The sequence below is a fragment of the Dactylosporangium sp. NPDC000244 genome (genome assembly GCF_040300725.1).
Taxonomy (GTDB): Bacteria; Actinomycetota; Actinomycetes; order Mycobacteriales; family Micromonosporaceae; genus Dactylosporangium.
This window is the reverse complement of sequence record NZ_JBEPEH010000038.1, coordinates 1-54,842: the sequence shown is the minus strand read 5'-3', so window position 1 is coordinate 54,842 and position 54,842 is coordinate 1. Positions and strand designations below refer to the sequence as shown.

The 54,842-nt window shown below is 71.7% G+C and carries 60 protein-coding genes and 1 pseudogene; 28 read left to right on the top strand and 33 right to left on the bottom strand.

Going from position 1 to position 54,842, the window contains the following annotated elements:
* Positions 1–36: 36 nt before the first annotated feature.
* Positions 37–768: an SDR family NAD(P)-dependent oxidoreductase gene (locus ABT369_RS42665; protein ID WP_350621687.1), complete on the bottom strand. Its 732-nt coding sequence runs from the start codon at positions 766–768 to the stop codon at positions 37–39.
* A 135-nt stretch (positions 769–903) separates the two neighbouring features.
* Here ABT369_RS42665 and ABT369_RS42660 point away from each other — a divergent pair, with 135 nt between their 5' ends.
* Complete coding sequence (locus ABT369_RS42660) at positions 904–1,224, top strand: NIPSNAP family protein (protein WP_350621520.1); 321 nt, start codon at positions 904–906, stop codon at positions 1,222–1,224.
* A 115-nt stretch (positions 1,225–1,339) separates the two neighbouring features.
* On the opposite strand, the gene ABT369_RS42655 is transcribed toward ABT369_RS42660, so the two are convergent.
* Positions 1,340–2,467 (bottom strand): hypothetical protein, encoded by a 1,128-nt coding sequence (locus tag ABT369_RS42655; protein WP_350621518.1) that lies wholly within the window; start codon positions 2,465–2,467, stop codon positions 1,340–1,342.
* Positions 2,468–2,755: 288 nt separating this feature from the next.
* On the opposite strand from ABT369_RS42655, the gene ABT369_RS42650 reads away from it, so the two are divergent.
* A complete protein-coding gene (locus ABT369_RS42650) occupies positions 2,756–2,980 on the top strand; it encodes a hypothetical protein (RefSeq protein ID WP_344619174.1) in 225 nt (74 codons plus the stop codon).
* A 329-nt stretch (positions 2,981–3,309) separates the two neighbouring features.
* Here ABT369_RS42650 and ABT369_RS42645 read toward each other — a convergent pair whose 3' ends face one another.
* The 6 genes from ABT369_RS42645 to ABT369_RS42620 form a co-directional block, all read right to left on the bottom strand.
* Positions 3,310–3,870 (bottom strand): hypothetical protein, encoded by a 561-nt coding sequence (locus tag ABT369_RS42645; RefSeq protein ID WP_350621515.1) that lies wholly within the window; start codon positions 3,868–3,870, stop codon positions 3,310–3,312.
* A 207-nt stretch (positions 3,871–4,077) separates the two neighbouring features.
* Positions 4,078–4,989 carry a hypothetical protein gene (locus tag ABT369_RS42640; protein WP_350621513.1) on the bottom strand — a complete coding sequence of 304 codons (912 nt, stop codon included), beginning with the start codon at positions 4,987–4,989 and terminating at the stop codon, positions 4,078–4,080.
* Positions 4,990–5,103: 114 nt separating this feature from the next.
* Positions 5,104–5,463 (bottom strand): hypothetical protein, encoded by a 360-nt coding sequence (locus tag ABT369_RS42635; RefSeq protein ID WP_350621511.1) that lies wholly within the window; start codon positions 5,461–5,463, stop codon positions 5,104–5,106.
* Between the two features lie 317 nt (positions 5,464–5,780).
* Positions 5,781–6,557: an alpha/beta hydrolase gene (locus ABT369_RS42630; RefSeq protein WP_350621506.1), complete on the bottom strand. Its 777-nt coding sequence runs from the start codon at positions 6,555–6,557 to the stop codon at positions 5,781–5,783.
* Between the two features lie 31 nt (positions 6,558–6,588).
* Complete coding sequence (locus tag ABT369_RS42625; RefSeq protein WP_350621504.1) at positions 6,589–7,176, bottom strand: DUF6892 domain-containing protein; 588 nt, start codon at positions 7,174–7,176, stop codon at positions 6,589–6,591.
* A 111-nt stretch (positions 7,177–7,287) separates the two neighbouring features.
* Positions 7,288–9,498 (bottom strand): MMPL family transporter, encoded by a 2,211-nt coding sequence (locus ABT369_RS42620; RefSeq protein ID WP_350621502.1) that lies wholly within the window; start codon positions 9,496–9,498, stop codon positions 7,288–7,290.
* A 177-nt stretch (positions 9,499–9,675) separates the two neighbouring features.
* On the opposite strand from ABT369_RS42620, the gene ABT369_RS42615 reads away from it, so the two are divergent.
* Positions 9,676–10,836: a sensor histidine kinase gene (locus tag ABT369_RS42615; protein ID WP_350621500.1), complete on the top strand. Its 1,161-nt coding sequence runs from the start codon at positions 9,676–9,678 to the stop codon at positions 10,834–10,836.
* Positions 10,833–11,507, top strand: a complete 675-nt coding sequence (locus ABT369_RS42610; RefSeq protein ID WP_350621497.1) for a response regulator — start codon at positions 10,833–10,835, stop codon at positions 11,505–11,507. The genes ABT369_RS42615 and ABT369_RS42610 overlap by 4 nt, the downstream gene beginning before the upstream one ends.
* Here the strand turns inward: ABT369_RS42610 and ABT369_RS42605 are convergent.
* Genes ABT369_RS42605 through ABT369_RS42595 form a run of 3 tightly spaced genes read right to left on the bottom strand, consistent with a single transcriptional unit; the run spans position 11,486 to position 13,391 of the window.
* Positions 11,486–11,959 (bottom strand): CPBP family intramembrane glutamic endopeptidase, encoded by a 474-nt coding sequence (locus tag ABT369_RS42605; protein ID WP_350621495.1) that lies wholly within the window; start codon positions 11,957–11,959, stop codon positions 11,486–11,488. The genes ABT369_RS42610 and ABT369_RS42605 overlap by 22 nt on opposite strands.
* Positions 11,929–12,312, bottom strand: coding sequence for a hypothetical protein (locus tag ABT369_RS42600; protein WP_350621493.1), 384 nt, complete (start codon positions 12,310–12,312; stop codon positions 11,929–11,931). Before ABT369_RS42600 ends, ABT369_RS42605 begins: the two co-directional genes overlap by 31 nt.
* On the bottom strand, positions 12,309–13,391 hold the full coding sequence (locus ABT369_RS42595) for an FtsX-like permease family protein (RefSeq protein WP_350621491.1): 1,083 nt from the start codon (positions 13,389–13,391) through the stop codon (positions 12,309–12,311). The genes ABT369_RS42600 and ABT369_RS42595 overlap by 4 nt, the downstream gene beginning before the upstream one ends.
* Positions 13,392–13,433: 42 nt before the next feature.
* Between ABT369_RS42595 and ABT369_RS42590 the strand changes: the two genes are divergently transcribed.
* Genes ABT369_RS42590 through ABT369_RS42580 form a run of 3 tightly spaced genes read left to right on the top strand, consistent with a single transcriptional unit; the run spans position 13,434 to position 16,478 of the window.
* Positions 13,434–14,639: a tetratricopeptide repeat protein gene (locus ABT369_RS42590; protein WP_350621489.1), complete on the top strand. Its 1,206-nt coding sequence runs from the start codon at positions 13,434–13,436 to the stop codon at positions 14,637–14,639.
* A gap of 40 nt (positions 14,640–14,679) precedes the next feature.
* A complete protein-coding gene (locus ABT369_RS42585) occupies positions 14,680–15,336 on the top strand; it encodes a peroxiredoxin (RefSeq protein WP_350621487.1) in 657 nt (218 codons plus the stop codon).
* On the top strand, positions 15,336–16,478 hold the full coding sequence (locus ABT369_RS42580) for an NAD(P)/FAD-dependent oxidoreductase (RefSeq protein ID WP_350621485.1): 1,143 nt from the start codon (positions 15,336–15,338) through the stop codon (positions 16,476–16,478). The genes ABT369_RS42585 and ABT369_RS42580 overlap by 1 nt, the downstream gene beginning before the upstream one ends.
* Positions 16,479–16,652: 174 nt before the next feature.
* Here the strand turns inward: ABT369_RS42580 and ABT369_RS42575 are convergent, their stop codons facing one another.
* From ABT369_RS42575 to ABT369_RS42550, 6 genes are read right to left on the bottom strand one after another with little or no spacing between them, the layout of a single operon-like run.
* Entirely contained in the window at positions 16,653–17,699 is a 1,047-nt protein-coding gene (locus ABT369_RS42575) for a zinc-binding dehydrogenase (RefSeq protein ID WP_350621483.1), read from the bottom strand.
* A 13-nt stretch (positions 17,700–17,712) separates the two neighbouring features.
* Positions 17,713–18,381: an HAD-IA family hydrolase gene (locus ABT369_RS42570; RefSeq protein WP_350621480.1), complete on the bottom strand. Its 669-nt coding sequence runs from the start codon at positions 18,379–18,381 to the stop codon at positions 17,713–17,715.
* A 10-nt stretch (positions 18,382–18,391) separates the two neighbouring features.
* Positions 18,392–19,498, bottom strand: coding sequence for a TIGR03364 family FAD-dependent oxidoreductase (locus ABT369_RS42565; RefSeq protein WP_350621478.1), 1,107 nt, complete (start codon positions 19,496–19,498; stop codon positions 18,392–18,394).
* Positions 19,499–19,512: 14 nt separating this feature from the next.
* The gene (gene phnE / locus ABT369_RS42560) at positions 19,513–21,237 is read right to left on the bottom strand and encodes a phosphonate ABC transporter, permease protein PhnE (RefSeq protein ID WP_350621476.1); all 1,725 of its coding nucleotides are present in this window, start codon (positions 21,235–21,237) and stop codon (positions 19,513–19,515) included.
* Positions 21,234–22,016, bottom strand: a complete 783-nt coding sequence (phnC, locus tag ABT369_RS42555) for a phosphonate ABC transporter ATP-binding protein (RefSeq protein WP_350621474.1) — start codon at positions 22,014–22,016, stop codon at positions 21,234–21,236. Before phnC ends, phnE begins: the two co-directional genes overlap by 4 nt.
* Positions 22,017–22,026: 10 nt before the next feature.
* Positions 22,027–22,959 carry a phosphate/phosphite/phosphonate ABC transporter substrate-binding protein gene (locus ABT369_RS42550; RefSeq protein WP_350621472.1) on the bottom strand — a complete coding sequence of 311 codons (933 nt, stop codon included), beginning with the start codon at positions 22,957–22,959 and terminating at the stop codon, positions 22,027–22,029.
* A 158-nt stretch (positions 22,960–23,117) separates the two neighbouring features.
* Between ABT369_RS42550 and ABT369_RS42545 the strand changes: the two genes are divergently transcribed.
* Positions 23,118–23,864: a GntR family transcriptional regulator gene (locus ABT369_RS42545; RefSeq protein ID WP_350621470.1), complete on the top strand. Its 747-nt coding sequence runs from the start codon at positions 23,118–23,120 to the stop codon at positions 23,862–23,864.
* Between the two features lie 58 nt (positions 23,865–23,922).
* A complete protein-coding gene (locus tag ABT369_RS42540) occupies positions 23,923–26,118 on the top strand; it encodes an alkaline phosphatase family protein (protein WP_350621468.1) in 2,196 nt (731 codons plus the stop codon).
* Here ABT369_RS42540 and ABT369_RS42535 read toward each other — a convergent pair.
* Genes ABT369_RS42535 through ABT369_RS42515 form a run of 5 tightly spaced genes read right to left on the bottom strand, consistent with a single transcriptional unit; the run spans position 26,105 to position 29,859 of the window.
* Positions 26,105–26,758: a hypothetical protein gene (locus ABT369_RS42535; RefSeq protein WP_350621467.1), complete on the bottom strand. Its 654-nt coding sequence runs from the start codon at positions 26,756–26,758 to the stop codon at positions 26,105–26,107. The two genes, ABT369_RS42540 and ABT369_RS42535, sit on opposite strands and share 14 nt — an antisense overlap.
* Positions 26,758–27,651 carry a hypothetical protein gene (locus ABT369_RS42530; protein ID WP_350621465.1) on the bottom strand — a complete coding sequence of 298 codons (894 nt, stop codon included), beginning with the start codon at positions 27,649–27,651 and terminating at the stop codon, positions 26,758–26,760. The genes ABT369_RS42535 and ABT369_RS42530 overlap by 1 nt, the downstream gene beginning before the upstream one ends.
* Positions 27,648–28,502, bottom strand: coding sequence for an ATP-binding cassette domain-containing protein (locus tag ABT369_RS42525; RefSeq protein ID WP_350621463.1), 855 nt, complete (start codon positions 28,500–28,502; stop codon positions 27,648–27,650). Before ABT369_RS42525 ends, ABT369_RS42530 begins: the two co-directional genes overlap by 4 nt.
* Positions 28,499–29,308 carry a zf-HC2 domain-containing protein gene (locus ABT369_RS42520; protein ID WP_350621461.1) on the bottom strand — a complete coding sequence of 270 codons (810 nt, stop codon included), beginning with the start codon at positions 29,306–29,308 and terminating at the stop codon, positions 28,499–28,501. The genes ABT369_RS42525 and ABT369_RS42520 overlap by 4 nt, the downstream gene beginning before the upstream one ends.
* Positions 29,305–29,859: an RNA polymerase sigma factor gene (locus ABT369_RS42515; protein WP_350621460.1), complete on the bottom strand. Its 555-nt coding sequence runs from the start codon at positions 29,857–29,859 to the stop codon at positions 29,305–29,307. The genes ABT369_RS42520 and ABT369_RS42515 overlap by 4 nt, the downstream gene beginning before the upstream one ends.
* A 436-nt stretch (positions 29,860–30,295) precedes the next feature.
* Here ABT369_RS42515 and ABT369_RS42510 point away from each other — a divergent pair, with 436 nt between their 5' ends.
* From ABT369_RS42510 to ABT369_RS42450, 13 genes are all read left to right on the top strand, one after another.
* The gene (locus ABT369_RS42510) at positions 30,296–31,144 is read left to right on the top strand and encodes an ABC transporter permease (RefSeq protein ID WP_350621458.1); all 849 of its coding nucleotides are present in this window, start codon (positions 30,296–30,298) and stop codon (positions 31,142–31,144) included.
* 129 nt (positions 31,145–31,273) lie between these two features.
* On the top strand, positions 31,274–32,065 hold the full coding sequence (locus ABT369_RS42505) for an ABC transporter ATP-binding protein (RefSeq protein ID WP_350621456.1): 792 nt from the start codon (positions 31,274–31,276) through the stop codon (positions 32,063–32,065).
* Complete coding sequence (locus ABT369_RS42500; RefSeq protein WP_350621454.1) at positions 32,065–32,874, top strand: ABC transporter permease; 810 nt, start codon at positions 32,065–32,067, stop codon at positions 32,872–32,874. Before ABT369_RS42505 ends, ABT369_RS42500 begins: the two co-directional genes overlap by 1 nt.
* A 50-nt stretch (positions 32,875–32,924) precedes the next feature.
* On the top strand, positions 32,925–34,076 hold the full coding sequence (locus ABT369_RS42495) for an ABC transporter substrate-binding protein (RefSeq protein ID WP_350621452.1): 1,152 nt from the start codon (positions 32,925–32,927) through the stop codon (positions 34,074–34,076).
* Between the two features lie 122 nt (positions 34,077–34,198).
* On the top strand, positions 34,199–34,990 hold the full coding sequence (locus ABT369_RS42490) for an IclR family transcriptional regulator (RefSeq protein ID WP_350621450.1): 792 nt from the start codon (positions 34,199–34,201) through the stop codon (positions 34,988–34,990).
* Positions 34,991–35,040: 50 nt separating this feature from the next.
* Entirely contained in the window at positions 35,041–36,525 is a 1,485-nt protein-coding gene (locus tag ABT369_RS42485) for an NAD-dependent succinate-semialdehyde dehydrogenase (RefSeq protein WP_350621448.1), read from the top strand.
* On the top strand, positions 36,522–37,349 hold the full coding sequence (locus tag ABT369_RS42480; protein WP_350621446.1) for a nitrilase family protein: 828 nt from the start codon (positions 36,522–36,524) through the stop codon (positions 37,347–37,349). Before ABT369_RS42485 ends, ABT369_RS42480 begins: the two co-directional genes overlap by 4 nt.
* Positions 37,350–37,439: 90 nt before the next feature.
* Positions 37,440–38,003 (top strand): amino acid synthesis family protein, encoded by a 564-nt coding sequence (locus tag ABT369_RS42475; protein WP_344513343.1) that lies wholly within the window; start codon positions 37,440–37,442, stop codon positions 38,001–38,003.
* The gene (locus tag ABT369_RS42470; RefSeq protein WP_350621444.1) at positions 38,000–39,367 is read left to right on the top strand and encodes an aminotransferase class III-fold pyridoxal phosphate-dependent enzyme; all 1,368 of its coding nucleotides are present in this window, start codon (positions 38,000–38,002) and stop codon (positions 39,365–39,367) included. Before ABT369_RS42475 ends, ABT369_RS42470 begins: the two co-directional genes overlap by 4 nt.
* 15 nt (positions 39,368–39,382) lie before the next feature.
* Positions 39,383–40,801 (top strand): dihydropyrimidinase, encoded by a 1,419-nt coding sequence (gene hydA, locus ABT369_RS42465; RefSeq protein ID WP_350621442.1) that lies wholly within the window; start codon positions 39,383–39,385, stop codon positions 40,799–40,801.
* A 22-nt stretch (positions 40,802–40,823) separates the two neighbouring features.
* Positions 40,824–41,831: an LLM class flavin-dependent oxidoreductase gene (locus ABT369_RS42460; RefSeq protein WP_350621440.1), complete on the top strand. Its 1,008-nt coding sequence runs from the start codon at positions 40,824–40,826 to the stop codon at positions 41,829–41,831.
* A complete protein-coding gene (gene npdG, locus ABT369_RS42455; protein WP_350621438.1) occupies positions 41,828–42,544 on the top strand; it encodes an NADPH-dependent F420 reductase in 717 nt (238 codons plus the stop codon). Before ABT369_RS42460 ends, npdG begins: the two co-directional genes overlap by 4 nt.
* Positions 42,541–43,371 carry a nitrilase-related carbon-nitrogen hydrolase gene (locus ABT369_RS42450; protein WP_350621436.1) on the top strand — a complete coding sequence of 277 codons (831 nt, stop codon included), beginning with the start codon at positions 42,541–42,543 and terminating at the stop codon, positions 43,369–43,371. Before npdG ends, ABT369_RS42450 begins: the two co-directional genes overlap by 4 nt.
* A gap of 77 nt (positions 43,372–43,448) precedes the next feature.
* Here the strand turns inward: ABT369_RS42450 and ABT369_RS42445 are convergent, their stop codons facing one another.
* From ABT369_RS42445 to ABT369_RS42425, 5 genes and pseudogenes are all read right to left on the bottom strand, one after another.
* Entirely contained in the window at positions 43,449–43,838 is a 390-nt protein-coding gene (locus ABT369_RS42445) for a hypothetical protein (RefSeq protein WP_350621434.1), read from the bottom strand.
* A 93-nt stretch (positions 43,839–43,931) separates the two neighbouring features.
* Positions 43,932–44,333, bottom strand: a complete 402-nt coding sequence (locus ABT369_RS42440; protein WP_350621432.1) for a MerR family transcriptional regulator — start codon at positions 44,331–44,333, stop codon at positions 43,932–43,934.
* A gap of 65 nt (positions 44,334–44,398) precedes the next feature.
* A pseudogene (locus tag ABT369_RS42435) lies at positions 44,399–45,505 on the bottom strand (SulP family inorganic anion transporter); the annotation flags it as partial.
* A gap of 174 nt (positions 45,506–45,679) precedes the next feature.
* A complete protein-coding gene (locus ABT369_RS42430; RefSeq protein WP_350621430.1) occupies positions 45,680–46,294 on the bottom strand; it encodes a TetR/AcrR family transcriptional regulator in 615 nt (204 codons plus the stop codon).
* Complete coding sequence (locus tag ABT369_RS42425) at positions 46,291–46,884, bottom strand: sugar O-acetyltransferase (protein ID WP_350621428.1); 594 nt, start codon at positions 46,882–46,884, stop codon at positions 46,291–46,293. The genes ABT369_RS42430 and ABT369_RS42425 overlap by 4 nt, the downstream gene beginning before the upstream one ends.
* A gap of 237 nt (positions 46,885–47,121) precedes the next feature.
* On the opposite strand from ABT369_RS42425, the gene ABT369_RS42420 reads away from it, so the two are divergent.
* On the top strand, positions 47,122–47,445 hold the full coding sequence (locus tag ABT369_RS42420) for a hypothetical protein (protein ID WP_350621426.1): 324 nt from the start codon (positions 47,122–47,124) through the stop codon (positions 47,443–47,445).
* The gene (locus tag ABT369_RS42415) at positions 47,445–48,026 is read left to right on the top strand and encodes a carboxymuconolactone decarboxylase family protein (RefSeq protein WP_350621424.1); all 582 of its coding nucleotides are present in this window, start codon (positions 47,445–47,447) and stop codon (positions 48,024–48,026) included. The genes ABT369_RS42420 and ABT369_RS42415 overlap by 1 nt, the downstream gene beginning before the upstream one ends.
* A 73-nt stretch (positions 48,027–48,099) precedes the next feature.
* Here the strand turns inward: ABT369_RS42415 and ABT369_RS42410 are convergent, their stop codons facing one another.
* From ABT369_RS42410 to ABT369_RS42395, 4 genes are all read right to left on the bottom strand, one after another.
* Complete coding sequence (locus ABT369_RS42410; protein WP_350621422.1) at positions 48,100–48,324, bottom strand: hypothetical protein; 225 nt, start codon at positions 48,322–48,324, stop codon at positions 48,100–48,102.
* A gap of 192 nt (positions 48,325–48,516) precedes the next feature.
* The gene (locus tag ABT369_RS42405; protein ID WP_350621420.1) at positions 48,517–49,413 is read right to left on the bottom strand and encodes a nitroreductase family protein; all 897 of its coding nucleotides are present in this window, start codon (positions 49,411–49,413) and stop codon (positions 48,517–48,519) included.
* A gap of 328 nt (positions 49,414–49,741) precedes the next feature.
* Entirely contained in the window at positions 49,742–49,870 is a 129-nt protein-coding gene (locus ABT369_RS42400; RefSeq protein WP_350621418.1) for a hypothetical protein, read from the bottom strand.
* Between the two features lie 37 nt (positions 49,871–49,907).
* Complete coding sequence (locus ABT369_RS42395; RefSeq protein ID WP_350621416.1) at positions 49,908–50,933, bottom strand: glycosyltransferase; 1,026 nt, start codon at positions 50,931–50,933, stop codon at positions 49,908–49,910.
* A 472-nt stretch (positions 50,934–51,405) separates the two neighbouring features.
* Between ABT369_RS42395 and ABT369_RS42390 the strand changes: the two genes are divergently transcribed.
* The 3 genes from ABT369_RS42390 to ABT369_RS42380 all read left to right on the top strand — a co-directional run bounded on the left by ABT369_RS42390 (position 51,406) and on the right by ABT369_RS42380 (position 53,530).
* Complete coding sequence (locus tag ABT369_RS42390; protein WP_350621414.1) at positions 51,406–51,657, top strand: hypothetical protein; 252 nt, start codon at positions 51,406–51,408, stop codon at positions 51,655–51,657.
* Positions 51,658–51,885: 228 nt separating this feature from the next.
* Positions 51,886–53,016 carry a glycosyltransferase gene (locus ABT369_RS42385; RefSeq protein ID WP_350621412.1) on the top strand — a complete coding sequence of 377 codons (1,131 nt, stop codon included), beginning with the start codon at positions 51,886–51,888 and terminating at the stop codon, positions 53,014–53,016.
* 142 nt (positions 53,017–53,158) lie between these two features.
* Complete coding sequence (locus ABT369_RS42380; protein WP_350621410.1) at positions 53,159–53,530, top strand: DUF5994 family protein; 372 nt, start codon at positions 53,159–53,161, stop codon at positions 53,528–53,530.
* Between the two features lie 50 nt (positions 53,531–53,580).
* Here ABT369_RS42380 and ABT369_RS42375 read toward each other — a convergent pair whose 3' ends face one another.
* Positions 53,581–53,838: a hypothetical protein gene (locus ABT369_RS42375; RefSeq protein WP_350621408.1), complete on the bottom strand. Its 258-nt coding sequence runs from the start codon at positions 53,836–53,838 to the stop codon at positions 53,581–53,583.
* A gap of 355 nt (positions 53,839–54,193) precedes the next feature.
* Between ABT369_RS42375 and ABT369_RS42370 the strand changes: the two genes are divergently transcribed.
* On the top strand, positions 54,194–54,397 hold the full coding sequence (locus ABT369_RS42370; protein ID WP_350621406.1) for a cold-shock protein: 204 nt from the start codon (positions 54,194–54,196) through the stop codon (positions 54,395–54,397).
* Between the two features lie 289 nt (positions 54,398–54,686).
* Here the strand turns inward: ABT369_RS42370 and ABT369_RS42365 are convergent.
* Positions 54,687–54,842, bottom strand: a 156-nt coding sequence (locus ABT369_RS42365) for a cellulose binding domain-containing protein (RefSeq protein WP_350621685.1), incomplete at its 5' end; no start/stop codon positions are given.

The window sequence follows — 54,842 nt, the reverse complement described above, 5'->3', positions numbered from 1 at the left end:
CGCTGACGGTGTCAATCCGGGTTCGATACGCGGTTGCTACAGGCCTGTGTAGAGGGTGTCGGGCGGGCTCAGGTTGATCGGGTCTGGGCCGGTCAGCACGCCGCCCTCCACGGGCAAGGTGTGGCCGGTGATCCAGGCGGCGTCGTCGGAGCCGAGGAACGCGACCGCTGCGGCGATGTCTTCGGGCTCGCCGACCCGGCCGAGCGGGTACATCGTCTTGAGTCGCTCCAGCTCGCCGGGCTGGGAGTCCCAGTTCGGTGTCCGGATGGTGCCGGGTGCGACCACGTTGAAGCGGACGCCGAGCGGGCCGTACCGGGCGGCGTAGTTCTGCGACATCGCGATCTGGCCGGCTTTCGCAGCGGCGTACTCCACGTTGCCGAACGCCGCGATGCCGTTGACCGAGCCGATCGTGACGACGTTGCCGCGGGTTCTCACAAGGTGTGGCAGGGCCGCCTGAATGCAGCGGGCGGCGCTGACGAGGGTGAAGTCGAGCTGGCGGTGCCAGTCCTCGGTTGAGGTGTCCTCGGGCATTGCGGTGACGATGCAGCCGCCCGCGTTGTTCACCACCAGGTCGAGCCGGCCGAACCGCCCGACCGCCGCGGCGACCGCGGCGTCGATATCGGCGCGTGAAGTGACGTCGACCTTGACCCCGAGCGCGTGCTGCGCGCCGATCTCCTCAACCAGCGCTGCGACCGCGTCCTCCAGCAGGTCCGTGATCACCACGGCACCGCCCTCGGCAGCGATCCGCCGTACAACAGCTTGCCCGATGCCCCGCCGCCGTCACCAGCGCGACCTTGCCCTCGAATCGCCGCATCACCACCACCGTCCAATGCTCGCAGACAGCATCCGCATCTGCCGCTGTGCAAGCGTGCTGCGACGGCCGCCGAGACATAGGGTCGACGCGTGATCACCTGCGTAGTGCACTACACCGTTGACCCCGCTCAGATCGAGGCGTTCGAACGGTTCGCTCGCGAGTGGATGCGGCTGGTGACCAAGCACGGCGGGATCCATCACGGCTACTTCCTGCCGGCGGAAGGGGCGAGCGATCGAGCCGAGGCGCTCTTCAGCTTCGAAAGCCTGGCTGCCTACGAACGCTATCGTTCACGGTTCGGCGCCGACCCGGAGTTCATCGCGGCGGACCGGATCCGAGACGAGTCGGGCTGCATCCTCCGATACGAACGGACGTTCATGCGGCCGCTGCTGCCTGACGGAACGACGCACTGATCTGCCGCTGGTGTTGCGCAGCGGCGAGACGCTGCTGGTAAACAGCTAGTGCTCGGCGAGGGCCGCGGCTTCGTGTCGTGTCGATGCGCGGAGGGACGGGCTCCGGCTGAGCCGGTCAGAGCAGGCCGCGTTTGCGTAACCGAGCGAACCGGTCGGGCGGCAGGCAATCGGCCAGGTTCCGTTCCAGGTCGACCAGCTCAAGGTCGACCGGGTACACCACGAAGTCGTCGGCGACCGGCAGTGTGTCCGACCAGTCGCGGAGGTTGAGCCGTGCCGCCACCGCACACAACAGTCGCCGGCCGACCTCGGATCCGGCGGCGGCGTAGACGTCATCGGCGTTGAGCAGCGCGAGCTCCTGTCGTACCAGCCGCACCGATGCGGCGTCGTCGAGGTTGACGTCGGTACCGGCCTCGAATTCGGCCGGCGACCATGCGGCCTGAGCGTCGGTTGCCGCCAAGGCCACGAGCTCGTCCTCGGTGGCCGCGTGGACCTCGAAGGACAGCGCGTCCGATCGGTAGTAGCTCAGTGCGACGCGGGCGGCTGGGCCGTCGATCACCAGGCCCGCCACGGCGTCCGGGATCAGCGTGAGGCAAGCGTCCTCGATGGTCCGGCACGCCGCGTCGAGGTCGAATCCGGCCGGCGGCCGCTCGTAGCGCACTTCGGACCGGCGGCCCGTGACCTCGACGACGCGGACCAAGCCGCCGTCGTCGTGCTCGGCCGTCAGCACCGAAGTCGCCCGGCCGTCGTGCTCGATCTCGACGCGGCTGATGCGCCCATCGGTGTATGCGTACGACTCCCGCCCCGACCCGCGCCGCGCGACCATCTCGGCCGAACGCATCAGTCCGTCCCCGAAACGGTACTCGTGCAGGTAGATGGGCCCGCCCGTATCGAAGTGCGCCGCCTCGACCACGTCGCCGTCGTAATGGACGAAGGTCTCGTAGTACAGGCGGCCGTGAAGAAAGCCGCTGTACTCCTCGGTCACCACAGCGCGGCCCTTGGCGTCGAACCCGATGCGCAGGGCATCCCGGTCCACCGGCGGTCGGACGTCCAACCGGCGGCCGGCCTTGAGTAGGCCCCGTTCGAAATGCAACGGACGAAGATCCAGACCCGGCCAGGTGTACCAGTCCCAGCGCCCGACGAGCGCGATCGCCGCTCGTTTCCGGGAGTCGTACTCGCCAGCGAGCTGAGCAAAACGCGCAGCAAGATCGGACATGTCAGGAACCCTACCGGCCTCCGCGCGCACCCGGATCTGGCGCTGACGGTGTCATGCCCGATGCGAAGCAGCAGCGCCTCGACAAGGCGGCCGGCATCGACGTTGGCTGCCGTCGGGTTGCGCGCCGACTCTGCCGACAGGCGGATGTCGGCGCTGGGTCCCTCAGGTCCGAGGGGTCTGGCGGCGACCTCGTCAAGCCTCCGGCCGGCGCAACCCTGGTGTCCTGGGAGGCCGGCGTACAGCCGCCGGACCCGAAGTAGCAGGGCCCTTCGTGGCCGCTACGCTTCACCACACCTGCGACTGGAGGACCACTTCATTATGAGCGAAGAGTACGTCACCCTCGACGACAAGGACCTCAACGGCGACGGCGTCGTCGACCAGGCCAAGATCTACACTCTCGACGACGGCGCCAACGTGCTGGAGGCCGACACGGACGGCGACGGCGAGGTCGACCTCATCGCGATCGACGCCGACGGCGACGGCGTCTACGAGGAGACCGTCGACCCCGCCACCGGCGAGTCCACGGACCTCACCAACTCCTGAACCGAGGGCCGCGCGGCCTCGAGTCCCCGGCCGCCAGTCACGGCCGGGGCTCTTGTTGATCGGGACGAGCCGGATGGATGGAGGGTTAGGCGACCCGACCGTAGCCCTTCGGCATGCGTGAGCGCGGGCAACTCACCGTCGGCTACCGTCCGCTGCACCGTGGCACCGAGTTCGGCCGGGAACCTGCCGCCCGGGAACGGAAACGGCACGTGTTGAAAGACTTCGTGAGCCACGATGACGCATCATTGCATGACCCGCGACAAGGCCGGGTGCGCGGATCTGCCGCCGATCGCGCATGCTGGCCGGTCGTCGCTCGATCGAGTGCGCGCTCAGAGCTTGCCGGCGACGAGCCGCACCCGGTGGCCCAGCCGGCGGCCGATGCCGGCGACGAAGTCGTTGCGCAGCGGTGGCCAGTTCCAGAACGTCAGGCCCAGATTGGCGAAGGCCCAGACGCCGTCTGCCCACCGCCAGTCGTTGATACCAATGGTCCGGCCGCAGTGCCGGCAGACTGTGTCGCTCGGCCGCTGGGCGTACCAGGCGTCGATCGCCTCGATGAACGCGGCGCCGAGCGGCTCGTTGTAGGACTCGATGGCGTCGCAGTGGGGGCAGCCGACCTCGCCGCCACCCTGGCCCGTGTCAACTACCGAGCGGCCCCACCACGCGAACAGGCCGTTCCAGCCCAGGGTGAGCAGTCCGTAGTCGGGGCCGTCGAACGCCTCCGCATAGCGTGAGCCAGGCGGATGGCCTCCGTCCGCGCCCGGCCCGCAGTCGGTGCGCTCGGCGCTCACGATGCCGTCAGCCACCAAGTCCGCCACAACAACCTCGGCCAGGCCGGGCGCCTCCTCGGCGGTCGCGTCGAGGTCCGCGATCGTCTGAAACCAGTCGCCCACCGTGAGAAGCGTACCGGCCGATCGCGCGACGCCTCCATGTACGCACTGGACGGCACCGGACTCGAGGGATCAGCCCAGCCATGAGCAGCTGCGCGGATCTGCTGCGATAGCTCGCTACGGAACGTCACGGCACGTTGAGTTGCCCAGCTCGCGGACATGCCGATGAGCGCGCACCCGATCGCCCGCCGACCGTAGTCCACCGACTGATCAGGAGCAGTCGAATCGGTAGTCGAACGGCCGGTCAGGACAGCTTAGGCAGACGAACAGGTAAATGCCGCCGACGTCGCCGAGCATCAAACCGGCCGGGTTCTGGATACGTCGCCACGGATGATCATCAGGGGCATCGAAGCCCCATCCGGCCATCGCTGGGCGGTCCTGCAGCGGGATCCAACGCTTCTCGTCGCCTCGACTGAACTCCCAGCTGGCCACCGTGAGGAGATGCTCCATGGGCACGCCACAACCGCATGTCGGCCAGTCCGGCACTTGGGTCCAACCAGGATAGCCGCCCACCTTCGTACCGGATGCGACCGCCAAGTCGGTTTCGTATTGCCAGCCGGTCTCCCGCTCGACCCGCGCGACGTTGTCCCTGATCTGCAACCAGACAACCTCCGGCAGGTCGCGGCTCGGGTACTCGGTTACGCGTTCCGGGTCCAGGACGCACGGGTCGGGCACGTACTGGGCGTCTGCCTCCTCGTCAGGCTCGGGCAACTCCTTCAGCCTGGCGCCGATATCAGCGCGGCGGCGCCACCGCAGTTCAGGTCGAGGCGAACTCCACGGTTGGTGATCGAACGGACACCACAGCACCTGCAGCATGTCCGTGCCGGCGGGAAACGGAAGCTCGGGAAGGTCTTCAGCAAACAACTGCAACACCGGGATGAGCGGCACCTCAGCCTCAGATGGCTGGCTGTCGAGGTGATCGTACGGCTCCGGCCCATCGCATATCGGCCAAGGTTCCTTCACCGGCCACAGCAGCGGACCCCCCATCGAACTCTGTTCGACGGTCGGTACTCCAAGCCTGGGATGCAGCCTTACGGCTGTCATAGCGAAAGGCGCTACCTGCGGAAAGACCTCAGGTATGTCGATCGGGCTGGAAGCAGTGGTGCGCACGGCGACGATCATATGGCGATCCTTTGAGTCTGTGGCAACGCTGGACTACCGAGCCACCACACTGACCACTCGCCATGAAGCGCGTCGTACAAGATTAGTGCGCTGTTCTGCCGCGATCGGCGCGCCTCAGGATCCGGGGTTGTGTGACCAAGTGACGGTGACGTCGGGTTTCATCTGGAACCACAGCGTCGAGGCCGGCGAGTCGTCCGGAAATTCGACACGCAGGGACTCGCGGTCTTCGATGCGCTCGATGCCAACGCTGAGCACGCCCTCAAGGTCCAGGTCGATCAGTTTGTGGCCAGCGACTGTATGTACGCGAAGGCGGACAGCCTGGTACCCGGGTTCGATGTCCATCTCGATGTCGTAGCCGGCACGTGTGGTACGGAACGTGACTGACGTGTACGGCCACGGCTCACCGGCCGGGTGCCGGACCGGCTCGGCCTCGAACAACCAGACCAGATCCTCGTAGCTGGGCAGCGGCTCCATGACCACAACCCCATGATCACACACGATGCTCGGGCCGCGCTGATGTCCTCATCTCCGCCGTTGGCGTACTGACGTTTCACCGCTGCCAGCAACGCGCCGTCGAACTTGATTACATCCGGCGCAGCGCCGTTCGGCGATACGTATCGCGGCGCCGCGGGCACGGACGCACATGACGAGCGGCTCCAATGCTCGAGATGAGCACCAGAATTGTTGCGTGTCGTCGGTGGCTCTCCCTCCCCGCAGCCGCACCTGCCCGAAACGGCAGATCGGCCCGGACGGTCGATGGGACCGGTGGCGCGTCGACGGCGGGAGTTTGGTCAGCGCAGCGTTGTCAGGATGTGGTTGGTTGCTTGTGTGATGGCCCGCCGCGAGGCGTCGGTGTCATCGAGGGTGTCGAAGGCGTGCCGCCCAGCCGGCACGTCGATGACGGTCAGATTCGCCTCGGCGATGCGTGCCGCGGCCACGAACTGCGCGACGGTGGCGGCGATGTCCGGGCGCTCCAGCCCGACCCGGGTGAGCACGATCGGCAGTCCATTGGCCCGCATGGCCCCGGCAACCCCGGCCGCGGCGGCCGCACCGACGTCGCTGACCGCGTCGATCGGCTGGAAGCTCGGCTCGAGGCCGGGGCCGCCCAGCCGTGGGTACGTCAGGGCGACGCAGCGCAGCCACGACGGCGGATCGCGAAGCCAGCCGGCGCACAGGGGTCCGCCGCCGGAGAAGAACCACAGTGCGATGCGGTCGCCGTCGACGCGTGGGTGCTCGCGAGCCCGGTCGACCGCTTCGCGAACCCGCGCGGCGGACCGCGGATAGGCGTCGGCACTGTGCAGCGGATGGTCGAGGACCACGGCGACGACGCCCCGGCCGGCCAGCAGCGAGCCGTAACCGCGATAGACCGGCCAGTTCCGAGGCGTGGGCGTACGGTCCGCCGGCACCGGTCCACCGTGAACGAGCACCACTGCGGGGCGAACGCGTCCGGCGCTCACATCGGGCAGGTAAAGGTCCGCCGTATCGCGACGCTCCGGCTCAACCGGGTTGACCGCAACCACGAACGGTTCCAGGTGATCGGGACGCTGCACGCCGGCCAGCGTATGCAATCGCATCGTGTGTTTGACCGGGTGTCTGTGGTCAACGGCGTCGGGGATGGCGGATCGTCACGCCGCGGGTCTCCAGGCGGGGCAGGACGGCCGGGTCGTCGAGGCGGGCCAGGGCGATGTCCAGGTCGCGCAGTGCCGGCAGGGACTCCAGTACGCCGGCCGCCGTGCACTCGCCGGTGAGGTACAGCTTCGTGAGCGCCGGGTGGCCCGTCAGCGGGGTCAGGTCCAGCGGCGCCGGGTGGTAGCCGTGGCCGTCGAGGTTCAGTGACAGCAGGCCCGGCAGTGCGTGGATGCCCTCCAGCGACGTCACGTTGTAGTCGTCGGATTCGCCGCCGGTGTCGATGTCCAGGGTCTGCTCGATGAGCATGTAGATCTCGTTGCCGCCGTCGAAGTCCAACCGCTCGACCGCCGCCGCCAGGGCTGACGGCACCGCAAGGGCGTGCAGGAGGTGCAGTGACGCCGCCAGGCGCGGGCCGGGGCCTGGATAGCCGTCGTCCGGGCCGTCCGGTCCGGTCGACTCGACGATGGCCCTGAGGTCGTCGGCGGCGATGTCGCCGCTGTTCAGGAGGGCGCCCAGGACACCGAGGTGCAGGCCTCGGTCGGCGAAGATGATGGTCACGATCACGAACGTATCGCGTCAGGGTCCCCGGCCGTCCGGGTCGACGCGGCCGAGCGTCCAGTACGTCGCCATCATGGCAACGTACTGGACGCCCGGGGGTCGCGGTGCGGATCAGACGCGGGCGGGTTCCGGCCGGTCCGCCTCGTCCCGGTCGGCGGCGGTGGCGAGCTGCCGCGTGAGGCGCTCGCCCTCGACGTCGACGTTGGGCAGGAGGCGGTCGAGCCAGCGGGGCAGCCACCACGCGGAGCGGCCGAGCAGCGACAGTACCGCCGGGACGATGGTCATGCGGATCAGGAAGGCGTCGATGGCCACGCCGAAGGCCAGCGTGAAGCCGAGGGACTTGATGATGTCCTGGTCGGAGAGGATGAAGCCGGCGAAGACGGCGATCATGATGAGCGCGGCCGCCGTCACGACCCGGGCGCCGTGGCGCATGCCGGTGACGATCGCCGGGTCCGGGGCGGCGCCGTGGACGTACTCCTCCCTGGTGCGCGTGACGAGGAAGACCTCGTAGTCCATGGCGAGGCCGAAGAGGATGCCGATGAGGAAGATCGGCATGATGGAGATGATCGGGCCGGTGGTGGTGAGGCCGAAGACGTCGGCGAGCCAGCCCCACTGGAAGACCGCGACCAGCGCGCCGAACGACGCGGCGACCGAGAGCAGGAAGCCGAGCGTGGCCTTGAGCGGCACGAGGATGCTGCGGAAGACGAGCATGAGCAGGATGAACGCGAGCCCGACGACGACCGCGAGGTAGGGCACGAGCGCGCCGGTGAGCTTGGCGGACACGTCGAGGTTCAGGGCGGTGGTGCCGGTGACGGCGATGGTGGCCCCGGTCCCGGCCTTGATCCCGGCCTCGTGGTCGCGGATGGCGGCGACGAGGTCCTTGGTGGCGTCCGCGGTCGGGGCGCTGCCGGGGATGACGGTGAGGATGGCGGTGTCGCCGGCCTGGTTGACGGTCGGCGGGGTCACCGCCACGACGTCGTCGAGCTTGGCGATGGTCTGGCCGGCCTGGACGGCGGCGGCCTGGGCCTGGCCCTTGTCTGCCTCCACGACGATGAGCAGCGGGCCCTGGAAGCCGGGGCCGAAGCCCTCGGCGAGCTGGTCGTAGGCCTTGCGCTGGGTGCTGGCCGGGTTCGCGGTGCTGTCGTCGGGCAGCGAGAGCTTGAGGCTCATGGCGGGCACGGCGATGAGCAGCGCGACGCCGAGGGACAGCACGAGGGCGGGGACGCGGTGGCGCAGCACGAGACGGGCCCACCGCTCGCCGAACGGGGTCTTCGCGGCCTGCGCGTGGGCCGGGACCGCGCCGCGCTGGCGCCGGGCGAGGATGCGGCGGCCGGCGAAGCCCAGCAGGGCAGGCAGCAGCGACAGGGTGATGAGCACGGCCACGGCGACGGTGCCGGCGGCGGCGATGCCCATGGAGGTGAGGAACGGGATGCCGGCGACGGAGAGCGCGACCAGGGCGATGATGACCGTGAGGCCGGCGAAGACGACCGCGGAGCCGGCGGTACCGACGGCGCGTCCGGCCGCTTCCTCGCCGTCGCGGCCCGCGGCGAGCTCGTGGCGGTAGCGGGACACGACGAACAGGGCGTAGTCGATGCCGACGGCGAGACCGAGCATGGTGGCCAGCGCCGACGTGGAGTTGTTGAGGTCGAAGAAGCCGGTGGCGATCTGGATGCCGAGCATGCCGACCCCGACGCCGAGCAGCGCGGTGAGCAGCGGCAGGCCGGCGGCGACCAGGGCGCCGAAGGTGATGGCGAGCACGATCGCGGCGACGATCACGCCGAGCATCTCGGTGCCGCCGCCCTCGCCGGGCTCCTGGGTGACCGCGCCGCTGAACTCGACCTGCACGCCGTCGGTCTGGCCGGTGCGGCCGGCCGCGATGAGCGCGTCGCGCGCGGCGGTGTCGACGTCGTCGGCCGCCACGCCGTAGGTGACGGTGGCGTAGGCGGTCCGCGCGTCCGGGGCGACGGTCTTGGCCTGGTACGGGTCCACGACCTGGGCGACCTGGGGCGCCTTGGCCAGCTCGGCGACCGCGCGCTCGACCGCGGCCTGCTGGGCCGGGTCGGTGAGCTTCGCGGCGCCGGAGACGGTGAAGACCACCTTGGCGGTGGCGGTGTCGCTCGAGGCGCCGCCGCCCATCTTCTCCTCCATGACCTGCAAGGCCCGCGAGGACTCGGTGCCGGGGATGGACAGGGTGTCGCTCAGCGGGCCCGACAGCTTCGCCGCGCCGATGCCGAACGCGATCAGCAGGGCCAGCCACAGCACGGCCGTCAGGCGGCGCCGGCGGAACGAGAACCGGCCGAGCCGGTACAACAAGGTCGCCACGGGAACAGTCCTTCGCGTGATCGTCGGGTGCGATGCGGTCGAACTTCACGATCGCCGTGATCGGGGCCGAGATCGTCGTCCGCGCGCAGGCCGCGGGTACTGCGAACGCAGTAATCGAGCGGCCGGCGCGCTACTGCGCGCGTACGACGGCACGGCCGATCGGGGTCGCATACCGTCGTGAGGGTGCGACCAAACGCGTTCCTCCCGAACCGCAACCGGCAGCGGGTGCTGGACCTGCTGCTCGCGGCCGCGACCGGCGCGGTGGTGGCGCAGACCGAGTGGCACGCCGGAGCGGTCCGGCCGTTCGCGATCGCCGGGGTGAGCTTCGCCGCGGTCCTGGTGCGGCGGCGGTGGCCGATCCCGGCGCTGCTGGCCGCGACCGCCCTCACGCTGGCCACCGTCGTGCTCAAGACGCCGTCCGCGGGGCTGGGGCTCGTGCTCAGCGTGCTGATGTACGCCGTCGCCCGCTACCCCGACCGTCCGCGCCCGTGGCCGTTCGCGATCGGCGTCGCCGGTGTCCTGTTCGCCGCGGGGATGGTGGTCGACCCGGAGCACTGGCTGCGGCTGGACACGCTCGGGCTCTTCGCGCTGATCTTCGGCGGGGCCGCGGCCGGCGACTCGGCCCGCAACCGGCGCGCCTACATCGCCGAGGTGACCGAGCGGGCCCGGCAGGCCGAGCAGACCCGCGAGGACGAGGCCCGCCGCCGGGTGATGGACGAGCGGCTGCGGATCGCCCGCGAGCTGCACGACGTGGTCGCCCACCACATCGCGGTCATCAGCGTGCAGGCCGGCGCGGCCGGGCACGTGCTGCGCAAGAACCCGGAGCAGGTGTGGCCGGTGCTGGAGCACATCCGGCAGGCCTCCGACACCGTGTTGCGGGAGATCAGGTCCGTGATCGGGGTGCTGCGTGAGCCGGGTGAGGCCGACAGCACCGAGCCGAGCCCGGGCCTGGACCGCGTGCCGGACCTGGTGGCGAACCTGGCCACGACCGGGTTCGGCATCGCGCTGCGCACCGACGGACAGGCGCGGCCGCTGCCGGCGATCGCGGACCTGGCGGCGTACCGCATCGTCCAGGAGGCCCTGACCAACGCCCACCGCTACGGGGACGGCGCCGCCGACCTGACGATCGCCTGGACCGCCGAGACGGTTACGGTCGAGGTGACCAACCGGATCGCGCGGGACCGTCCGGCCGGGGCGGGCGGCTCCGGATTCGGGCTGATCGGCATGCGCGAACGGGCCGCCGCCGCCCACGGCACCGTCACCACCGGCCTCACGAACGACGGCCGGTTCCGCGTCCACGCGACCCTGCCCGCAACCGAAGGAGAACCGCTGCCGTGACGATCCGGGTGCTGCTCGCCGACGACCAGGCCCTCATCCGCGCCGGCTTCAAGATGATCATCGACGCCGAGGACGGGATGCAGGTCGTCGCCGAGGCCTCCGACGGCCGCGAGGCCGTCGACCTCGCCCGCAGCCAGCGCGCCGACGTGGTGCTCATGGACATCCGCATGCCCGGCGTCGACGGCCTCGAGGCGACCCGCCGCATCTGCGCCGACGACGGCCTGGCCGGCGTCCGGGTGCTCGTGCTCACCACGTTCGAGGACGACGACAACGTGGTCCTCGCGCTGCAGGCCGGGGCGAGCGGCTTCCTCGGCAAGAGCGTGGCCCCCGACGACCTGCTCGCCGCCATCCGGGTGGTCGCGGCCGGCGACGCGCTGCTCTCGCCGGCCGCCACCCGCGGGCTGGTGACCCGGTTCCTGGCCAACCTGCGCCCGCCCGCGCCGCAGGTGGCCGCCGGGCTCGACGAGCTGACCGAGCGGGAGCGGGAGATCATGATCCTCGCCGCGCACGGGCTGTCCAACGAGCAGGTCGCGGCCCGGCTGTTCCTGTCGCCGCTGACCGCGAAGACCCACGTCAACCGGGCCATGACCAAGCTCGGCGTGCGGGACCGGGCCCAGCTGGTCGTGCTGGCGTACCAGAGCGGCCTGGTTCAGCCGGGCGACCGGCTGTGAGGACGTGCCTCCCGGCCGGCTCGCACGAGCGGCAGGGCGGCGACCAGTACCAGGACCAGCACCACCAGCAGCTGTATGCCCTGCTCTCCGAAGTCGCCGTGGCCGAGCAGCACCGCGGTGGTGAGCGGGACCAGCACGAAGTTGTTGCCGGCGTGCGCCAGACAGGGCGGCCAGATGCTGCCGCTGCGGGCCCGCAGCCAGGCCAGGATGACCTCCTGGCACATGATCCATGCCGTCCACCCGGCCAGGCCCAGGGCCAGATGCGGGTATTCGGCGTAGCCGAGCAGGGCGAGCGGGTAGTGCCAGACCGCGGCGATCAGGCCCGCTGACAGCGCGGCGCGGCGCGGGTGGCCGGGATGGATGCGCAGCAGCAGGTAGCCGGTCCAGCCGAACTCCTCGCCCCAGAGAGCGACGGTGACGATCAGCGCTCCCACGCAGAGCAGCAGCGGCACCGACCAGACGGGAACGCCGGGATCAGGTCCGCCATCGAACGCCAGGACGGGTCCCGCCGCCCGGATGCCGCGGCGACGCCGACCACCGCGACGGCGACGCCCAGCGGGCCCAGCCAGGCCAGCAGGTAGTACCGCCAGGCGCGGCGCAGCCGCAGGCGGGAGCCGGTGTCCGCGAAGCCCTCGCGCGTGACCCAGCGCCGGACCACCAGCGCCGCGGCCGCCGGCGCGAACGCGACCGGCGCCTGCACCAGCGGGTTCACCAGCGACCAGCCAAGCAGGAGGTGGGCCGTCGCCTCCCAGCCCCAGGCGACGCCGAACGAGATCAGCAGGAACGCCGTCAGGCCCCGCTTCATGGCCGGTTCGCCGGCTTCCGGGTGCGGATGCCGACCGCTGCCGCCGCCACGGTGAGCAGCAGGCAGGTGAGGCCGATGCCGAGCAGCGGCAGCCATGGGACGGTGACGGGCACGGCGAAGCCGGCCAGGTCGGCCGTGATGGCGCGACGGACCAGCCCGCCCAGCAGGGCGGTGGTGGCGCCGCCCAGGAGCAGGCCGGTGCCGCAGACGAGGGCGGCCTGCCAGACGGCGGCCCGCCTGACCTGGTCGGGCGTGGCGCCGAGGAGCTGGATCAGGTCGCGCTGCCGGCGCCGGTGCGAGGCGCCGATGAGGGTGGCGTTGACGATCGCGATCGCGGCGTAGAGTCCGGCCGGCCCCAGCAGGATGGTGAGGCCGAGGTTGTTGGACCGGCGGGTCCGCGCCGTGGTGGCGTCGATCCAGTCGCCGGAGTCGACGATCCGGCTGCCGGTGCCGGCCAGCGTGCGCCGGAGGGAGTCGCGCGCCGTCGTGGCATCGGCGCGCGGGACGACGAAGACCGTCCCGGTGGCGCGATCGTCGGCCGGCGGGAGCAGATCGGCCGGGATGACGAGGTCGCCGTACAGGTCGGGTGCGTCGGGGATGACGGCGACGACCCGCAATGGGACCCGGTCGCCGTCCAGCCACACCGTGAGGGTGCCGCCCAGGCCGATGCCGGAGTCGGTGAGCCAGGTGGTGGTGACGGCGACCGCGCGTCCGTGGAACTCGCCGAGGGTGCCGCGGGTCGCGGCCAGGCCCCGGGCGGCGGAGGCGGTGGCGGGGTCGACGATCTCGACCTGCTCGCGGCCGCCGGGGCGGCCGTTGTCGTCACGCTGGAGCGTGGCCTGCCGGCGTACGTCTGCGACCGCGACGGCCGTGTCGGAGGCGACCGACGCGGCCGCGGCCGGACTGCCCGCCTCGACGACGAGCGGGGCGTGCAGCCGGGCCTGGTCCTGCGCGGTCGTCCAGTCGGCGGTGAAGCTGAGGGCCAGCAGCAGCGAGCCCGCGATCGCCGAGATGGCCATGACCGGGGCGGCGACGGCAGCGGTGGTACGGGCGGCGGCGCGCACGTCGTCGCGAGCCATCCGCTCGACTCCGGCCTGTGGGAGCGCGTCGGGGACCTGCGGGTGCAGTCCGGCGACCCGGCCGCGGCGGTGAAGGCGTTCGGACAGGCGCTCGCGAAGTCGGCCAATGGGCGCATCCATCGCAAATGCGCCGCCGCCTGGCTGATGCTGCACCGGCCCGCCGAGGCCGAGCCGCACCTGGACGCGGCCGAGCGCGCCGAGCAGGACGCGGCCGAGCGCGGGCGGCTGCGGTGCCTGCGGGCGCAGCAGGCGTGGGAGCGCGGGGACCTGGACACGGCACACGCGCTGGCCGAGGAGGCGCACGCGATCGCGGTCGCGCACGGCGACGAGGACGACGTCGCGGCGGCGGCCGAGGCGATCGCGTTCGTGTCGCACATGGAGGGGGACTGGCGGCCGGGGCTGCAGCACCAGATCGAGCGGATGACCGGGGTGACCCTCGGCCTGCGCGTGGCCCGGTTCTGCGACTTCAACCACTGTCTGAGCCAGTACCAGCTCTACGGCGACGACTTCCACGGCGACGTCGGCGAGTACGCCCGCGAGACCCTCGCCATCGCCGAGCGGGCCGACGCACTGCCGGCCCAGGCCTTCGCGTGGTGCCTGCTGGGCGAGTCGTTCCTGCTCGCGGCCGAGTGGGACGAGGCCGCCGCGTGCCTGGAGCGCAGCTGCGAGCTGTACGAGCCGCTCGGCAGCCGCACCGTCGCGCTGCCCTGGCTGCGCCGCGCCGAGCTGGCCGCCTGCACCGGGGCGCACGCCGAGGCCACCGCGCTGCTGAAGCGGGCCACGGCGATTGCCACCGTCACCCCGATGGCGCGGCACGCGTGGGCGCGGCTGCACGCCACCGCGGCACTGGCGGCCATGGAGCGCGGCGAGCCCGAGGCGGCGGTCCGGTCGGTGCGCGCGACCCGTGCCGCGGCGGCCCGCTACGGCGAGTGCCAGACCTGCAGCGCTCTGGTCAACCCGGTCGGCGCCCACGCCTACGAGCAGCTCGGCGCGGCCGAGGAGGCCCGGGCCCTGGCCGCGGCGGCCGACCAGTTCGCCGGGTCGTTCCCCAGCGCGGCCTGGCGCGGGATGGCCGACGCGGCGGCGGCGTACGCGGCCGCGGCCGCCGGCGACCTGGCCGGAGCCGGCGGGCGCTTCCGGTCGGCGGCCGACGGCTACGGCCGGGCCGGCCACGCGTTCTGGGCCGGCCGGGCGGCGGCGGAGGAGGCCCGGATCGCAGAGAACGTTCAGGGAACGGCGGCTCACTAACGTCTTGTCCAGCAGCAACCCACCAGAGATGGAGCATTCGATGAGCCTCACCATTGGCGACATCGCCCCCGACTTCGTGGCGGCGACCACGGACGGCGCGATCAGCTTCCACGAGTGGATCGGCGACTCCTGGGCGGTGCTGTTCTCGCACCCCAAGGACTTCACGCCGATCTGCACCACCGAGCTCGGCTACATGGCCGCGATCAAGCCCGAGTTCGACCGCCGCGGCGTGAAGATCATGGCGCTGTCGGTGGACCCGGTCGACAAGCACGCCCGGTGGGCCGCCGACATCGAGGAGACTCAGGGCACCGCGCCCAACTACCCGATGATCGGCGACGCGGACTTCGTCGTGTCCAAGGCCTACGGGATGCTGGGCGCCGACGTGAGCGGCGACCCGGCCGACCGGACCGCCGCCGACAATCAGACGGTCCGCGGCGTCTATGTGATCGGGCCGGACAAGAAGATCAAGCTGCTCCTGCTCTACCCGATGACGACCGGCCGCAACTTCGACGAGATCCTGCGGGTCATCGACTCGCTGCAGCTGACCGCGAAGCACAAGGTCGCCACGCCGGTGAACTGGCGGCCGGGCGACGACGTCGTGATCGCGGGGTCGGTCTCCGACGAGCAGGCGCGGGAGATCTTCGGGGTGTGGAAGCAGCCCAAGCCGTACATCCGCATCGTCGCGCAGCCGGCCTGATGCGAGTCCTGGTGCTGGGGGCCGGGTTCGGCGGCCTCGAGCTGTCGGCCCGGCTCTCCGACGCGCTCGGCGACGAGGCCGAGGTCACGTTGATCGACCAGGGCGACGGCTTCGTGTTCGGCTTCTCCAAGCTCGACGTGATGTTCGGCCGCACCACCGGCGAGGCGGTGCGGCACTCCTACGACGACCTGGTCAAGCCGGGCGTCCGGTTCGTCCGCACGGCCATCCGCGCGATCGACCCGGCCGCGCGGCGGGTGCGGACGGATGCCGGGAGCTTCGAGGGGGACGTCATGGTCGTCGCCCTCGGCGCCGACCTCGACCCCGGGGCGACGCCCGGCCTGGTCGAGGCGGGGCACGAGTTCTACACGGTGGCCGGCGCGTTCGCCACCCGCGAGGTGCTCGAGCGCTTCCCCGGCGGCCGGGTCATCGTCGGGGTCACGTCGACGCCGTTCAAGTGCCCGCCCGCGCCCAGCGAGACCGCGCTGATGATGCACGACTTCCTGGTGTCGAGGGGGCTCCGGGAACGGTCGGAGATCGCGCTGGTCATGCCGCTGGGCGCGCCGATCCCGCCCTCGCCGGAGGGGTCGCGGGCGCTGCTGACGGCGTTCGCGGAGCGCGGCATCGCCTGGCATCCCGACCGGGTGGTGCGGCGGCTCGACGCCGAGCGGCGGGTCGCCGTGCTCGCCGACGGCGACGAGATGCCGTTCGACCTGTTCCTCGGCGTGCCCGTGCACCGCGTGCCCGAGGTGGTACGCGACTCCGGGATGTGCGTCGACGGGTGGATTCCGGTCGACTCGCGCACGCTGGAGACGAAGTTCCCCGACGTGTACGCCGTCGGCGATGTGACGAGCGTCGGCACCCCCAAGGCGGGCGTGTTCGCCGAGGGGCAGGCGGCCGTCGTCGCCGACCGGATCATCGCCCGGCACCGCGGCGTCGAGTCCGCCTCGACCTACGGGGGCACCGGCGTGTGCTACATCGAGTTCGGGCACGAGGAGATCGGCCGCGTCGAGGTCACGTTCCGGCAGGGCGAGCGCCCGACCGGCCGGTTCGACGACGCGTCCGCGGTCTACCGCGCGGACAAGTCGGCCTTCGGCGCCGATCGGGCACGGCGGTGGTTCGGCCGAGACTGGACCAACTTCTAGGCTCGGGTCCGCGGGGGTGCGGACCGTCGCTCCCGCCAGGCACCGCTGGGCGCTGCGCGCCGACGCTGCCAGGTCCGCGGATGGTCACCCCGATCCAATGTCACTCGCTCGGCGGCGAAAGCTCCGGCCGCCGGGCGGGATCGACAGCTTGGCGCAGGGCGGCCGAGTCCGCGGTCACTTGCTCGGCGGCGAAAGCTCCGGCCGCCGGGCGGGATCGACAGCCTGGCGCAGGGCGGCCGAGTCCGCCGCCGAAGCGATGGCGTGGTCGAGGTCGTCCAGGGCGAAGCGGTCGCCGACGAGCGCGGCGAACGGGAAGCGCTCGTGGTGGGCGGCCAGGAAGTCGACCGCCCGCGTCAGGTGCGCCGGCCGGTAGTTGTGCACGCCCGTCACGGTCAGCCAGTTGCGCACGACCCGCTCGGGGTCGAGCGCGACCGGCGGCCCGGGGGCGACGGAGCCGGCCAGCACCAGGTGCCCGCCGACGCCGAGGGCGGCCAGGCCCGCCGCGACGGCCGTCGCCGAGCCCGACAGCTCGACGGCGACGTCGACGCCGGTCGGCAGCGCGTCCGGGCCGGTCACGTGGGCGGGGCCGAAGTCGGCGGCCCGGCGCCGGCGGCCGGGGTCCGGGTCGCAGACCGTGACCTCCGCCCCGGCGGCCGAGGCCATGGCGGCCGCGGTGACGCCCAGCAGGCCGGCGCCGGTGACGAGCACCCGCCGGCCGGCCAGGGCGGGGACGGCGTCCAGGACCGCGGCGACGGTCGCCGTCGCGCAGGAGGCGGGCGCGGCCACGGTGGCGGGCAGGCCGGGCGGGACCGGCACGATCGTGGTGCCGGCCGGCAGCAGCGCGTGGGTGGCGAAGCCGCCGCTGAGCGTCCAGCCGGCCGCGATCGGCTCGTGCCCGAACTTGCGCAGCCGCTCGCACTTCGGCTCCAGGCCGCGCGCGCAGCGGGAGCAGGCGCCGCAGGAGACGGTCACGGACCACACGATGCGGTCGCCGGGTCGCAGCGGTACACCGGCACCGGCCGCGACCACCCGGCCGACCTGTTCGTGGCCGAGGACCGTGGGGGCCGGGGCGGGGCGCCGGCCGGAGACCGTGTGCAGGTCGCTGCCGCAGATCGTGGCCAGCTCGATCTCGGCGAGCACCTCGCCCGCGGCCACGGCCGGCGCGTCGGCGGTGACGATGCGAAACGGCGCGCCGACGCCGTCCCAGCGGGCGTACCGCACCCCGCCCCCCACCTCAGCGGCTCGCATCGATGAGCGCCGGCAGCTCCGCGACGCTGCCGATCACCGCGTGGGCCCCGGCCGCCAGCAGCGCCCGCTCCTCGCGGCCGCCGGTGCGCACGCCGACGACCAGCCCGGCCCCGGCGGCCACGCCCGAGGCGGCGTCGGACTCGGTGTCGCCGACCACGACGAGCGCGGACACGGCGCTGGCCCGGGTGCGCAGCAGGGCGGTCAGCGGCAGGTCGGGGGCGGGACGGCCGCGGCCCGCGTCGGCCGGGGTGAGCACCGCGTCGGCGAGCGAGCGCCAGCCCAGGGCGTCGACGACGGCGTCGGCGGTGGCGCGGCCGAAGCCGGTGGTGAAGACGACGGCCAGCCCGCGCTCGCGCAGCTGCCGGACCGTGTCCTCGGCGCCGGGGATCGGCGCGCACCGGCCCTCGGCGACCTGCTCGGCGTAGGCGTCCTCGAAGGCCCGGTTGAGCCGCTGGGCCGTGTCCTCGTCGGCGATGGCGCGGAAGACCTCGATCTTGGACTGGCCCATGGTGACCCGCACGTGCTCAAGGGCGGCGGCGCGGCCGGGGTCGCCGGGCAGCACCCGGTCGAAGGCGCGCTCGAAGCTCAGCTCCACGAGTCCGTCGTCCACGACGGTCGTGCCGGCCAGGTCCAGTACCACGGTCTCGAATGGCATCTGTTCGTCCTTATCCCAACAACTCGGTGATGACGGCCTCGCCCAGGCCGAGGCCCGTGGTCATGCCGATGCCGGTGGTGACCGACACGATCCGCACCCCGTCGGCCGGGGCGGCGATGAGGAACTCCTCCGGCCCGGAGGCGTAGACGCCCTGCCACCGCTCGCGGATCGGCAGCCGCTCGACGCCGAAGAGCTCCTCGGTGACGCCGGCCAGGGCGGCGAAGGAGGCCTCGGCCTGGAACGGTGCCACCGCGGTGCCTCGGTAGTGGGTGTCGCCGACGACGAGGGTGCCGTCGGGGCGCTGGGTGTACATCTGGTTGAGATCCAGCGCGTAGAGCTCCGGGTGCTCGGTGGCGAGCCGCTCGCGCAGCGCCTTGGCGGCCGGGGTGGCGTTGCTCGCCGAGTACCGCAGCAGCGACCAGCCGGTCAGCACCGGGTGCGGCAGCGGCGCGCGCAGGGCCGCCGGCTCGGCCAGGAGCATGTCGAGGCCGCACCGCACCACGCCGGCCCCCTCGGCGACGTCGGGGTAGAGCTGGTCGACGTCGTGGCCGACGGCGAACACGATCGCACCGGCGCGGATCGGCCCGCGGGACGTGTGCAGGACGCCGTCGCCGGCGCCGAGGGCCGCCGTGCGCCAGCGGAACCCGGCCCCGGCCGCGGCGAGGTGCCGGGCCAGCGCCGGGGCCGCCTCCCGCGGGTCGACCTGCAGGTCCCGGGGCAGGAAGGCGCCGCCGGTCGCGGCCCGCACCGGCGCGCGCTCGGCGACCTCGCCGGCGTCGAGCAGGGTCAGGCCCGGCTCGTCGCGGCTCCAGTCGTCCAGCACGGCCAGCTCGTCGGCGGCCCGGGCCACGACCAGCGTGCCGGACTCGCGGGCCCAGAAGCCGGCCCGGCGGGCGTAGCGCAGCCACAGCTCGCGGGACCGCTCGGCGTACTCGCGGGCCCGGCCGGTCTGGGCGGTGACGCAGGCGTGCCCGAAGTTGCGCACGCTGGCCCCGGTGATCTCGGTGGCGCGGTCGACGACCACCACGCGCAGGCCCCGCTCGAGCGCGGCGGCGGCGTGCCCGAGCCCGACGATGCCGGCGCCGACGACGGCGAGATCGAAGGGCTCGTCGGACATCGTGAGCGAGCCCGTCACCGCAGCGCCCGGCGGATGACCATGGAGATGCCCTCGACCACCAGCACGACGAGCACGAGCACGATGACGAACGCGGTCACCTGGTCGTAGCGCGAGACCCGGGTGGCGTCGATGAGGTAGTAGCCGATGCCGCCCGCCGCGACGATGCCGAGCACGGTCGCCGAGCGGATGTTGCTGTCGAACAGGTACAGCGTGTGCCCGACGAGGGCCGGCACGCTCAGCCGGGCGGTGGCGGAGAAGAACACCTGGGTCCGGGTACCGCCGACGGAGCGCACGGCGAGCTGCGGGCCGGCCGGCGTCTCCTCGAGCGAGTCGGCGATGAGCTTGCCGAGCAGCCCCACGCCGACGAAGGCGAGGGCGATGGTGCCGGCCTGCGGGCCGAGGCCGGTGATGATGATGAGCACGATGGCCAGGATGAGCTCGGGGACCGAGCGGATGACGAGCAGCAGCAGCCGGGCGAGCGCGCGCACGACGCCGCCGGGGGCCGCGTTGCGGGCGGCCAGCGGCCCGATCAGCAGCGAGAACACGAGGCTGAGCAGGGTGGCCGCGGCCGCGATCTCCAGCGTGACGAGCAGCGCGTCGAAGACGTTCGTCCAGGTGCGCGGCTCGATCGACGGCGGCCAGGTGCGCTCGAGCAGGAACGGGATCTGGCCCCAGAAGCTGAACAGGTCGAGCCACTTCGCCTCGGACCCGATCACGGCGGCGGCGATGACCACGACCGCGGCGGTGATCGACGCCGTCGACGCGATCCGGTCGCGGGACCAGGGCCGGCGCATGGCGGCCGCCACGGCGGCGGCCCGGTCGGCTTGCGGGTGCGGCACCGCGGGCGCCTCGCCGGGGTCGCGTGGCGCGCGGGGGAGCCGGCGGGCGAGCCGGGCGCCGAGGCTCTGCCCCGCGGGCGCCGAGCCGAGCAGCCGGGCCCGGATGACCGTCGAGACGATCTCGAACACGACGCACAGCCCGAAGATGACCAGCGCGAAGGCCATCGCGCGGCGGTAGCTCAGCGACTCCAGCGCCAGGCGCAGGTCGTAGCCGAGGCCGATGATGCCGGCGTAGCCGAGCAGCACCGAGCCGCGCAGGTTGATGTCGGCCCGGTGCAGCGTGGTGGCGATCCACGACGGCAGCACCTGGGGGAAGATGCCGGACCAGAACTCCTGGGCACGGGAGGCGCCGGTCGCCCGGATCGCCTGGCGCGGGCCCTCGTCGATCTGCTCGATGGCGTCGGCGAACAGCTTCGAGATCATGCCGATCGAGTGCAGGGCGATCGCCAGGATGCCGGGCAGCGAGCCGAGCGTGAACAGCAGCACGAACAGCATGGCCAGCACGACGTCCGGCACCGCGCGGGCGATGACGCCGACGGCCCGGCCGATCGGGATCAGCCACGGCGCCGGGCTGGTGTTGCGGGCCGAGATGTAGGCGATCGGCATGGAGATCAATGCCGACAGGACGGTACCGCAGAGCACCACCCCGAGCGTGATCCCGATCGACCGGACCAGCTCCGCCATGGGCGGGAACCGCAGCGGCAGCACCCGGTCGAGGAACGGTCCCACCTTGTCGACGCTCTCGGTGAACGTCTCGGCGGTGAAGCCGATCTGGGCCAGCGACCAGACCGCGAACACGAGCAGCCCCGCCGCGAGCACGCCGGCGACCACGGAGGCCTTCGACGGGCCCGGGCGCCGGGGCACCCGCCGCACGTCGAGCGAGGGAAGGGTCGTGCTCACTTGGACTCCGCCAGCGACGCCGTCATGCGGCCGTAGATGCGCATCGCCGTCTCGCGGGTGAGGTTCGCGGCCGGCTCGTCGAGCACGACGCCGCCGTTGCGCATGCCGACGATCCGCTGGCCCCAGGCGAGCGCGATCTCGACCTGGTGCAGGCTGCACACGACGGTGAGCTGGTTCTCGGCCGCGATCTCGCGCATGAGCGCCATCACCTGGTCGCTGGACTCCGGGTCGAGCGAGGCGACCGGCTCGTCGGCGAGCAGGATCTCGGGCCCCTGCATGAGGGCCCGGGCGATCGCGACCCGCTGCTGCTGGCCGCCGGAGAGCGCGTCGGCGCGCTGGTAGGCCTTGTCGAGCAGGCCGACCCGGTCGAGCTGGGTGAGCGCCCGGTGGCGCAGCTCGCGCGGGTAGGAGGCGATGCCCAGGCGCGGGCCGCGCAGGCCGGCCAGCGCCCCGGTGAGCACGTTCTCCAGCACCGTGAGCCGGCTGACGAGATGGAACTGCTGGAAGACCATGCCGATGCGGCCGCGCATCCGGCGCAGCTCCCGGCCGCGCAGGCCCGCGAGGTCCTGGCCGAGCACGGCGAGGCGGCCCTCGCTCGGCGTCTCCAGCCCGTTGATGTGGCGCAGGAGCGTCGTCTTGCCCGAGCCCGAGAGCCCGAGCAGGACGACGATCTCACCGCGCTTGACCGTCAGTGACACGTCCCGCAGGGCGGCGACCTGCCCGAAGGTCTTGCTGAGCCCGTGCACCTCGACCGCGGGTGCCGCGTCACTGACCGTCATTGTCGTGTCCTCAGCCGTTGCAGGCCGCGGCCTTGGTCTGCTTGCACAGATCCCGGATGATGTCGTACTTCGCGTCGTCCACCGGCGCCAGCGCGTAGAAGGTCTTCTTGAAGTTGTCGCTGTCCGCCCCGGCGATCCCGGCCGACTTGATCTGGTCGATCGTGACGTTCTGCAGGCCGGAGACGAGCTTCTGCTTGAGGTCGGCCGGCAGGGCGTCCGACAGCGTCATCGGCGCGCCGATGACGAACGTCTTGTTGATGACCTTCAGGCCCTTCTGCGCCTCGACGGCGACGTCCTCGGCGAAGCCGGCCTCGCACTCGCTGCCCTGGGAGACCTTGAGCGCCGACGCGTCGTGCTTGCCCGCGAAGACGGGCGTGATGTCCTTGGTCGGGTCGATGCCGGCCTTGAGCAGGTTGTAGCTCGGGTACAGGTAGCCCGAGGTCGAGGTCTGGCTGACGAAGCAGACCTTCTTGCCCTTGAAGTCCTCGATCTTGCTGATGGACGAGCCCTCCGGGGCGATGGCCTCGGAGTAGTAGCCGGGCTCCTGGCCCTGCTTGGTGATGATGGAGGCGAACGGCGTGATCTTGGCGCCGTTGTTCTTCGCGGTCACGTAGGTGAAGCCGGAGAAGCTGGCGATGTCGACCTTGCCGGAGACCGAGGCCTCGATGAGCGCGGCGTAGTCCGAGGACTCGCGGTACTCGACCTTGAGCCCGGAGATCTTGGCGATGTAGTCCTGCAGCGGCTGGTAGTTCTGCTGCGTCGACGCGGTGTCGGGCACCACGCCGAAGACGAGCGTGCCGGAGTCCTTGGCGAACTTGCCCGACGCGGCCGAGGAGCCGGCGTCGGCAGAGGTGCTGCTGTCGTCGGAGGAGCATGCGGCGGTGCCGGCCAGCAGCAGTAACGCGGCGGCGGCACCGAGCACGACTCGGGTGGAGATCTTCATGGTCAACTCCTCGTCGATGTCCCCATTGGCGGCCGCCAAGGTAGGGATGGGAGGTGAACGGGCCGGGAACGCGTCGGCCAACGGCGGGAAACGAGCCTCAAAGGTTCGGACCTGTTATGGCTTTGTTATCGAACCCGCGTCGCCTAAGGTAGGACCCCATGTCGGCGTCGCTCCACCGCTCGGGTATTCCGGTTCACGGCCGCGTTCCGAAGTACTACGCCGTCAAGGCCCTGATCCTGGACGAGATCGCCCACCTCGGCGTCGGGGCGCCGCTGCCGCCGGAGCGCGACCTCGCCGGCCGCTTCAACGTCGCCCGCTCGACGGTCCGCCAGGCGATCTCGGAGCTCGTGGTCGAGGGCCGGCTCACCGCCCAGCAGGGCCGCGGGACCTTCGTCGCCCGGCCCAAGCTCATCCACCCGCTCTCGCTGACCAGCTACACCGAGGCACTGCGGGCGCTGGGTTACGAGCCGTCCCGGATCGTCGTCGCGCTCGAGGAGGTCCCGGCCGACGACGAGATCGCCGCGGCCCTCGAGATCGCGCCGGGCGCCGCGATCGTGCGGCTGGAGCGGGTGCTGCGGGCCGACGGGGAGCCGCTGGGGCTGGAGACCACGTACCTGCCCGCGCGGCGGTACCCGGCGCTGCTCGAGCGGTTCGATCCGAGCGGCTCGCTGTACCGCTTCATGCAGGACGAGCTCGGCGTGGTCTGGGCCGAGGCGACCGAGCGCATCGAGACCGCGCTGGCCAGCCCGCGCGAGGCGCTGCTGCTGCAGACCAATCCGGCCCTGCCGATGCTGCTCATGCAGCGGCTCAGCCGCGATCCGGCGGGCATCCCGATCGAGCGGGTGCGGTCGTTGTACCGCGGCGACCGCATCGGCTTCGAGACGCGCTTGATCACGCAACGATAAGCGGGCGGTCGCTCACCCGGGGCCGGGGATTCACCTGGAGGCCCGACAGTTCCAGCCCATGGCATATCGACGCATGTTCATCGGTACCGTGGCCGCCGCCGTCGCGGCCGCGGGACTCACCGCCGCGAGCGCCCCGCCCGCCCGCGCCGCGACGGTGGCCACCCAGAACTTCGACTCGCTCGCCGGGCAGCTGCAGCCGGCGCTGGACGAGTCGATCCCGGCCGGCACCCTCGGCTGGACGCACACGGCCCCGGCCGGCTGGTCCGTCGCCGTCAAGCCGAGCATGGCCGACGGCGTGCGCGAGTGGCGCGGCTGGTCGTTCACCACGATGCCGTTCTGGACCGCGGCCGACACCCAGGACCGCGGCAACTTCACCCGCGCGAGCGGCGTGTTCGCGGTCGCCGACCCCGACGAGTGGGACGACCGCGGCAACCCGACCGCGAGCACGACCTTCGACTCGACGCTGTCCGGCCAGCCGGTCGCGATCCCGTCCGGCACCAGCACCCTGTACCTCGGCTTCGCCAGCCACTACCGCCAGGAGGGCAACCAGAAGGCCGACGTCACCGTGTCCTTCGACGGCGGCGCCGCGAGCACCATCGTCCACTATGGACCGAATGCGGCCGACGCCAACGGCGGGGCCGACGCCCAGAACGCCTACGTGACCCGCGCCGTCAGCGTCCCCGCCGGTGCCACCACGGCCCGGTTCGCCTGGCGGCTCTACGACGCCGCGAACAACTGGTACTGGGCCATCGACGACGTCACCGTCGCCGACACGCCGATCAGCGCGCCGCCGCCCCCGGTCCCGAACCCGGTCCCGGCCCCGACGCTGCCCAACGGCGTCAGCACCGCCAAGACGCTCGTGATCGGCCTCGACGGCCTGCGCAACGACAAGATCACGCAGGCGAACGCGCCGAACCTGTGGAGCCTCGTCACCGGCGGCCTCTACGGCACCAGCCTGCTCTACAGCCAGCCGATGGCCCAGACGCTCTCCGGCCCCGGCTGGTCCACGATCGCCACCGGCGCCTGGCCGGACAAGGCCGGCGTCACCGACAACACCTTCGCCGGCCAGCGGTACGCCCAGTTCCCCGACTTCCTCACCCGGATGGAGCAGGCCCGCCCCGCCCTGTCGACCTTCGCCGCCGTCGACTGGGCCGCGCTCGGCACGAAGGGCACGTTCTCCAGCGCCATCGACGGCCGGGTCGTGCTCGACGGCGACGGCAACGGCTACACCGGCGAGGACGCCCGCATCGCCGACGTCGCGGCCCGGGTGCTGCACGACCAGAACCCCGACGCCGCGTTCGTGTACCTCGGCGCGGTCGACGAGGCCGGGCACGCCTCCGGCGCGGCCAGCCCCGCCTACCTGGCCGCCCTGGCCCGCTCCGACGCCCAGGTCGGGCAGCTGCTCACCGCCGTGCGCACCCGGGCCACCTACGCCGGCGAGCACTGGCTCATCGAGGTCGCGACCGACCACGGCCACACCGACGCCGGCGGCCACGGCGGCAACTCGATCCCCGAGCGCCGTACCTTCGTCATCGCCAACGGCCCCGGCATCGCGGCCGGCCAGCGCCCGATCGACACCCGGCTCGTCGACGTCGCGGTGACCGCCCTCGGCCACGTGGGCGTGAGCGTCAACCCCGCGTGGAACCTGGACGGCCGCTCGCTGTTCACCACCCGCGCCGACGGCTTCGACGCCGCCTACCCGGCCCTGTCCGGTCGCGTCGACGAGACCGGCATCCCCGCGGGCGTGCCCGGCTTCACCCACACCGGCGCGGCCGGCTGGACCATCGACAACAGCCGCATGCCGACGGGCGGCGTGACGGAGTGGCGCGGCTGGGCACTGACCACCGACGAGTTCTGGACCCGGGCCGAGGCCGGCCAGTCCCGCGAGCTCGGCGTACGCGGCCGCGGCGTCATCGCCGTCGCCGACACCGACGAGTTCGCCGACAAGACCGGCGGCAACGCGTTCGACTCCGCACTGATCTCGCCCGCGTACTCCGTCACGGGCAAGACCTCGGTGACCCTGGCCTACACCACGCTGTACCGCCAGGAGGGCAGCCAGAAGGGCGACGTGCTCGTCTCGTTCGACGGCGGCCCGGCCACGACGGTGAAGGCCTACCGCGCGGACGCCATCGCCAGGGACGAGTCCCTCGGCGTGACCGTGCCCGCCGGCGCCCGCACGATGCGCGTGACCTTCCGCATGTACGACGCGAACAACAACTGGTACTGGATGCTCGACGGCGTCACCGTGCGCTGACGCTCTGAGAACGGCGCCGCCCGGCCATCGCGGCCGGGCGGCGCCACGGGCGGCCGTCGCGGATCAGGGCCAGCGCGAGCGCGACGGCCCCGGCCCCGCCGGCGACGGCCCACCCCCGGGCGCTGGCCGTCCAGTCGCCGAAGCCGCCACCGAACGCGTACGGGAAGACGGGCACGTGCCGCTCGAGCGGCCGGACCAACGCCCAGACCGTGACCGCGGGGACGACCGCGATCGCCCAGCGCTGCCCGGGCGTGGCCTCGCCGCGGGTCCGGCGCCAGGTGACCCACGCGGCCGCGATGACCGCGGCGGCGTAGCCCTGCCCGAGGACGGCCCAGGGGTGGCCGTACAGCTCGGCCCGTGCCCACCACACCGCCGCCGACCAGGCGGCGAGCAGCACCGCGATGCCGCTCGCCCGGGCCAGGGTGCGCCACGCCAGGCCGCGGGGCGCGGGGTCGACCACCGCGGCGGCCGGCTCGTCGAGGCACCAGCCGACCGCACCGGCGAGCAGGCCGACCGCGGTGCCCTGCAGGGGCCAGAGCGTCCAGTTGTCGTAGCGGACCGCCGCCAGCAGCCCGGCGATGAGCAGGGCGGCGACCGTGACGAGCGGCCAGGGCACGGCCCGCGCGGCGTGGCGCGGCATCAGACGTTCGGGCCGGCGAGCGGGTTGAACGCCGCGTCGGGCAGCCCGAGGACCATGGTGAGCACGAGGGCCAGCACCGCGGCGACGGTGGCCGCGGCGATCAGCAGGCGCAGCCGGGCCCGGTTCGACTCCGGGTCGTGGTAGACCGCGACGAGGAGGCCGAGCCCGCACAGGGCCAGCAGGTAGACGATCCACAGCAGCGGCGAGCCGGGCAGCGCGACCCAGTGGCCGGTGCCGCTGTTCCAGCCGAGGGGGCCGTACCAGTAGGTCCACGGCCAGATCACCCGCCACCGCCAGGTGGACTGGAAGTTGCCCTGCATCAGGATCGTGACCAGCACGACCAGCACGACCGCGAGCGGGGTGACGCCCCGGCCGGGCAGCCAGCGGGCGATGAGCAGGCCGAGCAGCGGCCCGCCGAGGGCCGGCACCACGCCGAGCGCGAACATCACCGCGAAGACGTGCCCGGCGCCGAACGGCCCGAACGGCACCGTCGACGGGGACGGCGGGTTGACCTGGTAGTCGACCAGGGCCGCGGCGTACCACACGAGGGCCGTCAGCAGCGGGACGACGACGGACGCGGCCAGGGCCGCCGTGCGGGTGCGCTCCGGGACGGCGACCGAACCGGCCGCGGCGGCCGCACGGTCGGACCGGCGGGTCAGCCCGGCCATGATGATCAGGCCGAGCACGCCGAGCAGCGCGGCCGGCCCGATCATGCTCATGGTCGAGGACTCGCCGCCGCCGGACGCCGCGGTGGGGTCGACGAAGCCGATGACGGTGACGACGGCGAGCAGGGCCGCGCCGAGCCAGTACAGCTTGGCGGTGAGGTAGTGGCGGATTTCCTGCCGGGCCAGGACGCCCAGCATGGGCTCGGTGGGTGTGACGGAAGCGGTCATGCCACGGCTCCTTCGGGGGCGGTGCTTCTGAGCAACAGGTACGCGTCCTCGACCGTGGGCTCGACGGTGGAGGAGCCGGCGGCGGGCCGGCCGCCGACCGATCGGATGAGCCCGGTGCCGGTCCGCCAGGTCTGCACCGCACCGGGGCTGGGCGCGGCGCCCTGATGCACCCGGCCGGCGGCCGTGGCGAGCAACTCAGGCACGGTGCCGTCGAAGCGCACCCGGCCGGCGTCGAGCACGACGACCCGGTCGCACAGCGCCGACACGTCCTCGGTCTGATGCGTCGAGATCAGCACGGTGCCCGGCCGGCCCGAGAGCAGGCCCCGCAGCGAGGCACGCTGCTCCGGGTCGAGGCCGGTGGTGGGCTCGTCGAGGATCAGCAGCGCCGGATCGCCCAGCAGCGCCTGCGCGATCGCCAGCCGGCGCCGCTGCCCGCCGGAGAGCGCCTTCACCTTGACCGTGGCGCGCTCGCCGAGACCGACCAGGCCGAGCACCCGGCGCACCTCGTCGTGCCGGCGCGCGGTGTCGGCCCACTCCTTGAGCACGGCGATGTAGTCGAGGAACCCGAACGCGGTCATGCCGCGGGGGAAGACGACCTCCTGCGGCAGGTAGCCGATCCGGCGGCGGGCCTCGGTGCGCTCGGCGTGCGAGCCGGTGACGGCGTGACCGGCCACGGTCACCGTGCCGGTGCTCGGCGCGAGCGCGCTCGACAGCACCCGCAGCATGGTGGTCTTGCCGGCGCCGTTGGGGCCGAGAAGCCCGACCACGCCCTCGTCGAGCCGCAGGGTCGTCGGGTGCAGCGCGACGGTCCGGCCGTACTGCTTCGAGACGTCGGTCAGGGTGGCGGTCATCGGGCGGCTCCATGGTTGGTGGTGACGTGCACGAGCACGACGGCGAGGACGGCCACGGCGAGGGCCGAGCCGGCCTGGCCGGCGGCGGTCGTCACGGCCTGGATGCCGCCGGCTCCGGCCGCGGCGGAGGCGGCGGCCAGCCAGCCGGCCGCCACGACCGCGCTGGCGACCCGGGCGGTGAGCCAGGTCAGCAGGATCAGCGTGGCCACGGTGAGCGCCAGACCCGGCAACAGCCAGGTGGCGAAGTAGCCGTGCAGCGCCGGGACGGCCAGGGCCGCCGCGACGGTCAGCGGCACCGCCGCGGTGAGCGCGGCCGTGGTGCGCAGCAGGGCGAGCCGCAGCTTGGAGAAGGGTGTGGTCGCGGTGACCTCGCGGAAGGGGTCGGTGGTGTCGTACGTCGCGACGACCGCCAGCACCGGGATCAACGGCGCGAGCAGCAGGAACAGCGCCGGCGGCCCGCCCGGCAGGCGCACCGGCGCGAGACCGGTGAGGAAGGCGCAGCACACCGCGGCGCCGACCGCCACCGACCAGGACAGCAGCAGGTCGCGGGCGGCCCCCACGACGACGAGGTCCGACTCCGGCACCCCGAGCCGGGCGAGCAGGCGCAGCGGCCAGGGTCGCCGGGGCCGGGTGACCTCGGCGTGCACCGCCGTCCAGAGTGCCCCGGCGTCGGGCACCAGCGGGCGCGCACCGGCGCGGCAGTCCGGGCATGCCGTCACGTGCTGCTCGAAGGCCGTCTCGGCCACCGGGTCGAGTTCCCCGGCCGCATACGCGCGCCAGGCCCGCTCGTCGACGTGCCAGCTCATGCGAGTCCTTCCATCAGCTGCCGGCGCAGGCGGGCCTTGGCCAGCCGCACCCGGCTCTTCACCGTGCCCTGCGGCACCCCGAGCAGCAGCGCCGCCTCCCGGGTGCTGAGCCCGTCGAGCACGGTCACCTGCAGCGCCTCGCGCAGCTCCGGCGACAGCCCGCGCAGGGCCGCGCCGAGATCGCCGTGCTCGACGGCGGCCAGCAGCTCGTCCTCGGCGCTGCGCAGGGTCGGCGACAGGGCGGCGACGACCTGCTGACTGACCGGCGTCGGCCCGCGCCGGCCCCGCAGCCGCGAGATCAGCTGCCGGATCGCGATGCCCCACAGCCACGCACCGACGTCGCCGTCGCCGCGGTAGTGCCGCGCCTGGCGCCAGACCGCGACGAACGTGTCCTGCAGGGCCGAGGCGGCGATCTCCTCGTCGGGGGTCCGCCGCCGCAGCCGCAGCGCGAGCCACGCCGAGTGCCGCTCGACGAGTTCGCGCAGCGCGCGTTCGTCACCGGCCGCGACCTGAGCCATCAGGTCGGCGTCGCTCGGCGGGGGCGTCTGCATGCCTCCACTGTCGCGACCGGCGGCCCGAGCGGATCACCACCGAGGCGACATTCTCCCGGCGGTCGCCGGCCTGTACCTGTCCGGCCGGGGACGGGCTCGGCCGTTCGGGCGACGCGAAATCCACCTGAAATGCGCGGAAATACCCAGGTCACCTGCGGTTGGACGGCCCGCCGAAACGCGTGAGATCCGCGTTGCCGGATGCATTGACGTGCCGTGAGTCACGGCTCTATCGTGAACCACCAGTTCACTGAGTGATCCGATCCAACGGTTCACTGAGTGAAACACTACCGCCGGACGACGGCTCCCGAGAGGTTTCGGAGAGTGCCTGCACATGACCGCGACAAAGATCGTTCCGCCGCCGACCTCGGCCGAGACGGGGCGCGCCCAGCGCGGGCGGCAGCAGTTGGCGCAGGGCCGGTCCCTTCGCGGACCTAACGTGAAGAAACACGTCATCAACATCGTCGGCTCGATCGGGGTCGTCGCGCTGCTCGCCGGGCTCTGGGAGGGGTACAAGGCGCTGGGCCAAGCGGTCGGCGACGTCATCCCGGGGACCAAGATCGGCTTTCCGGTGGCCACCGACGACCTGTCGATGCCCCACCTCTCGACGATCCTGCACTCGCTGATCGAGCCGGCCCGGCGCGGCGACTCGACGTCGCTGGCCGCGTACCTGATCGGCGAGACCACGGTGACGCTGCGCGAGGCCCTCTACGGCCTCGTCGCCGGCTCCGTGCTCGGCCTGCTGCTCGCGATCGTGTTCCTCAACGTGGTACCGATCAGCAAGGGCCTGATGCCGTGGCTGGTGGCCTCGCAGACGGTCCCGCTGGTGGCGATCGCCCCGATGATCGTGATCTGGGGCGGCAAGGCCGGTGCCCCGCCCTGGATCGCCGTGACCGGCATCGCCGCCTACCTGGCGTTCTTCCCGGTCACGATCAACACGCTGCGCGGGTTGAAGTCGCCGCAGAAGGTGCACCTGGAGCTCATGCACAGCGTAGGGGCCAAGCGCCTCCAGGTGCTGTGGTGGCTGCGCGTCCCGGCGTCGTTGCCGTTCGTGTTCGCCGGGCTCCGGCTGGCCGCGACGGCGAGCGTCGTGGGCGCGATCGTCGGCGAGCTGTCGGCCGGCACCGGTCGCGGCATCGGCCGGTCGATCCTCACCTTCGCCTACTACTACTCGAACGGCCCGGAGAAGCTCTACGCGGCCGTCCTCGTCTCCGCGGTCGCCGGCATCGTCTTCGTGCAGCTGCTGGGCCTGATCGAGCGATTCGCGCTCCGGCACCGCCATGCGTGAGCGGTCCAGCAAGAGCCAGAAGCCCATGGCTCGGACCGCGTCACCTGCGGACCGTCGCTCCCGCCAGGAATCCCGGCGTCCGCGGTGGCAAGACCGCACCGAACCTTCGACATGTGCCTGGAGTAGCTGATGACTGAGCCCGCCATCATCTCCGTCCGCGGAGTCAACAAAGAGTTCAACAGCGGCGGCAAGCGCTCGGTGACCGCGCTTCAGAACATCGACCTGACGATCGAGCGCGGCGAGTTCGTGTCGCTGCTCGGCCCGAGCGGCTGCGGCAAGAGCACGCTGCTGCGCGTGCTGGCCGACCTCACCGAGCCGACCAGCGGCACGGTGACGCTCAACGGCAAGACGCCCCGCGCCGCCCGCAGCGACCGCGACTACGGGATGGTCTTCCAGCAGGCCGGCCTGTTCGACTGGCGCAGCGTGCAGCGCAACGTGGAGCTGCCGCTGCAGGTCGCCGGGGCCGACAAGCCGACCCGCCGGGCCAAGGCGCAGGAGATGCTGGAGCTCGTCCGGCTCTCCGAGTTCGCCAAGCACTTCCCGTGGCAGCTCTCCGGCGGCATGCAGCAGCGGGTGGCGATCGCCCGCGCGCTCTCCGCCGACCCCGCGATCCTGTTCATGGACGAGCCGCTGGGCGCGCTGGACGAGATGAACCGGGAGCGGCTGCAGGGCGAGCTGCTGCGGATCTGGGCCGACACCCGGACCACGGTCGTGTTCGTCACGCACAGCATCTCCGAGGCCGTCTTCCTGTCCTCGCGGATCGTCGTCATGTCGGCCCGCCCGGGCCGGATCGCCGCGAGCATCGACGTGGACCTGCCGTACCCGAGGACCTCGGCCACCCGTACCACCGAAGCGTTCTTCGCCAAGGTGACCGAGGCACGCACGGCCCTGCACAGCGAGCTCGCCGAGCAGGCCGCCTGATGGCCGTCACCCAGGCCGTCCAGCCGTCCCGGCTACGGGCCCAGCTCGGCCGCGTCCTGCCGGTCGCCGTCACCGCCCTGGTGATCCTCGGCGCCTGGCAGCTCGCCGTCATCGTGTTCGACGTCCCGTCGTTCATCCTGCCGACGCCGACCGCGATCCTGTCCGCGTTCGCCGGCCAGTTCACCACGATCATGTCGGCCTCCCGGATCACCGTCGAGGCGGTCCTGCTCGGCCTGCTCATGGGCGTGGCCTGGGGCGTCGTGGTGGCGCTGGTGCTGAGCCGGTTCCCGAGCATGTCCGGGCCCGTGCTCACGGTGGCCGTCATCATCAACTGCGCCCCGATCGTGGCCCTGGCCCCGATCTTCAACAACTGGTTCGGCGTCACCAGCCTGGTCTCCAAGGCCGGCGTCGCCGCCGTGATGGTGTTCTTCCCCGTTCTGGTCAACACGACCCGGGGCCTGCTGCAGGTCTCACCCTTGCACCTGGAGCTCATGCAGTCGCTGGCGGCCAAGCCCCGACACGTGGCGCTGATGCTGCGGCTGCCCAACGCGCTGCCCTTCCTGTTCAACGCGCTGAAGCTCGGCTCCACCCTCGCCGTCATCGGCGTGATCGTGACCGAGTACTTCGGCGGCCCGAGCAACGCACTCGGCGTCTACATCGCCTCGCAGGCGTCGCTGCCCCGGTTCGACTACGCCTGGGCCGGAATCCTCGTGGCGAGCGTGCTCGGCCTGGCCATGTTCGGTGTCGTGTCGCTGCTGGAGCGCCTCCTCATGCCGTGGCACTCCTCGCTGCACGACGAGAACCCGTAGGCGTCACACCCCCGCAAACCCCCCAAACTCTTCTCTGCTTTGGAGTCAGCATGTTCCTTCGTAGACGGCCGGGCCGGTTAGCAGCCGGTCTGAGCGCCCTCACGGCCACCGCGCTGCTCGCGTCCGGCTGTGGCGGCATGTCCGACAGCGGCACGCAGGCCGCGTCCGACGCCGGCAAGGACTGCACGTCGAAGACCAAGGTCCGCGTCGTGCTCCAGTGGGTCGCCCAGGCCCAGTTCGCCGGCTACTACGCGGCGAAGGACAAGGGCTTCTACGACGCGGCGTGCCTGGACGTGACCATCCAGGAGGGCGGCGTCAACATCGTCCCCCAGCAGGTCCTCTCGTCCGGCAACGCCGAGTTCGCGGTCAGCCACGTCACCAAGACGATGGCGACCCGCGAGCAGGGCGCCGACCTCGTCAACATCGGCCAGGTCTTCCAGCGCGGCGCGTACCTGCAGGTCGCCTGGGCCGACTCGGGCATCAAGACCCTCGCCGACCTCAAGGGCAAGAAGACCGGCAGCTGGGGCTACGGCAACGAGCTGGTGCAGTACGCGGCGATGCGCGGCGCGGGCGTCGAGCCGACCAAGGACACCCAGATCATCCAGCAGCCGTTCGACATGTCGCTGCTGCTCAAGCGCGAGGTCGACAGCGCGCAGGCGAAGACGTACAACGAGTACGCCCAGCTGCTGGAGACCAAGAACCCGAAGACCGGCAAGCTGTACCAGCCGTCGGACTTCACCGCGATCAGCCTGCAGGACGCCGGCTACACCAGCCTCGAGGACGGCGTCTACAGCCGCGGGGACTGGCTCAAGGACCAGGCCAACCAGGACACCGCGGTGAAGTTCCTCAAGGCGTCGTTCCAGGGCTGGGCCGCCTGCCGCGACGACCTCAAGGGCTGCGTCGACATCGTGCTCAACCACGGCAGCGCGCTGGGCACCGGTCACCAGACCTGGATGCTCACCGAGGTCAACAAGCTGATCTGGCCGTCGCCGAACGGCATCGGCGCGATGGACCAGAAGTCGTGGGACTCCACCATCGACATCGCGATCAAGGGCGGCGTGCTCAAGAGCAAGCCGGACAGCAGCGCGTTCCGTACCGACCTGTCCGACAAGGCCCGCGAGGAGCTGAAGGCGTCCGGCGTGGACGTCGTGGGCAGTTCCTACAAGCCCGAGACGCCGACGATCACCGAGGGCGGCAAGTAGCCGCGCGGGATGCCGGGCGGGGTCACGGCCTCGTCCGGCATCCCGGTGGCCCGCCGCGCCTGCCAGGATGGCATCGAAAGAATTGCCGCTGACGATGACATGCGGATAACGGGAGGTACTCGATGGCATCTGGTGAAGCCGGGCTGGTCCGGCGCACCATCTGGCTGCTGCGCGCGGTGGCCGCCCACCCCGAGGGCGTCGGCCTCAGCGAGGTCGCGCGCGAGGCGGGCATCCCGAAGGCGACCTGCTACCGGGTGCTGACCGTGCTCGAGCGGGAGAGCTGGCTGACCCTCGACCCGGTGACGCGGCGGTACCGCGTGTCCCTCGGCCTGCTGTCCATCGTGGGCGGCCTGCTCGACGGCGGCGGCGCCTACGGCCACATGCGCGACGTCCTGCGCGGCCTGGCGGGGGAGACCCGGGAGACGGCGGGCTTCGACGTCCTGCTCGCCCCGAAGGTGATGGTCGTGGCCCAGGTGCCGGGACCCTCGCTCATCGGCCAGACCCTCAAGCCCGTGCCGCGGACCCAGCCCGTGTGGGCCACGTCCACCGGCAAGGTGCTGCTGGCCGCGCTCGACCCGGCCGAGGTCCGCGCCGACTTCGCCGAGGAGTTCGCCACCTACGCCCCGCCGGAGGTCGGCGACCTGGACGCGTTCATGGACTCGCTGGCCGCGGTCCGCGCCCGCGGGTTCGCGTTCGCCTACGACGAGCTCGAGGTCGGCGCGGCCTCCGTGGCCGCGCCGGTGCGAATCCGGGGCGCCACGCCGTACGCGGTCTGGATCGGCGGCCCCACCTACCGGCTCACCCGCGACAGCATCGACGACGTGGCGGAGTCGGTCATGAAGGCCGCCCGCCAACTCAGCGAGCTGCTCAGCAATACCGACATCGAGCTGCCCAGTGGGCTAGGCCGGCTGTAACGCCGGCGACGGACCGGACCGGCGACGACCGGCCGGTGGAGGAGGAAGCAATGGCCGCATTTGACGAGGCGCTGGCCGCGGCGACGGCGGTGGCCGGCCGGGTGCCGAAGGGCCTGTACATCGACGGCGAGTGGCGGGCGGCCCAGGGCGGCAAGGCCCTGGGCGTCGAGGACCCGGCGACCGGCTCGGTGATCGCGGATGTCGCCGACGCATCCGTCGCCGACGCGCTCGACGCCCTGGCCGCCGCCGACCGGGCCCAGCACGCCTGGGCCGCCACGGCACCGCGCGAGCGCGGCGAGGTGCTGCGCCGGGCGTTCGAGCTGATGGTCGAGCGCCGCGACGACCTGGCCCGGCTGATGACCCTGGAGATGGGCAAGGCCTTCGCCGAGTCGCAGGCCGAGGTCACCTACGCGGCGGAGTTCTTCCGCTGGTTCGCCGAGGAGGCCGTCCGCATCGACGGCGGCTACCTGCCGGCCCCGGCCGGCGGCTCCCGGGTGCTGCTCATGCGTCAGCCGGTCGGCCCGTGCCTGCTCATCACCCCGTGGAACTTCCCGATGGCGATGGGCACCCGCAAGATCGGCCCCGCGCTCGCGGCCGGCTGCACGGTCGTGGTGAAGCCGGCCAAGCAGACCCCGCTGTCGATGCTGGCGCTGGTGGCGATCCTCGAGGAGGCCGGCGTCCCGCGGGGCGTGGTCAACGTGTTCACCACCGCCCGCTCGGGCGAGGCCAGCTCGGCGCTGCTGGACGACCCGCGGCTGCGCAAGGTGTCGTTCACCGGCTCGACCGAGGTGGGCCGGACCCTGCTGGGCCAGGCCGCCCAGCGGGTGCTGCGCACGTCCATGGAGCTCGGTGGCAACGCGCCGTTCCTCGTCTTCGACGACGCCGATCTCGATCTGGCCATCGAGGGGGCCGTCCAGGCCAAGATGCGCAACGTCGGCGAGGCCTGTACCGCCGCCAACCGCTTCTATGTCCACCGCTCCGTCGCGGAGCGGTTCGTCGGCGGCCTGGCCGAGCGCCTGGGCCGCCTGCGCGTCGGGCACGGGCTCGACCCCGCGACCGAGGTGGGCCCGCTCATCGACGGCAACGCCGTGAAGTCGGTCGGCGAGCTGGTCTCCGACGCGACCGCGGCCGGCGCCCGGGTCGTGACCGGGGGAGCGGCCGTCGCCGGCGACGGCTACTTCTTCGCCCCGACGGTCCTGGCCGACGTGCCCGGCGACGCCCGGACGGTCCGCGAGGAGATCTTCGGCCCGGTGGCCCCGATCGTGGTCTTCGACGCCGAGGACGAGGCGGTCGGCCTGGCCAACGCCTCCGAATACGGCCTCGCCTCCTACGTCTTCACCGAGAACCTGGCCCGGGGCCTGCGCGTCAGCGAGCGCCTCGAGAGCGGCATGGTCGGGCTCAACCAGGGCGTCATCTCCAACCCGGCGGCGCCGTTCGGCGGGGTGAAGCAGTCCGGCCTCGGCCGCGAGGGCGGGCGGGTCGGCATCGACGAGTACCTGAACATCAAGTACACGGCCGTCCGGGCGGCCTGGTGACCGGCTTCATCCTGGCCGGCGTCCAGTGGGAACCGGTCCTCGGTGACGTCGGGGGAAACCTCGCGGCCTCGTCGGGCTGGATCCGGCGGGCCGCGGCCGAGGGGGCCCGGCTCGTCGTCCTGCCCGAGGCGTCCTCGGCCGGCTACGTGTTCGCGGACCGGGCGGAGGCGGCGAAGTACGCGGAGCCGATACCCGACGGTCCCACGAGCACCGGCTGGGCCGCGCTCGCGGCGGAGCTGGGGATCTGGATCGTCGGCGGCCTGACCGAGCTCGACGGGGACCGGGTCTACAACTCCGCGGTGGTGCTCGGGCCGGACGGCCACCTGGGCACGTACCGCAAGGCCCACCTGTGGAACGACGAGAAACGTATCTACGACCCCAACACGGCCGGCTTCCCGGTGTTCGACACCCCGCTGGGGCGCATCGGCGTCGGGATCTGTTACGACGCCTGGTTCCCCGAGATGTTCCGCAGCGCGGCCGTACAAGGTGCGGATCTTCTCGTGCTGCCGTCGAACTGGGTGCCCGTGCCCGGGCAGCCCGACACCGGGCCGGCGATGGCGCACCTGATGTGCATGACGGGCGCGCACAGCAACCAGTTCTACGTCGCCGGCATCAGCCGGATCGGCGTCGAGCGCGGGCAGGAGTTCGTCGGGCGGTCCGTGCTCGTGGGCCCCGACGGCTGGCCGCTGGCCGAGCCCGCGAGCCGCGACCGCGAAGAGTTGGTGCTGGCCGAGGTCGACCTCGTCGGCACCCGTCGGGAGCGCCGGGAGAACCCGTTCAACCAGCCTCTGGCTGACCGGCGCACCGACCTCTACTCGAGCTGAGCTTCGAGTCCTCACGGCTCTTGACAGTCCCCCGCAGTGTCTACAGTATTTGAACCGACGGTTCGTTGAATGAACCACAGAGGAGTGATCGTGATCAGGGTCCGGAAGATCGTTCGCCACCTCGAGGAGACCTGGCTCGAGAACGGTCAGGACGTGCAGCCCCGCCACCGCGTCGCGTTCGTCGGGGTCGTCATCGAGAACCCCTACCCCAGCGAGTACGTGCAGGATCTGGTGACCCTCGCCGACGAGCTGGGCGAGGAGATCGGCAGCCTCATCGGCCCGGCCTGCGTCGAGCTGCTGGGCGACGAGGTCGAGGCCTTCGGCAAGGCGGCGCTCGTCGGCATCGACGGGGAGCTCGAGCACGGCTCGGCGCTCATTCACAACCTGCGGTTCGGCAACATGTTCCGCAACGCGGCCGGCGGCACCGAGCTGCTCCCGGCGGCCGAGAAGGTCGGGCTCACCGGCAGCCCGATCGACATCCCGCTCAAGCACAAGCTGGACTCGAAGACCCGCTCGCACCACCAGACGGTGACGCTGCAGGTCGCCGACGTCCCGCGGCCCCGCGAGATCTTCGTGATCGTCGCCGCGGCGAACGCGGGCCGCCCGCTCGCCCGCCTCGCCACGTTCGGCGCCGAGGTCAAGGCCGGCGCATGACCATCACCGAGCACCAGATCGACACCGACGCCTGGACCGCGGAGCGGGTGAAGGCGGTCGACAAGGAGTACGTCATCCACTCCTGGTCGGTGCAGGGCTCGCTCGACCCGATCCCCGTCGCCGGCGGCTCGGGCTCGTGGTTCTGGGACTACGACGGCCGCAAGTACCTGGACTTCCAGTCGCAGCTCGTCAACCTGAACCTGGGCCACCAGCACCCCCGCCTCGTCGAGGCGATCCGCGCCCAGGCCGAGGAGCTGTGCTACATCGGCCCCGGCTTCGCGGAGCGCTCGCGGGCCGAGCTGGCCGAGCTGATCGCGCACCTGACGCCCGGCGACCTGAAGATGAGCTTCTTCACCACCGGCGGCGCGGCGGCCAACGAGAACGCGGTGCGGCTCGCCCGCCACGTGACCGGCCGGCACAAGATCGTCGCGCGGTACCGCTCGTACCACGGCGCCACCGCCGGCGCGATGTCGCTCACCGGCGACCCGCGCCGGTGGGCCGCGGAGCCGGGCATCAGCGGCGTGGTGCGGATGCTCGACCCGTACACGTACCGCTGCCCGGCCGGGCACCCCGACCCGTGCCCGGTCTGCTCGGGCGGGCCGCACCTCGAGGAGATCCTGCAGTACGAGAACCCCGAGACCGTCGCCGCCGTCATCGTCGAGCCGGTCACCGGGACCAACGGCCTGATCTACCCGCCGGACGGGTACCTGCAGTCGCTGCGCGAGGCCTGCGACCGGTACGGCATCATCCTGATCTTCGACGAGGTCATGGCCGGCTTCGGCCGCACCGGCGAGTGGTTCGCCTGCAACCACTGGAACGTCACGCCCGACATCCTCATCACCGCCAAGGGCCTGAACTCGGGCTACGTCCCGCTCGGCGCGATGACGGTGAACGAGCGGATCTCCGAGTGGCTGCGGACGAACATGTTCTGGGGTGGCATGACCTATGCCGGTCACCCCCTCGCGTGCGCGTCCGGCGTGGCCTCGCTGCGGATCATGCAGGACGAGGGCGTCGTGGACAACTCGCGGGCGATGGGCGAGCGCCTCGGCGCCGGCCTGGCCCAGCTGGCCGAGCGGCACCCGAGCATCGGCGACATCCGCGGCCGCGGGCTCTTCTACGGCGTCGAGCTGGTGAAGAACCGCGCGACCAAGGAGCCGCTCGTCCCGTTCAACGCCAAGGGACCCGCGGCCGCCCCGGTGGGCAAGCTGCTCAAGGCGGCGATGGAGCGGGGCGTGTACCTCACCGCCAACTTCAACGTCCTGCGCCTCACGCCGCCGCTGGTCATCAACGCCGCCGAGATCGACCTGGCGCTCGGCGTGCTCGACGAGGTCCTCGCCCTCGCCGACGAGCACTACCAGGGCTGAACTGGAGAGATGGCTATGGGATCGACACTGATTCGCGGCGGTACGGTCGTCAACGCCGACGCGGCCATCCGCGCCGACGTGCTCGTGCGCGACGGCCGGATCGTCGCGCTCGGTATCGGTTCGGACTGGACCGCCGACACGGTCATCGACGCGACCGGCATGCTCGTCATCCCGGGCGGGATCGACGCGCACACGCACCTGGAGTACCCGATCGACGGGTTCACCACCAGGACGGCCGACGACTTCTACACCGGGACCGTCGCCGCCGCGCACGGCGGCACCACGACGATCCTGGACTTCGTCAAGAAGGAGCCGGACCGGTCGCTGTACGACACGTACCTGCGCCGCCGCGACGCGGCCCAGGAGCGCTCCGTCGTCGACTTCGGTCTGCACGCCATCGTCCCGCCCCGCGCCCAGCAGCCCGACGTGCTCGACGACCTGCGCCGGCTCGCCGGCGAGGGGGCGGCCAGCTGGAAGTTCTTCATGGCCTACCCGGGCACCCAGATGGTCGACGACGGCGAGCTGCTGGAGGGCTTCGACCTCGCCCGCGAGCTCGGCGTGCTGCCGATGGTGCACGCCGAGAACGGGCACATGGTGGCCCGCGAGACCCAGCTGCTCATCGACCGCGGCGACACCGCCGAGCACTTCCACGCGACCGCGCACGGCCACGAGTCCGAGGCCGAGGCCGTGCACCGCGCGATCGTCCTCGCCGAGTCCGTGGGGGCGCCGCTGTACGTCGTGCACGTCTCCAGCGCCGCCGCGGCCGACGAGATCAGCCGGGCCCGGGCCGACGGCCGCCGGGTGTGGGCGGAGACCTGCCCGCAGTACCTGCAGGTGGCCTACGAGGACTACGAGGGCCTCGGCGAGAAGGCCGCCGCCTACCTGTGCTCGCCGCCGATCCGCGAGCGCAGCAACCAGGAAGGCCTGTGGAAGGCGCTCGTCACCGGCGCGGTGGCGACGGTCGCGACCGACCACGCGGGCTTCTGCATGCACCAGCCCGACGACCTGCCCCCGCAGAAGCTGCGCAGCCCCGGCTACTTCCCCAAGGTGCCCAACGGGGTGCCCGGCATCGAGGACCGGCTCATGGTGCTCTGGGAGGGCGGCGTGGCGAGCGGGCGCTTCGACGCCTGCCGCTTCGTCGACCTGGTGTCGACCCGGCCGGCCAAGCTCTTCGGCCTGTTCCCCCGCAAGGGGATCGTCGCCGTCGGGGCCGACGCCGACCTGGTCGTGTGGGACCCGAAGGCCGACCACGTCATCACCACCGAGAACACCCACATGCGCACCGACTACAACCTCTACGACGGGATGCGGGTCACCGGCAAGCCGGTCCACGTCCTGTCCCGCGGCGACCACCTGGTCGGGCCCGACGGCTCCTTCGACGGCGCCGCGGGCCGCGGATCCTTCGCCGAGCGCGGCGCGCCGCACCTCTTCTGAACGGGATTCTGAACGGAGCGTTATGAAGATTCCTCTTGGCATCCACGTCGGTGAGCGGCTCAGCCTCGAGCAGACCTACTGGCAGGCCGAGTTCGCCGACCAGAACGGCTTCGAGTCGGTCTGGGTCGCCGAGGGGCGCCTCGCCCGCGACGGCATCGTGCCGGCCGCGATCATCGCGAGCAAGACCCGCCACGTGAAGATCGGCACCGGCGTCGTCAACAACAAGAGCCGCAACGCCTCGCTCATGGCGGTCACCTTCAAGACCCTCGACGAGGTCGCGCCCGGCCGCGCGATCCTCGGCATCGGCGCCTGGTGGGAGCCGCTGGCCACCAAGGTCGGCCAGCCCCTCGTCAAGCCGATCGCGTCGATGCGCGAGTACATCACCGTCCTGCAGTCGTTCTTCCGCAACGAGCTCGTCGAATTCGAGGGCGACTTCGTGCAGATGCGCGGCGTGCGGTTCGACAGCATGTACCGCGAGAACAAGCCCGTCGACATCCCCATCTACATCGGCGCCGTCGGCCCGAAGATGCTCGAGCTGGCTGGTGAGATCAGCGACGGCGTGCACATGGACTTCCTGCTGCCGCCGTCGTACCTCGTCGGCGCCCGCGCGGCGATCGAGCGCGGCCTCGCCAAGCGCACCGACGGCAAGCAGGACATCGACCTCACCCAGATCGTCTCGTGCAGCATCAACGACGACGACCCGCAGGAGGCCATCGACGCCTGCAAAGCATTCCTGACGCTGTACCTGTGCCAGCAGCCCCACATCGCCGAGCACTGCGGCGTCGAGCGCGAGCTGGTCGACCGGCTCCAGGAGATCGCCGGCTGGCCCGCGACCCCCGAGGACATCAAGCGCGCGATGCAGCTCGTCCCCAACAGCCTGGTCCAGAACGTGACCGCCTGTGGCTCGACGGACGACGCGTTCGAGAAGCTGATGTCGTACCACGAGGCCGGCGTCCGCAGCCCCATCATCTCGACGCTGGGCGACAAGGAGCAGACCCTCACCCGGCTCGCGCAGGCGGCCAAGGCATGAGCCTCACCACGATCGCCGTCATCGGCGGGACCGGTCCCCAGGGCCGCGGCCTGGCCTACCGCCTGGCGCGCGCCGGACACTCCATCGTGCTCGGCTCCCGAGACGCTTCGCGTGCTTCGTCGGCTGCGGTGGAGCTGGTGCACGAGCTCGAGATCGGCTCCGTGGAGTCGCGCCGCGTGGCCGGGCACATCACCGGCGCGTCCAACCTCGACGCGGCCGCCTCCGCCCCCGTCGTGCTGCTCGCCGTGCCCTACGACGGGCACACCGAGCTGGTGTCGTCGCTGGCCGGTGCCCTGGCCGGGAAGATCGTCATCAGCTGCGTCAACCCGCTGGGCTTCGACAAGCAGGGCCCGTTCGGCCTCGACGTCCCCGCGGGCAGCGCCGCCGAGGAGGCCGCGTCCCTGGCCGCCGGCGCCACGGTGGTGGGCGCGTTCCACCACCTCTCGGCCCCGCTGCTGCTCGACCCGGACGCGGACCTGAGCCACGAGGACGTCCTGGTGTGCGGCGACGACCGCGAGGCCAAGGAGCTCGTCATGGGCCTGGCCGCCGACGTGACCGGCGGCCGGGGCGTCGACGCGGGCCGGCTGCGGCTGGCCCGTCAGCTGGAACCGCTGACCGCCGTGCTCATCTCGGTGAACAAGCGGTACAAGACCCGGTCCGGGGTGTCCATCACCGGCCTGACCCAGGCCTCCCACGAGAGGGTCCCAGCGTGAAACTCGCCGCACTGCAACTGCAGGCCTCCAACGACCGCAAGGAGACGATCGGCCGCGCCGCCGACCTGATCGACGACGCCGCCGGCCAAGGCGCCCGGATCCTGCTGCTGCCGGAGCTCTTCGCCGTGCCGTTCGTCCAGCCGGAGCCGGACCTCGACTACTTCGAGCTGGCCGAGCGCATCGACGGGCCCTCGAACCAGATGGCCGCCGAGCGCTCGCGGCAGCACGGCATGACGATCGTCTCGTCGATCTTCGAGGCCGCCGACGTGCCGGGCGTGTACTACAACTCGGCCTGCACCTATGTGGCCGGCGAGCTGAAGTCGGTGTACCGCAAGTCGCACCTGCCGTTCTCCAACGGCTTCCCGGAGAAGTTCTACTTCCAGCCCGGCGGCACGGAGCCCGAGGTCGTCGACACCGGCGAGACCGGCGTGGGCACCATCATCTGCTACGAGCGCCACTTCCCCGAGCTGAGCCGCATCGTGGCCCTGCGCGGCGGCTCGGTGCTCTGCGTGCCGGTCGCCTCGGCCAGCGCCCCCATGCGCGAGGTGTTCCAGCTGGAACTGCGCGCCCACGCGGTGTTCAACGGCCTGTTCGTGATCTGCTCGAACCGGGTCGGCAAGGAGGGCGTCAAGGACTACTTCGGCCTCAGCGCCGTCTACGGCCCGGACGGCGACGTGCTGGCCGAGGCGGCGGACGGCGCCGACGGCCTGGCGGTCGCGGAGGTGGACCTGAGCCTGATCGACCGCACCCGGCGCAAGCGGCCGTTCCTGCGGGACCGGCGGCCCGAGCTCTACTCGCGCCTGACGAAGATGGGCCCGACGGCCTGACCCCAAGCCGGTGCGGCGCATGCGATGTTCGTGCCTCATTGCATGCGCCGTGCCGCTCCACCCGACGTCGACGTTGACTAACCGCGCTCGAGCAGGCGATCCCACTCATCGGTCCGCATGAGCATCACCATGCGGTGCGTTCCGTCCAATGTCGTCACCCAGCTCGCCGGATCGTGCAGCGCGTCGTGGAGCTGGCTGGGAGTCATTGGCTCCGCGTCATCCCACCGCCCGGTGACCGGCTCACGAATTTCGATCCAGTCACGGTCGATCATGTCCGCGACCACGTTCGCGAAGTGCGGGATCAGCCGTCGCTTGGCGTCGTCGTCGAGATTCGACGAGCGACTGGGGTCTCCCGTCTTCGCCCGCTGCAGGCGTGCGCCGTACTCGTCCATGACGTTGTTGAGGTATGCCTCGTCGTAGGCGTTGCGCATCACCGCGTACTGCTCCACCGTCAGCTGATCCCACATTGTCACGTTCCGATCATGCCGGATGGACGATCGAGCGCTCATCGCGGCCGCACGCTTGGGGCATGAGTCGGTGCGTGACCACCCGGCGGCGCGTCACGGGGCGAAGCGGTCGACCTGCTCCTGGATCTGGCCGGCGAAGCCCTCCGCCATGGCGAGCTGGTCGCGCAGGGTCTGCACGCGGGCCTGGGCGGCCTGGTGGAACCCGTGCAGCCGGTCCAGCAGCGCGGCGCGGACCTCGCCGGCCGGTGCCGGTTCGGCGGCGAGGGAGTCGAGGATGTCGAGCAGGTCGCGCATCTCCTCGAGGCTGAAGCCGAGCGGCTTCATGCGCTTGACGACGGCGAGGCGGGCGAGGTCGGGCTCGCTGTAGAGGCGGAACCCGCCCTCGCTGCGCGCCGAGGGGATGACGAGGCCGGCCTCCTCGTAGTGCCGGATGGTGCGGATGCTCAGCCCGACCCGTTCGGCCGCCTCGCCGATCTGCATGTGCCGTCCCGTCATGCTTGCCAGTGTGCCGGGCGCCCCGCGACCGCCCGTCGTCAGCCGCCCGTCGTCAGTGGCCGTCGTCAGTGGGCCGCGACGAGGTTGCCGGCGAGGGTGTCGTGCATGCGGGCGCTCGCCTCGTTCAGGCCGACGATCTCGGCCGTCTTGCCGCGCGCGGCGTACTTGGTGGTGATCGCGTCCAAGGCCGCGACCGAGGACGCGTCCCAGATGTGGGCCGCTGACAGGTCGATGATCACGGTCTCCGGGTCGCCGGCGTAGTCGAACTGGTGGACCAGATCGTTGCTGGAGGCGAAGAACAGCTCGCCTCGCACGGAGTACACGCGGGTGCCCTCGTCCGGGTCGAGCACGCTGGTGACCGTGGTGAAGTGCGCGACCCGCCGGGCGAAGATCACCATCGCGGCGAGCACGCCGAGGACGACCCCGATCGCGAGGTTGCGCGTGGCCAGCGTCGCCGCCACGGTGACCGCCATGACGATCAGCCCGCCCCACGGCATGCGCTTGAGGGTGGCGGGGGCGATGCTGCGCCAGTCGAACGTCGACACCGACACGACGATCATCACGGCGACGAGGGCCGCCATCGGGATGACCGCGACCACGTCGCCGAGCGCGACGACCAGGATCAGCAGGAACGTGCCGGCCAGGAACGTCGACAGCCGGGTCCGGGCGCCGGACGCCTTCACGTTGATCATCGTCTGGCCGATCATCGCGCAGCCGCCCATGCCGCCGAAGAAGCCGGTGACGATGTTCGCCACGCCCTGCCCCCACGACTCGCGGGTCTTGTTCGAGCGGGTGTCGGTGACGTCGTCGACGAGCTTCGCGGTCATCAGCGACTCCATCAGCCCGACGAGGGCCATGGCGAGCGCGTACGGGGCGATGAGCGTCAGCGTGCCCCACGTGAAGGGCACGTCCGGCAGCGCGAGGACCGGCAGGCTGTGCGGCAGCGCGCCCTCGTCGCCGACCGTCGGCACGGTGACGCCGGCGACGGCGGTGAACGCGGTCAGCGCGACGATCGCCACCAGCGGCGCCGGCACGGCCCGGGTCACCTTCGGCAGCAGCGCGATGATCGCCAGGGCGGCCGCGACCAGCGGGTACACCATCCACGGCACGCGGATCAGGTGCGGCAGCTGCGCGGTGAAGATGAGGATCGCGAGGGCGTTGACGACGCTCACGCCGCGGCAGCGTACCGGCACGCGACCACCGTCGGCGCGCCACCGTCGAAGGCGGCGGCATCCGTTCATGCCGGGGATCGCGCGTGCAACCGGCACCCCGAGCATCGAACCCGCCGACAGACCGAACAGCACCAGGCCCATCGCGGTGGTGGAGGCTGCCGGGTGGCGATGGGGTCAGGGGTGCCTTTCGGAAGGGTCGAACGGCCGATCGGCCGGGGACGTACCGGGGATGAGCCGGCCGACCGCATCTTGAATCTTGCGGGCGTCGATCGGCCGGGTGGACAGCGTCGCGTGGAGCACCAGGCCCTCGATCAGCGCATCCAGGGCCTCGGCGGTGCCGGGGTCGAAGTGCCGCTGCAGCGCGCGTCGGCTGCGATCCATCCATGCCTGGGTGATGTCGCGCAGACGTGGATTCCGTGCCGCGGCGGCGTAGAGCTCATAGGTGAGCACCGCACTGCGCTGGTTGTCGGCCAGGTCGGCCAGCATCGACTCGACGACGTTGGCGCGGGCGTCGGTCCCCGGCTCGATCGCCGCCATGCGTTCCTCGAATGCCGTCGCCATCGTCTGGGCCAGGTGGGTGAAGGCGGACGTGAGGAGGTCGTCGAGGCCGGCGAAGTGGTAGCTGACCGAACCCAGCGGTACATCGGCGGCGGCCGCCACCTGCCGGTGGGTGGTGCCGGCAACACCACGGGCGGCGATGACGTCGAGCGTGGCCTCGACCAGCCGTTGCCGCCGGTCCGGCTCGTACCGGCGGCGAGCCTTGCCGGAGGGTTGCTGCCTGGCGGTCATTCGTCGTGGACGGAACGGACCACGCGCGCCGGATTGCCCACCGCGACGACGTCGGCGGGAACATCCTTGGTCACGACCGCGCCGGCGCCGATCACCGAGTTGTCGCCGATGGTCACACCCGGGCAGATCACCGCCATACCACCGATCCACACGTTGTCGCCGATCGTGATCGGCAGGGCCGCCTCCCACTTGGCGCGGCGCGGCTCCGGCGCGATCGGGTGCGTCGGGGTCAGCAGCTGCACGTTCGGCCCCATCAGCACGTCCTGCCCGATGCGGATCTGTGCCACATCCAGGGCCATCAACCCGAAATTGATGAACGTGCGGTCGCCGACGTGCAAGTGGCTGCCGTAGTCGACGTGCAGGGGTGGGCGGATGTCCACATCGGCGCCGATCGAGCCCAGCAACTGCTCCAGCAGCTTCCGGCGGGCGTCCGGGTCCTGTGGGTCGCTGTCGTTGAATGCCTTGGTCAGCACCATCGCCTGGCGCATCTCGGCTTCCAGCTCGGGATCGGCACCCCGGTACAGATCGCCGGCCAGCATGCGTTCCCGCATGGACCGCAGGTCGCCCTCGGCGGGGTCGGAAAAGGCCATGCGTACGATCGTACACTGAATGTACGTACGTACGCATGAGGGCCCGAATCAGTGCATCCGGCTCGGCGTCGACCTGGCGGTCCCGCCCGATGACGCCGGCCTGGTGTGGTTCGCGAAGAATTGAGGCCGTCTGTCGTGTTGGGCGTTGCGCCGGTCGTCTGCATGGTGAGCGAACCAGGCCCGCGCCGGTCCGATATGGCAGCGGTGCGGCCGAGTTGGACAGCGATGGGAGATGCCGTGGCCGAGCAGGCGACGAAGCGGGAGTTGCACCGCGCGCTGGTGGAACGGGTCCGTGATGGTGCGGGCCGGTCGTCCGCCGAACAGCGCGCGCAGGCGTTCGCGGGCGAGGGTCTCGCCGGGCCGCTGGATGCGTTGATCGGCGGGGTCGTGACGCGACCGGTGCGGGTCAGCGACGCGGCCTTTGCCGCGGCGAAGGCGGCGGGCGTCACCGACGACGAGCTGTTCGAGCTGGTGGTGTGTGCCGCCGTCGGTCACTCGTCCCGGTTGTACGCGGCCGGGCTGGCGGCGCTGGCTGAGGCGTGCGGGGACGGGGCGGTGTGATGCGTCTCGACGTCCTCAACAGCGGGTACGGGCCCGGCACGAAGCTGTTGTTCGCGATGATCAGGCTGTTCTCCGGGCATCCGGTGCCGGACGCGGCCCGGATCGTGTTCTACCGCCCCGATTTCTACGGCAATCACGCGAAGGCGTTCACCCACGCGGCGATGCGCGGGCCGTCGACGTGGTCGGTGGCCGACCGGGAGCTGACGGCGGCGTACGTGGCGAACCTCAACGGGTCGGCGTTCTGCATCGCCGCGCACACCGCGACCGCCCGGCAGGCGTACCAGAACGGGCCGATGGTCGCCGCGGCCCTGGCGGACCTCGAGTCGGCGCCGATCGCCGAGCCGCTGCGGGCGACGCTGCGGATGCTCGGCAAGCTGCTCGTGGAGGGCGTGGTCGACGCCGCGGACATGCGGGCCGTGCTCGCCGCCGGCGCCAGCCGCGAGCAGGTCGAGGACGCCCTCGCGGTGTGCGCCGCGTTCGACACCACCGCCCGGCTCGCGGACGCGTTCGGGTTCGAGGTGCTCGCGCCGGAGGGGTTCGAGGCCGGCGCGAAGTACCTGCTGAGGCGCGGCTACAAGTAGGGCCGGTCAGCCGAGCCGGCGGTGCAGGAGCCGCTGTTCGGCCCGGTTGGCGGTGAGCTGGAGCGCGCGTTCGTCAGCGCCGGTTGTACCGGCGCACCAGAAGGAAGACGACGACGGCGATGACTGCGATACAGCAGAACCCTGGCGTTGCATAGCCGAGCGCGTAGGCGATGTCCTGGGCGCTGCCTGTGGCGGTGTCCGTCGCAGTCTCGGCCCAGGCGGGATCGCCGACGGCGGTCGAAGCGGCGAGACCGGCGGTGGCAGCGCAGAGGTATGCCAGCAGGACACGGAAGATCATGGTCGGGCAGCGTAGATCCTCGATCTCGCCGACGCAATCGGTAAACGTCTGCGCCTCAACCGAAGCCTCGCGCTCCTGCCGCCGGCTCGCGACCGCCGTCTCGTCGCGTTCGACCGCACGGTGCGCGGGACTTGGACCGGCCAGCCGATCCGGTGCTGGCCATGGCACCGGCGGCGCCGCGAGCCGGGGACGTCAGCATCGATCGATGATTTGGGCGGCCGGTGCGCGGCGCGGGCCGGACGGCGGCGCGGTGGCGCGGCCGAGGCGCAGCAGCAGGTACGGGTAGCCGACGCAGCCGATCATCACCTGGACCGCCTGCCGCGTGGAGACCACCTCGACGGCCGCGCTGAGGGGTAGGACGGAGACGCCGGCGGCGGTCGCGGTCAGCCAACCGGCGGACAGGGCCTCGCCCGCGCGCAGCCAGTCCTCCGGCTCGTCGGTGTGGCCGTACAGCAGCGCGAACGTCGCGCCGCGGCCATCGGTGAGGCCCACCGGCCCCGCGCCGGTTGAGCGGTCCGCCGGCCCGGCCGGTGCTGGGCGGCCGCCGGAGGCGACCCGGGCAAGCTCGAGCACCTCGTCCGGGTAGAGCACGTGGAGCGACGTCTCCTCGGCCCGCACCGCGGAGGTGACGGCCTTGAGCTGCGCGGCAGCGATCGGCGCGCCGGTAACCGGCGTCCGGTCGGTGCGGCGCAGGGGGATGCTGCTCATGAGCGGCGCATCCTCCGGCTCGGCCGGCGAGCGCTCCTCGAGCCGCAGCGACGCGAGCCTGTCCGGGTCGGCGGGGTCAGGCCGGCGGTTCGTCGTGAGCCGCCAGCCCGCCGCCGCCAGCGCGATCCGGGCATGATGCAGGGCTGCCCCGCAACTGATGATCGCCAAACGGCCGTCGACGTCGACGTCATGGTCGACGCGGGTGCGGTCGAGGTGCAGGGCAAGCGTGTTACCGGTCAGCCGCCACCGCCACGGCTGGCTGTCGAGGATCGAAGGCGCGAACCCGGCCGCGTTGGCCGCGGCCAGGAGCGCATGGACCACGGCCTGGACGCCGATCGGGTGGATCGTCGCACCGGCCGGTGCCGCCGCACCCGACTTCACATTCGCCGGACCTGTCGAGTCGTGCCGACGATCGGGCCTGGGTTTGAACTGCATGACCTGCATTGGGCAGAGACCTCCGGACCAGCGCCGCAGAAACGGCGGGTGAAGGCGAGAAGGAGTAGTCGCCCCGGCCACATGCGGCCGCATGACCACGGGCCGCGGGCTCAGCCTACGCCTGTGCGCGCGCAGACCCTGTGACGACCGTCGCCTTGGCTCCCGCGGCGTTCGGAACGCCGGAGCGCGTCCGCATCCGCCGCGAGGGGGCGAACCGGCAGCACGGGCCGGCCGCGGCTGTTGCCGGCCGACCCTCGGCCGGCCGGCAACGTCGTCAGCGGCCGGTGGGCGGGATCAACGAGGTGGTGTTGGAGGCGTGCTTGGCCTTCTTCGCGGCCCGCTTCTCCTTGAGCGTCCTGGCCTCTTTCTTGCGGTCTTCCTTGTGTACGGATCTACGCGCCATGGTGACCTCTCGCAATTGTCGAAGGCTGGGCACGAGCTCAGCCGGCGGCTGAGTCCGGATCGAGGCCGGGGAGGACGGGATCGGCGGCGGAGTCCAACCGCTGCGCGTGCTGCAACGCCGACAGCAGCGCGAGCGTCGACTCGGCGCCCTGGTTCTCGTTGCGCCCGGAGACGGTCAGGCCGTCGCAGCCGCCGCCGGTCGCCGGGTCGTGCAGCGGCAGGCCGTTGTCATTGGCGCCGGCGAACCAGTCGATCGCCGAGGCCAGGCCCCGCTCCCATCGTGGGTCGGCGCTGACGGTCATCGCGCGGGCGCACGCGTCGGCCATCGCGGCGGCCTCGATCGGCTGCTGGTCGAAGGCCGGGGGGCCGTCGTGCGGGCCGGCGCCGCCGACCGGGGTGCAGGACAGGTGGCCGTCGTGGGTCTCCCGCTCCAGCAGCCAGCCCAGCATGCGCAGTCCGTCGGCCGACGCCTCGCCGCCGGCCGCGATCAGGGTCTCCGCCAGGGCCGCGTTGGCGTAGGTGAGGCGGGGCTCCGGCCATGGCCACGCCGGGTCTGGCGGTACCGCGCCGATCGTGACCACCGCGTCGTGTAGCAGCCAACGGGCGGCGGAGTGATTCGGCCGCGAGTCGAGGATCTCGGCGGCACCGAGCGCCGCGAACGCCATCGCCCGCGGCCAGCGGGTGCGCCGGTGTGCGCCGGTTTCGAAGCACGACAAGGCGGTCTCGCGCATCGACGGCAGTGTGCTGCGGGCCGCCGCGGTGCCGAGGCCCCACAGTGCCCGGCCCCACCAGTCACCGACCGCCGGCTCGTCCTGCCACCGCCGGTCCGGCCCGAGCCGGTTGCGGAACGCGCCGTCGGAAGCCTGGGCCTCCATGAGGAACGCCAGGTACCGCTCGGCGAGGTGGAGCAGGTCCGGCGGCGGGTCCGGCTCGCGGCAGATGACCAGCAGACCGCGGGCGACGTCGTCGACGCAGTACCCGTGAGACGTCCGCGGCGTGCTGTACTCGGCATGTTCGAACAGGCCCGCGTCGTCACTGAGCCGGTGCAGGTGTGCGAACGACACCCTTGGGCGACGAGTCCCCGCGGACCGCACCGCTGCGGCGAGCGCGGAGCCGTCCGGAACGGTCATCGCGGAGGACCGGAACCAGCGGCGAAATTAGACATGACCCACCTTCCAATGGCGGGTGCGGCGCCGACCGGCGAGCGCAGATGGCTTCCCCGGCGCTGGTCATTCGGTGCGAGCACCATGCGACGGCGATCGTGGCGGCCATCGCTCCGGCGTCTGTCGAGACGACAGATCAACGGTTCCCACCGTACACGCCGTTGCGACGCGCGCCACCTGCCCGGTCGTGGCAGTGTCCGGACGCCTGACGCCGAACGTCGAAGATCCCGGTGGCTCCGCTCGGTCGGCTGGCTCCGGTCCGCCGATGTACCGTGAAGGTGTGCCGCCCACCGGACGGCTGTGCCGGTGCTGTGATGGATCGTCCATTGTAGACGGTGGACCGGTGCCGCGATCCGCCGAAGGGACACGGGCCATGATCGTCGAGCCTCCAACGTGCTTGTTGTATCTGCTCACCGTTGGCCGGGACAAGGAACTCGTGCTGCGTGTGCACGGGACCGATCTCTCGCTGGAGCAGCTCACAGCGTGGATGACCGAGGAGTCCGTGCAGCCGCTGACGGTGTCGCGGTTCGGTGACGAGCAGACCTCGACGCTGCTGCTGAACTTCCGGCACGTGGTCGGAGCGCGGCTCGCGCCGTACAGCGATACGCGAACTGGCTCGTTCTGACCCGCTCGGCCACGTGCTACGGTGAGTAGCGTTGACCCGCCTCGATCGATACTCCGGGTTGGCGGCGGCGGATCGTCGTCTCGATGGTGTTCGCACCGAATGACCAGCGCCGGGTAAGCCATCTGCGCTCGCCGGTCGGCGCCGCACCCGCCATGAAAGGTGGGTCATGCCAGGAATGCCCAGCCACCGCTCCATCAACACCGATCTGCGGCCGGACGGCCGTGTCGCATGACCATTTCCTTCGGATTTCTCAGCACCTACCCGCCGACCCAGTGCGGACTGGCGACGTTCACGGCATCGCTGCTGGGTGCGCTCACGTCGCCGATCGGCGGGGACCGCGCGGGCGTCGTGCGTCTGGTGGAGTCCCCGGTGTATGCGGACCGCCCCGAGGTCGTCGGGCATCTGCTGGTGAACGCCTCCGGAGCCGAGACGTCGGCGGCCGCCATGCTGGATCGCCACGACGTCGTGATCGTCCAGCACGAGTACGGGATCTTCGGCGGGGCCGACGGAGAGAACCTGCTGCCGCTGCTGCGCCGGCTCCGCACCCCGGTGATCGTGGTCCTGCACACCGTGCTGGCTCGGCCCACCGTGCACCAGCGGGAGGTGCTGGAGCAGGTCGTCGCGCTGGCCGGCGCCGCCGTGACCATGACCGAGGCGGCCCGCGCGCGGCTGGTCCTGCAGTACGACGTGGACCCGGACAAGATCACGGTCATTCCGCACGGTGCGCCCGAGCGACCGCCACTGCGGCTGCTCAGCACCAAGGGCGAACCCACGATCCTGACGTGGGGGCTGCTCGGTCCGGGCAAGGGAATCGAGTGGGCGATCGGCGGTCTGCGGCTGGTGCGGCACCTGCTGCCGCGCCCCCGGTATGTCATCGCCGGACAGACCCACCCCAAGGTGCTCATCGAGCAGGGCGAGGCGTACCGGCTCATGCTGTACGCCCGGATCCGGGCACTGGGCCTCGGCGGCCTGGTCACGTTCGAACGCGCCTACCTCGATCAGGTCCGCCTCGACCGGCTGATCGGGCGCGCAGATGTGGTGCTGCTGCCGTACGACTCCCCTGACCAGGCCACCTCCGGCGTCCTCGTCGAGGCGCTGGCGGCGCACAAGCCCGTCATCGCCACCGCCTTTCCCCATGCGCAGGAGCTGCTCGGCGACGGCGCCGGTCTCCTCGTGCCACACCGGGACCCTTCGGCGATCGGCGCCGCAATCAAGCGCGTGCTCACCGAGCCCGACCTGGTCGCCGACATGTACGACAAGGCCCGGCAGATCGCGCAGGGTACGCAATGGAGCGCCGTCGCCGCGCGCTACCGCAAGCTCGCGGCGACACTCCTGAGCCGGACGCCGGTTCCGCTGTGACCAGGCGGCGCCCGGTCCGCTCGGGCCGCCGTCGACGTGCGCCACACCCGCATCGCGGGCGCCATGATCGCCGCGGGGGCGTCTCCTCGAGCGCGCCGTCTTGCCGTCCGAAGGGTGCGCCTGCTCCGGAGAGAAGGTTCGCATGACCGATGACATGCACGACCCCGGCGCGCGGCTGGAGTTGCGCACCACGTTCCCGACCCCTGCGGCCGCGCTCGACGGTGCATGGTGGCCGCGCAGCCGGGAAAGCGCCGGCGAACTCGCTGCGCTCATCGGCGCGCTGGATGCCCGGCAGGCGCCGGTCAGGCTGCTGATGCTCAATCCCCAAGGCTGGCGCGGCCATCCCCGCCGGATCGACGTGGCCGACCGAAGCGTCCGGATCGCCTGGATACCGATGCTCGACCGGTCCGTCGTGATCGGCGCGACCGCTCGAGGCCTTCGGATCGACCTGCAACTGATGGTGCCGGCCGACGGCGGTGGGCTCGGCGCGATCGTGGATCCGTTGACCCGCTGAGCCCGCGCGCCCACGACGCCTGCATGACGCGGACCCGGTGTGTGCTTCGTTCAGCGCCGTGCGCCGTCCAGGCCCGGACGCGGGACGGTCGTCAACCGCAGACCGTCGGACAGTTCCTCGATCTCGAAGCGTTCGGCCTGACCGTTGTCGGGCAGCATCGCATCGTAGAGCTCGCCGTTGCTGATCTCGATCTTGCCGCCGGCGCGGTCGATCAGCACGCTGAGCACTGCGCGCAGATTGACATCACTGAGATACCGCACGCGATACCGCCTCAGTTCAGAAACTCCCGGTGCCGGGCGGTACATCATGTGCCGTCCTCCGCAAATGCTACTCCCGATCACGCCATGTGCTCGAACCCTCATGCCGGCCCTCGCACGTGGCTCACCGGTTCCACCGCCGGAACGACACGCGAAGCGAAATCGTGTCGGCACCGGCGCTCTGATACGGCAGCGGTCGTCATCATTCGTGCGGAATGTTGGCACGGCGGGCGCCGCCGAAATGTGCTACGGTCCTGGTGTTGCAGTTGTGCGTACCAAATACTTTGCCAGCACCTGGTGGGCATCTGATCCCCGGTGCTTTTTTTGGTGTCGTCTCCGGATTGGGCTGTCACAACGCGACACCGGGCCATTCATGTGGTTCCGGATTCGACTTCCAAGGAGAGACATGACTACCGGTACAGTGAAGTGGTTCAACGCCGAAAAGGGTTTCGGATTCATCGCGCCCGACGGCGGCGGCTCCGACCTGTTCGCCCACTACTCGGCGATCGAGTCGAGCGGCTTCCGTAACCTCGACGAGAACCAGCGCGTCGAGTTCGACATTGCCCAAGGCGCCAAGGGCCCGCAGGCCGCGAACATCCGCATTCTCTGAACCCTTCGTCGGCGCGTGACCCTTGTCGCGGCACGCCCCGGCGACCACGCGCTGGATTGCCGACCGGGTTCGTCGCTCTACCGCTCAGGTGGGCATTGGCACGCTGTCCGCCATGGGCGAAGTGCTGTTGCGCGACCTGGTCGAGGCCGACCTCGAGGTGCTCCGGCCGCTCTACGCCGATCCGTTCATCGGCAACACCGCCTCCGTGACGCTCCTGGAACGGTGCGGCTTCCGTCAGATGGGCGGCTGGGGCGCGGACCGTTTCCGGCCCGCGCCCCAGCCCGATCGGTCAGGCGGCGGTGCAGGTCAGTGTCGGCGTCGAGGTGTTGCCGGTTGCGGTGAAGCCGAATTGTGTCGAGCTGCCAGCGCTGAGCGAGCCGTTGTACGTCAGGTTGCGTACTGTGACGTTCGAGCTGCTGGTGGTGAGCGTGCCGTTCCAGAGCTG

Coding starts and splice junctions, on each gene's coding strand:
- ABT369_RS42495 (WP_350621452.1), top strand. CDS start 32,925: ATGTTCCTTCGTAGACGGCCGGGCCGGTTAGCAGCCGGTCTGAGCGCC.
- ABT369_RS42515 (WP_350621460.1), bottom strand. CDS start 29,859: ATGCAGACGCCCCCGCCGAGCGACGCCGACCTGATGGCTCAGGTCGCG.
- ABT369_RS42430 (WP_350621430.1), bottom strand. CDS start 46,294: ATGACCGCCAGGCAGCAACCCTCCGGCAAGGCTCGCCGCCGGTACGAG.
- ABT369_RS42545 (WP_350621470.1), top strand. CDS start 23,118: ATGTCGGCGTCGCTCCACCGCTCGGGTATTCCGGTTCACGGCCGCGTT.
- ABT369_RS42385 (WP_350621412.1), top strand. CDS start 51,886: ATGACCATTTCCTTCGGATTTCTCAGCACCTACCCGCCGACCCAGTGC.
- ABT369_RS42585 (WP_350621487.1), top strand. CDS start 14,680: ATGAGCCTCACCATTGGCGACATCGCCCCCGACTTCGTGGCGGCGACC.
- ABT369_RS42505 (WP_350621456.1), top strand. CDS start 31,274: ATGACTGAGCCCGCCATCATCTCCGTCCGCGGAGTCAACAAAGAGTTC.
- ABT369_RS42410 (WP_350621422.1), bottom strand. CDS start 48,324: ATGATCTTCCGTGTCCTGCTGGCATACCTCTGCGCTGCCACCGCCGGT.
- ABT369_RS42415 (WP_350621424.1), top strand. CDS start 47,445: ATGCGTCTCGACGTCCTCAACAGCGGGTACGGGCCCGGCACGAAGCTG.
- ABT369_RS42525 (WP_350621463.1), bottom strand. CDS start 28,502: ATGACCGCCACCCTGACCGACGTCTCGAAGCAGTACGGCCGGACCGTC.
- ABT369_RS42565 (WP_350621478.1), bottom strand. CDS start 19,498: ATGTCCGACGAGCCCTTCGATCTCGCCGTCGTCGGCGCCGGCATCGTC.
- ABT369_RS42540 (WP_350621468.1), top strand. CDS start 23,923: ATGGCATATCGACGCATGTTCATCGGTACCGTGGCCGCCGCCGTCGCG.
- ABT369_RS42490 (WP_350621450.1), top strand. CDS start 34,199: ATGGCATCTGGTGAAGCCGGGCTGGTCCGGCGCACCATCTGGCTGCTG.
- phnC (WP_350621474.1), bottom strand. CDS start 22,016: ATGACGGTCAGTGACGCGGCACCCGCGGTCGAGGTGCACGGGCTCAGC.
- ABT369_RS42445 (WP_350621434.1), bottom strand. CDS start 43,838: ATGTGGGATCAGCTGACGGTGGAGCAGTACGCGGTGATGCGCAACGCC.
- ABT369_RS42520 (WP_350621461.1), bottom strand. CDS start 29,308: ATGAGCTGGCACGTCGACGAGCGGGCCTGGCGCGCGTATGCGGCCGGG.
- ABT369_RS42500 (WP_350621454.1), top strand. CDS start 32,065: ATGGCCGTCACCCAGGCCGTCCAGCCGTCCCGGCTACGGGCCCAGCTC.
- ABT369_RS42380 (WP_350621410.1), top strand. CDS start 53,159: ATGACCGATGACATGCACGACCCCGGCGCGCGGCTGGAGTTGCGCACC.
- npdG (WP_350621438.1), top strand. CDS start 41,828: ATGAGCCTCACCACGATCGCCGTCATCGGCGGGACCGGTCCCCAGGGC.
- ABT369_RS42640 (WP_350621513.1), bottom strand. CDS start 4,989: ATGATCGTCGCCGTGCGCACCACTGCTTCCAGCCCGATCGACATACCT.
- ABT369_RS42485 (WP_350621448.1), top strand. CDS start 35,041: ATGGCCGCATTTGACGAGGCGCTGGCCGCGGCGACGGCGGTGGCCGGC.
- ABT369_RS42425 (WP_350621428.1), bottom strand. CDS start 46,884: ATGGCCTTTTCCGACCCCGCCGAGGGCGACCTGCGGTCCATGCGGGAA.
- ABT369_RS42375 (WP_350621408.1), bottom strand. CDS start 53,838: ATGATGTACCGCCCGGCACCGGGAGTTTCTGAACTGAGGCGGTATCGC.
- ABT369_RS42650 (WP_344619174.1), top strand. CDS start 2,756: ATGAGCGAAGAGTACGTCACCCTCGACGACAAGGACCTCAACGGCGAC.
- ABT369_RS42635 (WP_350621511.1), bottom strand. CDS start 5,463: ATGGAGCCGCTGCCCAGCTACGAGGATCTGGTCTGGTTGTTCGAGGCC.
- ABT369_RS42535 (WP_350621467.1), bottom strand. CDS start 26,758: ATGCCGCGCCACGCCGCGCGGGCCGTGCCCTGGCCGCTCGTCACGGTC.
- ABT369_RS42600 (WP_350621493.1), bottom strand. CDS start 12,312: ATGAAGCGGGGCCTGACGGCGTTCCTGCTGATCTCGTTCGGCGTCGCC.
- ABT369_RS42460 (WP_350621440.1), top strand. CDS start 40,824: ATGAAGATTCCTCTTGGCATCCACGTCGGTGAGCGGCTCAGCCTCGAG.
- ABT369_RS42530 (WP_350621465.1), bottom strand. CDS start 27,651: ATGACCGCTTCCGTCACACCCACCGAGCCCATGCTGGGCGTCCTGGCC.
- ABT369_RS42390 (WP_350621414.1), top strand. CDS start 51,406: ATGATCGTCGAGCCTCCAACGTGCTTGTTGTATCTGCTCACCGTTGGC.
- ABT369_RS42580 (WP_350621485.1), top strand. CDS start 15,336: ATGCGAGTCCTGGTGCTGGGGGCCGGGTTCGGCGGCCTCGAGCTGTCG.
- ABT369_RS42370 (WP_350621406.1), top strand. CDS start 54,194: ATGACTACCGGTACAGTGAAGTGGTTCAACGCCGAAAAGGGTTTCGGA.
- ABT369_RS42550 (WP_350621472.1), bottom strand. CDS start 22,959: ATGAAGATCTCCACCCGAGTCGTGCTCGGTGCCGCCGCCGCGTTACTG.
- ABT369_RS42595 (WP_350621491.1), bottom strand. CDS start 13,391: ATGGCTCGCGACGACGTGCGCGCCGCCGCCCGTACCACCGCTGCCGTC.
- ABT369_RS42470 (WP_350621444.1), top strand. CDS start 38,000: ATGACCATCACCGAGCACCAGATCGACACCGACGCCTGGACCGCGGAG.
- ABT369_RS42570 (WP_350621480.1), bottom strand. CDS start 18,381: ATGCCATTCGAGACCGTGGTACTGGACCTGGCCGGCACGACCGTCGTG.
- ABT369_RS42440 (WP_350621432.1), bottom strand. CDS start 44,333: ATGACGGGACGGCACATGCAGATCGGCGAGGCGGCCGAACGGGTCGGG.
- hydA (WP_350621442.1), top strand. CDS start 39,383: ATGGGATCGACACTGATTCGCGGCGGTACGGTCGTCAACGCCGACGCG.
- ABT369_RS42400 (WP_350621418.1), bottom strand. CDS start 49,870: ATGGCGCGTAGATCCGTACACAAGGAAGACCGCAAGAAAGAGGCCAGG.